Source organism: Novosphingobium sp. (assembly GCF_965229225.1).
Lineage (GTDB): Bacteria > Pseudomonadota > Alphaproteobacteria > Sphingomonadales > Sphingomonadaceae > Novosphingobium.
In genome coordinates, this window is the sequence record NZ_OZ245867.1 from 2,490,287 (window position 1) to 2,546,573 (window position 56,287).

At 65.9% G+C, this 56,287-nt stretch carries 53 protein-coding genes, 1 tRNA gene and 1 pseudogene (2 of these 55 cut by a window edge); 27 read left to right on the forward strand and 28 right to left on the reverse strand.

Annotated elements, in window-relative coordinates; genetic code table 11:
- A protein-coding gene (locus ACO06X_RS11380; protein WP_421836395.1) for a TonB-dependent receptor crosses the window boundary here: on the reverse strand, positions 1-1,626 show its 5' portion. It extends 717 nt beyond the left edge of the window; the window shows 1,626 of its 2,343 coding nt (coding positions 1-1,626); the start codon lies at positions 1,624-1,626; the stop codon falls past the left edge of the window.
- A gap of 85 nt (positions 1,627-1,711) precedes the next feature.
- On the opposite strand from ACO06X_RS11380, the gene ACO06X_RS11385 reads away from it, so the two are divergent.
- Positions 1,712-2,566, forward strand: a complete 855-nt coding sequence (locus ACO06X_RS11385; protein ID WP_421836396.1) for a helix-turn-helix domain-containing protein — start codon at positions 1,712-1,714, stop codon at positions 2,564-2,566.
- A gap of 80 nt (positions 2,567-2,646) precedes the next feature.
- Here ACO06X_RS11385 and ctrA read toward each other — a convergent pair whose 3' ends face one another.
- Both ctrA and ACO06X_RS11395 read right to left on the reverse strand, forming a co-directional pair.
- Positions 2,647-3,348, reverse strand: a complete 702-nt coding sequence (gene ctrA, locus ACO06X_RS11390) for a response regulator transcription factor CtrA (RefSeq protein ID WP_421836397.1) — start codon at positions 3,346-3,348, stop codon at positions 2,647-2,649.
- Between the two features lie 263 nt (positions 3,349-3,611).
- Positions 3,612-4,670, reverse strand: a complete 1,059-nt coding sequence (locus tag ACO06X_RS11395; RefSeq protein ID WP_421836398.1) for a tetratricopeptide repeat protein — start codon at positions 4,668-4,670, stop codon at positions 3,612-3,614.
- A gap of 115 nt (positions 4,671-4,785) precedes the next feature.
- On the opposite strand from ACO06X_RS11395, the pseudogene ACO06X_RS11400 reads away from it, so the two are divergent.
- Positions 4,786-5,253, forward strand: a pseudogene (locus ACO06X_RS11400) (oxidoreductase); the annotation flags it as partial.
- The gene (locus tag ACO06X_RS11405) at positions 5,252-5,695 is read left to right on the forward strand and encodes a hypothetical protein (RefSeq protein WP_421836399.1); all 444 of its coding nucleotides are present in this window, start codon (positions 5,252-5,254) and stop codon (positions 5,693-5,695) included. The pseudogene ACO06X_RS11400 and the gene ACO06X_RS11405, both read left to right, overlap by 2 nt.
- Here ACO06X_RS11405 and rpoN read toward each other — a convergent pair.
- Positions 5,692-7,251, reverse strand: a complete 1,560-nt coding sequence (gene rpoN, locus ACO06X_RS11410) for an RNA polymerase factor sigma-54 (RefSeq protein ID WP_421836400.1) — start codon at positions 7,249-7,251, stop codon at positions 5,692-5,694. The two genes, ACO06X_RS11405 and rpoN, sit on opposite strands and share 4 nt — an antisense overlap.
- Before the next feature lie 44 nt (positions 7,252-7,295).
- Positions 7,296-8,063, reverse strand: a complete 768-nt coding sequence (gene lptB, locus ACO06X_RS11415) for an LPS export ABC transporter ATP-binding protein (protein ID WP_421836401.1) — start codon at positions 8,061-8,063, stop codon at positions 7,296-7,298.
- A 230-nt stretch (positions 8,064-8,293) separates the two neighbouring features.
- Here lptB and ACO06X_RS11420 point away from each other — a divergent pair, with 230 nt between their 5' ends.
- Together ACO06X_RS11420 and ACO06X_RS11425 are read left to right on the forward strand one after the other, a co-directional pair.
- Positions 8,294-8,632, forward strand: coding sequence for a hypothetical protein (locus ACO06X_RS11420; protein ID WP_421836402.1), 339 nt, complete (start codon positions 8,294-8,296; stop codon positions 8,630-8,632).
- 105 nt (positions 8,633-8,737) lie between these two features.
- The gene (locus ACO06X_RS11425; protein ID WP_421836403.1) at positions 8,738-10,084 is read left to right on the forward strand and encodes a TldD/PmbA family protein; all 1,347 of its coding nucleotides are present in this window, start codon (positions 8,738-8,740) and stop codon (positions 10,082-10,084) included.
- Positions 10,085-10,197: 113 nt separating this feature from the next.
- Here ACO06X_RS11425 and ppa read toward each other — a convergent pair whose 3' ends face one another.
- From ppa to ACO06X_RS11440, 3 genes are all read right to left on the reverse strand, one after another.
- Entirely contained in the window at positions 10,198-10,731 is a 534-nt protein-coding gene (ppa, locus tag ACO06X_RS11430; protein ID WP_421836404.1) for an inorganic diphosphatase, read from the reverse strand.
- Between the two features lie 105 nt (positions 10,732-10,836).
- Entirely contained in the window at positions 10,837-11,523 is a 687-nt protein-coding gene (locus ACO06X_RS11435; protein WP_421836405.1) for a DUF1345 domain-containing protein, read from the reverse strand.
- 1 nt (position 11,524) lies between these two features.
- Complete coding sequence (locus ACO06X_RS11440) at positions 11,525-13,531, reverse strand: M61 family metallopeptidase (RefSeq protein WP_421836406.1); 2,007 nt, start codon at positions 13,529-13,531, stop codon at positions 11,525-11,527.
- Positions 13,532-13,637: 106 nt separating this feature from the next.
- Here ACO06X_RS11440 and hisS point away from each other — a divergent pair, with 106 nt between their 5' ends.
- The 8 genes from hisS (at position 13,638) to ACO06X_RS11480 (ending at position 22,299) form a co-directional block, all read left to right on the forward strand.
- Positions 13,638-14,921 carry a histidine--tRNA ligase gene (gene hisS / locus ACO06X_RS11445; protein ID WP_421836407.1) on the forward strand — a complete coding sequence of 428 codons (1,284 nt, stop codon included), beginning with the start codon at positions 13,638-13,640 and terminating at the stop codon, positions 14,919-14,921.
- Positions 14,918-15,988: a peptide chain release factor 1 gene (prfA, locus tag ACO06X_RS11450; RefSeq protein WP_421836408.1), complete on the forward strand. Its 1,071-nt coding sequence runs from the start codon at positions 14,918-14,920 to the stop codon at positions 15,986-15,988. Before hisS ends, prfA begins: the two co-directional genes overlap by 4 nt.
- Positions 15,989-15,993: 5 nt before the next feature.
- The gene (prmC, locus tag ACO06X_RS11455; protein ID WP_421836409.1) at positions 15,994-16,824 is read left to right on the forward strand and encodes a peptide chain release factor N(5)-glutamine methyltransferase; all 831 of its coding nucleotides are present in this window, start codon (positions 15,994-15,996) and stop codon (positions 16,822-16,824) included.
- A gap of 297 nt (positions 16,825-17,121) precedes the next feature.
- Positions 17,122-18,048, forward strand: coding sequence for a DUF4167 domain-containing protein (locus tag ACO06X_RS11460; RefSeq protein ID WP_421836410.1), 927 nt, complete (start codon positions 17,122-17,124; stop codon positions 18,046-18,048).
- A gap of 70 nt (positions 18,049-18,118) precedes the next feature.
- Positions 18,119-19,663 carry an apolipoprotein N-acyltransferase gene (lnt, locus tag ACO06X_RS11465; protein ID WP_421836411.1) on the forward strand — a complete coding sequence of 515 codons (1,545 nt, stop codon included), beginning with the start codon at positions 18,119-18,121 and terminating at the stop codon, positions 19,661-19,663.
- 44 nt (positions 19,664-19,707) lie between these two features.
- Positions 19,708-20,913 carry a methionine adenosyltransferase gene (gene metK / locus ACO06X_RS11470; protein WP_421836412.1) on the forward strand — a complete coding sequence of 402 codons (1,206 nt, stop codon included), beginning with the start codon at positions 19,708-19,710 and terminating at the stop codon, positions 20,911-20,913.
- Positions 20,914-21,097: 184 nt separating this feature from the next.
- Positions 21,098-21,751, forward strand: coding sequence for a hypothetical protein (locus ACO06X_RS11475; protein ID WP_421836413.1), 654 nt, complete (start codon positions 21,098-21,100; stop codon positions 21,749-21,751).
- The gene (locus ACO06X_RS11480) at positions 21,751-22,299 is read left to right on the forward strand and encodes a hypothetical protein (protein ID WP_421836414.1); all 549 of its coding nucleotides are present in this window, start codon (positions 21,751-21,753) and stop codon (positions 22,297-22,299) included. The genes ACO06X_RS11475 and ACO06X_RS11480 overlap by 1 nt, the downstream gene beginning before the upstream one ends.
- 51 nt (positions 22,300-22,350) lie before the next feature.
- Here the strand turns inward: ACO06X_RS11480 and ACO06X_RS11485 are convergent, their stop codons facing one another.
- Entirely contained in the window at positions 22,351-23,652 is a 1,302-nt protein-coding gene (locus ACO06X_RS11485; protein ID WP_421836415.1) for an acyl-CoA dehydrogenase family protein, read from the reverse strand.
- Positions 23,649-25,010 carry a phosphotransferase family protein gene (locus tag ACO06X_RS11490; protein WP_421836416.1) on the reverse strand — a complete coding sequence of 454 codons (1,362 nt, stop codon included), beginning with the start codon at positions 25,008-25,010 and terminating at the stop codon, positions 23,649-23,651. Before ACO06X_RS11490 ends, ACO06X_RS11485 begins: the two co-directional genes overlap by 4 nt.
- Positions 25,011-25,230: 220 nt before the next feature.
- Here ACO06X_RS11490 and ACO06X_RS11495 point away from each other — a divergent pair, with 220 nt between their 5' ends.
- Positions 25,231-26,208: a serine hydrolase gene (locus tag ACO06X_RS11495; protein ID WP_421836417.1), complete on the forward strand. Its 978-nt coding sequence runs from the start codon at positions 25,231-25,233 to the stop codon at positions 26,206-26,208.
- Between the two features lie 135 nt (positions 26,209-26,343).
- Here the strand turns inward: ACO06X_RS11495 and ACO06X_RS11500 are convergent, their stop codons facing one another.
- Positions 26,344-26,538: a hypothetical protein gene (locus ACO06X_RS11500; protein WP_298170226.1), complete on the reverse strand. Its 195-nt coding sequence runs from the start codon at positions 26,536-26,538 to the stop codon at positions 26,344-26,346.
- Positions 26,539-26,827: 289 nt separating this feature from the next.
- Between ACO06X_RS11500 and polA the strand changes: the two genes are divergently transcribed.
- Positions 26,828-29,668, forward strand: a complete 2,841-nt coding sequence (gene polA / locus ACO06X_RS11505; protein WP_421836418.1) for a DNA polymerase I — start codon at positions 26,828-26,830, stop codon at positions 29,666-29,668.
- Positions 29,669-29,943: 275 nt separating this feature from the next.
- Here the strand turns inward: polA and ACO06X_RS11510 are convergent, their stop codons facing one another.
- On the reverse strand, positions 29,944-30,648 hold the full coding sequence (locus tag ACO06X_RS11510; RefSeq protein ID WP_421836419.1) for a hypothetical protein: 705 nt from the start codon (positions 30,646-30,648) through the stop codon (positions 29,944-29,946).
- 156 nt (positions 30,649-30,804) lie between these two features.
- Between ACO06X_RS11510 and ACO06X_RS11515 the strand changes: the two genes are divergently transcribed.
- On the forward strand, positions 30,805-32,313 hold the full coding sequence (locus ACO06X_RS11515) for a YifB family Mg chelatase-like AAA ATPase (RefSeq protein WP_421836420.1): 1,509 nt from the start codon (positions 30,805-30,807) through the stop codon (positions 32,311-32,313).
- An 8-nt stretch (positions 32,314-32,321) separates the two neighbouring features.
- Here the strand turns inward: ACO06X_RS11515 and ACO06X_RS11520 are convergent, their stop codons facing one another.
- The 3 genes from ACO06X_RS11520 to ACO06X_RS11530 form a co-directional block, all read right to left on the reverse strand.
- Complete coding sequence (locus tag ACO06X_RS11520) at positions 32,322-33,050, reverse strand: LytR/AlgR family response regulator transcription factor (RefSeq protein ID WP_421836421.1); 729 nt, start codon at positions 33,048-33,050, stop codon at positions 32,322-32,324.
- 35 nt (positions 33,051-33,085) lie between these two features.
- Positions 33,086-35,068 carry a sensor histidine kinase gene (locus tag ACO06X_RS11525; protein ID WP_421836422.1) on the reverse strand — a complete coding sequence of 661 codons (1,983 nt, stop codon included), beginning with the start codon at positions 35,066-35,068 and terminating at the stop codon, positions 33,086-33,088.
- Positions 35,069-35,143: 75 nt separating this feature from the next.
- Complete coding sequence (locus tag ACO06X_RS11530; protein ID WP_421839892.1) at positions 35,144-36,658, reverse strand: fumarate hydratase; 1,515 nt, start codon at positions 36,656-36,658, stop codon at positions 35,144-35,146.
- 250 nt (positions 36,659-36,908) lie between these two features.
- Between ACO06X_RS11530 and ACO06X_RS11535 the strand changes: the two genes are divergently transcribed.
- The 5 genes from ACO06X_RS11535 (at position 36,909) to ACO06X_RS11555 (ending at position 40,457) form a co-directional block, all read left to right on the forward strand.
- On the forward strand, positions 36,909-37,514 hold the full coding sequence (locus tag ACO06X_RS11535; RefSeq protein WP_421836423.1) for a protein-L-isoaspartate O-methyltransferase family protein: 606 nt from the start codon (positions 36,909-36,911) through the stop codon (positions 37,512-37,514).
- A gap of 5 nt (positions 37,515-37,519) precedes the next feature.
- Complete coding sequence (locus ACO06X_RS11540; RefSeq protein WP_421836424.1) at positions 37,520-39,007, forward strand: TolC family outer membrane protein; 1,488 nt, start codon at positions 37,520-37,522, stop codon at positions 39,005-39,007.
- An 87-nt stretch (positions 39,008-39,094) separates the two neighbouring features.
- Positions 39,095-39,634, forward strand: coding sequence for a DUF2497 domain-containing protein (locus ACO06X_RS11545; RefSeq protein WP_421836425.1), 540 nt, complete (start codon positions 39,095-39,097; stop codon positions 39,632-39,634).
- 32 nt (positions 39,635-39,666) lie between these two features.
- Positions 39,667-40,095, forward strand: coding sequence for an acyl-CoA thioesterase (locus ACO06X_RS11550; protein ID WP_421836426.1), 429 nt, complete (start codon positions 39,667-39,669; stop codon positions 40,093-40,095).
- Positions 40,080-40,457: a (2Fe-2S) ferredoxin domain-containing protein gene (locus tag ACO06X_RS11555; protein WP_298174285.1), complete on the forward strand. Its 378-nt coding sequence runs from the start codon at positions 40,080-40,082 to the stop codon at positions 40,455-40,457. Before ACO06X_RS11550 ends, ACO06X_RS11555 begins: the two co-directional genes overlap by 16 nt.
- Before the next feature lie 3 nt (positions 40,458-40,460).
- On the opposite strand, the gene ACO06X_RS11560 is transcribed toward ACO06X_RS11555, so the two are convergent.
- A complete protein-coding gene (locus ACO06X_RS11560; RefSeq protein ID WP_298174287.1) occupies positions 40,461-40,772 on the reverse strand; it encodes a hypothetical protein in 312 nt (103 codons plus the stop codon).
- A 141-nt stretch (positions 40,773-40,913) separates the two neighbouring features.
- On the opposite strand from ACO06X_RS11560, the gene ACO06X_RS11565 reads away from it, so the two are divergent.
- Genes ACO06X_RS11565 through xth form a run of 3 tightly spaced genes read left to right on the forward strand, consistent with a single transcriptional unit; the run spans position 40,914 to position 42,520 of the window.
- Positions 40,914-41,345, forward strand: coding sequence for a CBS domain-containing protein (locus ACO06X_RS11565; RefSeq protein WP_298174289.1), 432 nt, complete (start codon positions 40,914-40,916; stop codon positions 41,343-41,345).
- Positions 41,346-41,381: 36 nt separating this feature from the next.
- On the forward strand, positions 41,382-41,738 hold the full coding sequence (erpA, locus tag ACO06X_RS11570; RefSeq protein WP_421836427.1) for an iron-sulfur cluster insertion protein ErpA: 357 nt from the start codon (positions 41,382-41,384) through the stop codon (positions 41,736-41,738).
- A 2-nt stretch (positions 41,739-41,740) separates the two neighbouring features.
- The gene (gene xth / locus ACO06X_RS11575; RefSeq protein WP_421839893.1) at positions 41,741-42,520 is read left to right on the forward strand and encodes an exodeoxyribonuclease III; all 780 of its coding nucleotides are present in this window, start codon (positions 41,741-41,743) and stop codon (positions 42,518-42,520) included.
- A gap of 262 nt (positions 42,521-42,782) precedes the next feature.
- Here the strand turns inward: xth and ACO06X_RS11580 are convergent, their stop codons facing one another.
- From ACO06X_RS11580 to ACO06X_RS11635, 12 genes are all read right to left on the reverse strand, one after another.
- Positions 42,783-44,627 (reverse strand): hypothetical protein, encoded by a 1,845-nt coding sequence (locus ACO06X_RS11580; RefSeq protein ID WP_421836428.1) that lies wholly within the window; start codon positions 44,625-44,627, stop codon positions 42,783-42,785.
- Positions 44,627-45,040 (reverse strand): GtrA family protein, encoded by a 414-nt coding sequence (locus ACO06X_RS11585; RefSeq protein WP_421836429.1) that lies wholly within the window; start codon positions 45,038-45,040, stop codon positions 44,627-44,629. The genes ACO06X_RS11580 and ACO06X_RS11585 overlap by 1 nt, the downstream gene beginning before the upstream one ends.
- Positions 45,041-45,090: 50 nt before the next feature.
- Complete coding sequence (locus ACO06X_RS11590; protein ID WP_421836430.1) at positions 45,091-46,704, reverse strand: NAD(P)/FAD-dependent oxidoreductase; 1,614 nt, start codon at positions 46,702-46,704, stop codon at positions 45,091-45,093.
- Between the two features lie 103 nt (positions 46,705-46,807).
- Complete coding sequence (locus ACO06X_RS11595) at positions 46,808-47,584, reverse strand: PilZ domain-containing protein (RefSeq protein ID WP_421836431.1); 777 nt, start codon at positions 47,582-47,584, stop codon at positions 46,808-46,810.
- Between the two features lie 27 nt (positions 47,585-47,611).
- Complete coding sequence (locus tag ACO06X_RS11600; RefSeq protein WP_421836432.1) at positions 47,612-48,478, reverse strand: FAD:protein FMN transferase; 867 nt, start codon at positions 48,476-48,478, stop codon at positions 47,612-47,614.
- Positions 48,479-48,508: 30 nt separating this feature from the next.
- Positions 48,509-49,855, reverse strand: a complete 1,347-nt coding sequence (locus ACO06X_RS11605; RefSeq protein ID WP_421836433.1) for a DUF3570 domain-containing protein — start codon at positions 49,853-49,855, stop codon at positions 48,509-48,511.
- Positions 49,846-50,064 (reverse strand): DUF4266 domain-containing protein, encoded by a 219-nt coding sequence (locus ACO06X_RS11610; RefSeq protein ID WP_298174305.1) that lies wholly within the window; start codon positions 50,062-50,064, stop codon positions 49,846-49,848. Before ACO06X_RS11610 ends, ACO06X_RS11605 begins: the two co-directional genes overlap by 10 nt.
- A 4-nt stretch (positions 50,065-50,068) precedes the next feature.
- Entirely contained in the window at positions 50,069-50,542 is a 474-nt protein-coding gene (locus ACO06X_RS11615; protein WP_421836434.1) for a TlpA disulfide reductase family protein, read from the reverse strand.
- Positions 50,543-50,571: 29 nt separating this feature from the next.
- Positions 50,572-51,360 (reverse strand): calcium-binding protein, encoded by a 789-nt coding sequence (locus ACO06X_RS11620; protein WP_421836435.1) that lies wholly within the window; start codon positions 51,358-51,360, stop codon positions 50,572-50,574.
- Between the two features lie 154 nt (positions 51,361-51,514).
- A tRNA-Leu gene (locus tag ACO06X_RS11625) sits at positions 51,515-51,599 on the reverse strand.
- Between the two features lie 128 nt (positions 51,600-51,727).
- Positions 51,728-52,009 (reverse strand): integration host factor subunit beta, encoded by a 282-nt coding sequence (locus ACO06X_RS11630; RefSeq protein ID WP_067909296.1) that lies wholly within the window; start codon positions 52,007-52,009, stop codon positions 51,728-51,730.
- Between the two features lie 179 nt (positions 52,010-52,188).
- Positions 52,189-52,551, reverse strand: a complete 363-nt coding sequence (locus ACO06X_RS11635; protein WP_421836436.1) for a GntR family transcriptional regulator — start codon at positions 52,549-52,551, stop codon at positions 52,189-52,191.
- Between the two features lie 231 nt (positions 52,552-52,782).
- Here ACO06X_RS11635 and ACO06X_RS11640 point away from each other — a divergent pair, with 231 nt between their 5' ends.
- The 3 genes in view from ACO06X_RS11640 to ACO06X_RS11650 are tightly spaced (at most 5 nt apart) and all read left to right on the forward strand, a layout consistent with a single transcriptional unit that may run on beyond the window.
- Positions 52,783-54,588, forward strand: a complete 1,806-nt coding sequence (locus tag ACO06X_RS11640; protein ID WP_421836437.1) for a peptide MFS transporter — start codon at positions 52,783-52,785, stop codon at positions 54,586-54,588.
- A 5-nt stretch (positions 54,589-54,593) separates the two neighbouring features.
- The gene (locus ACO06X_RS11645) at positions 54,594-55,997 is read left to right on the forward strand and encodes an amidohydrolase (protein WP_421836438.1); all 1,404 of its coding nucleotides are present in this window, start codon (positions 54,594-54,596) and stop codon (positions 55,995-55,997) included.
- Positions 55,994-56,287 carry the start of an amidohydrolase family protein gene (locus tag ACO06X_RS11650; RefSeq protein ID WP_421836439.1) on the forward strand. 1,041 nt of this gene lie beyond the right edge of the window, so 294 of the gene's 1,335 nt are visible here — the first part of the coding sequence; it begins with the start codon at positions 55,994-55,996; its stop codon lies beyond the right edge, outside the window. The genes ACO06X_RS11645 and ACO06X_RS11650 overlap by 4 nt, the downstream gene beginning before the upstream one ends.

Genomic DNA, 56,287 nt, shown 5'->3' on the forward strand with positions numbered 1-56,287 from the left:
CACGACCTGCCGCAGCGGCGGATCGGCGACGAAGAAGTTGGCGAGGCTGCATGGCGCTTCGGGATCGGCGCAGGAAAGCTCCGCCGGGGTGGGCGCGCGGTTCGTCTCGGCATAGCCTGCGCGCAGCGAGAGGCCGGGGGCAGCGTCCCAGTCGAGCTCGAACCCGGGGTTCAGCCGGGTGAAGAAGTGCCGCCCATCGAGCGCCGTTCCCAGCTGGTCGTCGAGCCGGATCGCCGCGTAATTGTAGCGAAGCCCCGCCTCGAGCCGCAGGCGCGGCCCCAGCGGCAGCGTCTCCGCCGCGAAAAAACCGGCGTAGAGGTTGCGGGTCACGACCGAGACCGGCGCAATCGCGTTGTCATCCTGCGCGATCACCGGGCCAGCCGCCTGCACGCCGCGCGTCGCATCGAGCGTGCCGAGCGCGGTCGTCGCGGCAAAGGCGCTGCGCCCGTAATCAAGGCTGGTGCCGAGCGTCAGCACATTGCTGCCCCCCAGCAGCGGCCGCCGGTCGGTGATCTGCGCCAGCATGCCAAAGGCGCGCGAATGCAGCTCGCCGCGATTGAGCACGGCATAAGTGGGATCGCCCGCCAGCGCACCGATCGGACGGCCAAGCCGATCGGTGAGGACTTCGGCCTCCTCCTCACCCTCGTCCTCGGTTTCGAGGCAGAGCAGACCCGGTTCATCCTCGCAGGGTTCGATATCGGCGGCATCGCCATTCAGCGCGCGGCTGGTCTGCCACTGCGCATAGACGGCCGCCTGCAGCCGCGTGGTGGGCGCGAGATCGGCCCAGGGGTGGAGGCTGACGCGGGTGAAGCGGTTCTCGGTGCGGTCGGGATGGGTGAACACCGCCGCGCGCCGCACGGCGAGCAGATCCTCGGGCGAGGCGCCATTGCCGCTGAGGCCGGTGCTTGCCACGATCAGCTTGGCGTGGAGCCCGGCAGCCACGCCATCATAGCCGAGATCGGCATAGCCGCTGGCCAGGCGCGAGCTGCTGAAATCGCGCCAACCCTTCTCGCCGCGCGATTGCACGGCGGCAAACACGCTCCACCGGCCCGCCGCGCCCCCTGCTGCGAGGCTTGCGTCATGCGCACCATAAGCGCCGAGCGAGGCGCTGCCAGTCACGCCGGGCGCACTGCGCCCGGTCGCGGTTTCGAGCACCAGCGCGCCGCCGAGCGCATTGAGGCCGTAGACCGGGCTCGAATCGACCAATTCGACGTCACGCAGCGCCGCATCGGGCAGGAGATCGAGCGACACGGTATCGCCGAACGGCAGGTTGAACCGGGCACCGTCGAGGTATGCCGCCAGACCCTGCGACTGGCCCTGCGCGCCCGACGCGGTCTGACCGCGATAGACCAGCACCGGCTGCCAGGGGTTGCCCTGCGCATCCTGCAGGGTGACACCGGGCAGCTGGCGCGTGAGCGCGCCGATGAGATCGGGGCGTCCGCTGCGGACCAGGTCTTCGCGCGAAAGGCCCAGCGCGTCGTCGCTGTCCACCCCGGCACCGGGCGCGGTAACGAGGATGGACTGCTCCGCTGCTTCCTGCGCGCGCGCTGCATCCGGCAGGCCCCAGACCAGCAGGCCAGCAACAGCAGAGCATCCGGCAAGATATGCGGTGAGGGACCCTCTCATCAAGAAGGCGTGGTATTCGCTCCCGGTGCGCCAGACAAGAAATTTGGGATGGACGCCCGGCGGGGCATGTGGTCACTCAAAAACCATGTCGGCCATGGAACCCCTGAGCGGTGCCCCCGCGTTTGGGCAAAGTTCGCTTGCGGACAAGCTGAGCGCGCGCGAGCTTGAAGTGCTGCGGCTGCTGGCCGAGGGGCACACGATCAAATCGATCGCCGTGAAGCTCGACCGGACCGAAGCCTCGATCAACGAACGGCTGCGCGATGCCCGCCGCAAAACCGGGGTGGGCAGCAGCCGCGAACTGGCGCGGCAGCTGGGGGCCCAGAAAATCTGGGACAGAAATCCTGATCTGGCAATGACATCCGCCGGGGCGGAGGGATCGGTCCAGCCCGCAAGCCGCGGGCTGTCAGGACCGAAAGGAAAGATTGCCATGCTCATCGCCATGCCACTCATCGCCGCAGGATCGCTGCTGATGGCAGCGGACGCGCCGTTCAACGCGGCCCGTCCGCAGGCTGCCCCGGCGGCCGCAGGCGCCGCGCACATCTCGCCGCTGATCGGCCGCTGGGCGCTCGATGTGGCCCGCGTGCCCGCCGAAGAACGTCCACGCAGCGTCACCATCAGCTTCAGCGTGGCACCAGATCAGCGCTGGACCACTGCGGTCGAGATCGTGAACCCCGATGGCGGCACGTTGCATGCCGAATCCACTGCCGCGCTCGATGCCGCGCCTGTGCCGGTGACCGGAAACATGGGCTTCATCGACAGCGGCTCACTGCGCCAGCCCGCGCCGGGAACACTGGTGATGACGCTGGGCAAGGACGGCGCACCGGTTTCGACGCGGGTCTATACCGTATCGCGTGATCGTCGCTCGATGACCGAGACGATCATCTGGGCCGGTACGGCCATGCCCAAGCTGGAAACCAACACTTTCCACCGGGTCGGCTGAGTCCTCAAACGCAAGCGGCCCGTCATTGCTGACGGGCCGCTGCGCACGGGAGGTCGATCTCCGGGGGGATTTTTGGCCGATCAGGCCGCTTCGACTTCCAGCTTTTCATCCGGATCGCGCAGCACATAGCCGCGGCCCCAGACGGTTTCGATGTAGTTTTCACCATCGCAGGCATGGGCGAGCTTCTTGCGCAGCTTGCAGATGAACACGTCGATGATCTTGAGTTCCGGCTCGTCCATCCCGCCATAGAGATGGTTGAGGAACATTTCCTTGGTCAGCGTGGTGCCCTTGCGCAGCGAAAGCAGCTCGAGCATCGCGTATTCCTTGCCCGTCAGGTGGACACGGGCGCTGTCGACCTCGACCGTCTTGGCATCGAGATTGACCGAAAGCTTGCCGGTGCGGATGACCGACTGCGAGTGGCCCTTCGAGCGGCGCACCACGGCGTGGATGCGGGCGATGAGTTCTTCGCGGTGGAACGGCTTGGTGACATAATCGTCGGCACCGAAGCCGAAGCTGCGGACCTTGGAGTCCATCTCGGCAATGCCGGAGAGGATCAGCACCGGCGTCTGCACCTTGGCGACGCGCAGCTTCTTGAGCACGTCGTACCCGTGCATGTCGGGCAAGTTGAGGTCGAGCAGGATGATGTCGTAATCATACAGCTTGCCGAGATCGAGGCCTTCTTCCCCGAGGTCGGTTGCATAGACATTGAAACCTTCGGTCGTGGGCATCAGCTCAATCGCCTTGGCCGTGGTCGGCTCGTCCTCGATCAGCAGCACGCGCATGGATCAGCCCCTTATTGCCATTCCCCGATGGCTCAGGCCCCTAACCGAGGGCCTTCACCGTCATTAACCATATGACCAATGAACATGAAAGGTTAATTTATCGTAAGCGCCATGGCCGGTACCGTTCGCGTTACGGAAATCTGAACATGCCCGGTAGCTTGGTAAAATCTCATTTTCTGTCAATAGTTAAGTGCCCTGATAAGGGTCTTTTCCCGTGTCGGTGCGCGTAGCGTCGGGCGAAACCTTTTTTAAGAAGTGACGCCTTATCGGGCAGGAGCCGCGCCCGGCACACCGATCGCGACCGCCGCCTCGCGCAGCTTGCGGGTGGCGCCCAGATCGTTGCGGAAGGCCGCAAGGCCCCCTTCAAACGCCTTTGCGGCCTTGCCCGGTTCGCCCAGTTGCATGCGGCTGCGCATCAGCATGATCCAGCCATCGGCATTGCCCGGGTTCTTCGCAAGCTTTGCCTCCAGCCCATCGACCATGCCGCGGATCATCGCTTCCTGCTGGCCCTTGGGCAGCGTGGAAGCTGCCTTTATCTCGGCCGACGACGGCCCCGGAATGGCGCCCGAAGCGACCGCCGCACCATTGGTAGCCATGCCGCCGGCGGGCGCGGCAAACTGGGCGGCAGCGAGGCGCTCCTCGTAGGGGATCTTGTAGCGGTCCCCCACGTTCTTGATCACCGCTCGGATATCTTCGGCATAGGGCGCGTCGGCAGGCGTATCCTTGAGCAGCGCGAACCAGGCGTCGATCGCCTTGCGGTGCTGCCCGCCCAGATCCATCGCCACGGCGCGGAAATAGCGCGCCCGCGCATCCTTGGGATCGAGCTTGAGCGCCTTTCTGAAGGCGGCCTGCGCATCAGCGGGGATCTTGCCCTCGGTCTTGCTGGCAAGGACCAGCGATTCGCCGAGGAACGAATAGGTCTCTGCGTGCGTGGAATCGAGCTTGGTTGCTTCCTTGAGCGCGGTCGCCGCTTCGGCATAGCGCTGCGTCTGGAAGTAGGACCAACCGAGCATGCGCCAGCCTTCGGCATCGTCGGGCTTGGCCTTGAGCCGCGCTTCCAGCCGGGTGATCACATCATCGACCGATGGGGCCTGGCTTTCGGTGGGGGCAGGCGGCAGGGCAATGATCTCGGCATCGCGCTGGCCGCGCCAGACGGCAACGCCGCCTGCCGTGAGCGCGACGACCGCCGCCAGCACGAGGACGACGCGGCCGCCGCGGCCCGATGAAGTGCTGGGAGGGGAAGCGGAAGCGGAAGCGGAAGCGGGGGAAGCCGGGGACGCGCGGGCGGGTTCTGGGGTCGGCGTAGGTTCGGCCTCGGTCATCACATGCTCCCTTGTGCGCCGAAGTCGACGCTGCCCCTCGTGCCGGGCATATCCTCTGCCACCCGCACCATGCAAGCGGTGCAGCGGCAGCGCGCCGCACGCGGGGGCGGAACGGATGGCAACGGCGAGCCGGGCGGCACAACTGGGCCTGCCGCACGTACTGCTCGAAAAGAGCGACCACCTTTCAGATACGATCTACAACTACCAGAAGGGCAAGCACCTGATGGCGACGCCGTCACAGCTCGTGCTGCGCTCCGATCAGGAATTCGATGCGGGCAAGCGCGAGGATATCCTTGGTCGCTGGAACCGGCGGACCGAGGAACTGGACGTCAACGTCAAGTACAACGCCGAGGTCAGATCGATCCGCGGCACCGGCTCCGCCATCAAGGGCTCGGTCCAGAAGATCGCGACCCGTGCGCGCGATTGTTCAACCACGATGACCGAACTGCAGCGCCACGCCCCGCCCTATGCGATCACGCTGGCGAGCGGTGAAGTGGTCATGGCCCAAGCGGTCGTGCTGGCCATCGGCACGCAGGGCAACCCGAACCTGATGCGCTGCCCGGGTGGCGGCCTATGCCACCTTGCCGCGCGCACTTTCGGCCAACCGCTATGACGCGCAAGGCGCGATTACCGAGAGGCAGATGGTGGAAGCGTTGCGCTCGCTAGACCGCCAGCTCCACGAAGCCGCGCAGCCGCTCGATCCCCGCCAAGCCCGCATCCGCGCGATCGATGGCGAGCGGCTGCTGATCGAATCGATCGGCGCGCAGCCGTTCACCGTGAACGGCCGCTCTGCCACTTCGAGCGAACTGGATGTGGCGACGGGCGCCGAACTCGGCTTTGGCGGCCACCGCATCACCCTCGCGCGTGAGGCGGAGAGCGGCCTGCCCCTCGACCGCGCCGCAAGTCGCGCTCGACCTCAGTCCGATCGACCCCGACCATCCCGACCATCGCCTGCTCATCGTGGCCGATCCGCCTGCCTTTGCGCTGCACTGGTGGAACGGGCCCGCGCAAGCCGAACAGACTAGCGCACGCCCGCCAGTGCCTTCTGCCGGCGGCGCTGCACCGAGCTCCCCAACCCGATCGCCTCGCGGTATTTGGCGACTGTCCGCCGGGCGAGATCGAAGCCGCGCGCCTTGAGGAGATCGACAAGGGTGTCGTCGGACAGGACCGCCTTGGGGTCTTCCGCATCGATCAACTGGCGGATCGCAGCTTTGACCGATTCTGCCGAGACCGTGCCATCGCCATCCGAGGACGCCACGCCCGAGGTGAAGAAGTATTTCAGCTCGAAAGTGCCGCGCGCGCAGTGGAGGTACTTGTTGGACGTCACGCGGCTCACGGTCGATTCGTGCATCGAGATCGCTTCGGCCACGGTGCGCAGGGTTAGCGGCTTGAGGTGCGCAACGCCCATGCGGAAGAAGCCTTCCTGCTGCTTCACGATTTCCGCGGCGACCTTGAGGATCGTCTTCTGCCGCTGATCGAGCGCCTTGAGCAACCAGTTGGCATCGGCCAGCCGCTCGCCCAGCCACGCCTTGGCATCCTTGCCCACGCAGGCATGCCGCATTTCCACATAATATCGCCGATTGACCACCAGGCGCGGCAGGGTCGCGGGATTGAGCGCGATGTCCCAGCCCTCGATGTGACTTTGGCCTGCACCGTCATCGCCGATCACCGCTTGCACGAGGATATCGGGCACGACCGCCTCGGCCGGGCGGCTGCCAAAGCGCAGGCCCGGCTTGGGATCATAGCTGCGCAGTTCGCGCAGCATGTCCGAAAAGTCCTCGTCATCGACCTGGCAGAGCCGCTTCAATCGCGCGATCTCGCCGCGTGCGAGCAGATCGAGATTGTCGATCAGCCGCGCCATGCAGGGATCGTAGCGATCCGCCTCGCGCGCTTGCAGCGCGATGCATTCGCCAAGATTGCGCGCGCCCACACCGGTGGGGTCGAGCGAATGGACCAGGGCCAGCGCCGCCTGCACCGCCGTCTGCGGCAGGCCAAGCGCCTCGCGCGCGTCTTCGAGGGTGGTGGTAAGGTATCCCGCCTCGTCGATCTGATCGATCAGCCAGCGCGCGGCAAACAGCAACGCCGGGTCCGACGTGACCGCGCCGATCTGCGCATGGAGATGCTCGGCCAGCGTTTCGCTTGTCCCGCCGCGCTCGTTGATGTCGGGTGCTTCGCCGCCCGCGCCGCTACTACCGAAATCGCCGAGGCTATCGGTGAAATCGCTCTTTGCGCCCCCACCCTGATCACCGTCACCGGTATCGCGGTCGCGGTCGAGTGCGGCGGTGTCGATATCGAGCGGCCGGTCATCCGCCGCGCGCCCTTCGCTGACCAGCTGATCCACTGGAGAGGATTCAAGTGTCGTGCGCCGCAGCGCGTCCGGCTCGCCCTCGAACCCGGGTTCGCTGCCGCCTTCAGGCCCGCTTTCGCCCAGTTCGAGCAGCGGGTTCGAATCCATCGCCTCCCCGATGAAGGTCTCGATCTCGAGGTTCGACAGCGCCAGCAGCTTGATCGCCTGCTGAAGCTGCGGGGTCATGACCAGTGACTGGCTCTGGCGGAGGTCGAGCCGCGGACCCAGCGCCATCGCCGCCTATCCTCCCGGTCTCGGCAGCATCACACCCCGAAATGTCATAGGGTGAAGCCTTCGCCCAGATAGAGCCGGCGCACGTTGGGATCGGCCACCAGCGCTTCGGGGCTGCCGGCGAACAGCACCTGCCCGCCATAGATGATGCAGGCGCGGTCCACGATATCGAGCGTCTCGCGCACGTTGTGATCGGTGATCAGCACGCCGATGCCGCGATTCTTGAGATCGATCACGAGGTGGCGAATGTCGCTGATCGAAAGCGGATCGATGCCCGCGAACGGTTCATCGAGCAGGATGATCGACGGATTCGCCGCCAGCGCGCGGGCAATTTCGCAGCGGCGCCGCTCACCGCCCGAGAGCGCCATGGCAGGCGAGGTGCGCAGGCGGGTGAGGCCGAACTCGTCGAGCAGCCGGTCGAGCTCTGCCGCACGGGTGGTCTTGTCGGGCTCGACCAGTTCGAGCACGGTCATGATGTTCTGCTCGACCGTCATGCCCCGGAAAATCGAGGTTTCCTGCGGCAGATAGCCCAGCCCGAGGATCGCGCGGCGATACATGGGAAGGCGGGTGATATCGACGCCATCAAGCAGGATACGCCCCGAATCCGGCCGCACCAGACCCATGATCGAATAGAAGCAGGTGGTCTTGCCCGCACCGTTCGGGCCAAGCAGCCCCAGCACTTCGCCCTTGCCCACCGATAGCGAGATATCGGTCAGCACCGCGCGCTTGTCATAGCTCTTGGCGATCGAGACAACTTCCAGCCCGCCCTGGGCGAGGGTTGCCTGGTTGGTCGCAGTGGCGGGCGTCTCATCCATACTCGAGTTGGTCCATAGCCCGGTCCGCGGCGCGGGCAAAGCCCGTCTGCGCGCCTTTGGCAGGATTTATGCATGTCTCGCCGCGAGATGCATCAGGATAGACCCCGGTAATATTGCAGTGCTTGAAACATCCCCGAAGTCGTGGTCTACTCCGTTTTGAGAGGCAGAAAACGGGGGCACAACCGATGCGCAAGGGAATTGCTGCGGATCTGGGACGCGAAGGCACAGCCATGCACGGCCACGCACTCGATTGGCGCAAACGGATGAGCGACACTGTCGCGTACAGCCTGCTCGTCTACACCAGCCTCCAGATCTTCGTGACCTTGCGCACGCTGGAAGGCGAAGGCGGATCGATGCTGCCGATGATGGCGCTGGTCGTGCTGGTCGCCGGGATCATCCCGATGTTCCGCCATTTCGAGCGCCGCTGGGAAAAGCTGAGCGACGCCGAAGCCGCCGATCCGGCGCTGCAGGCCAGCTTCCGCCGGGATCAGCTCGCCACCTGGGCCGTCGCGATCGGGCTGCCGTTTCTGCTGGCTGCGGTGTTCCGGGCGCTCGTCTCCATCTTCTGAAGATCCGGCATGATTGCCGGAAGCGCTGCAGCGGGCTAGATCGCCGCGCAATGGCTCCCCATATCGGAGCCTGCCGCACATCCGATTGAAAGGCCCGATCCCGCGATGCTGACCCCCCAAGAGGCGCAGGAGCGCTGCCACGCGCTGATCGAGCGTGCTCTGAAAGCCGGCGCTGAAGCCGGCGATGCCGTCTACAGCGCGGACTCCAACGAAGGTGTTTCAGTCCGGCTTGGCGCACTTGAGGATATCGAGCGATCCGAATCCGAACATATCGGCCTGCGTGTGTTCGTCGGTGGCGCTTCTGCATCGATCGGCTCGACCGACCTCGGTGACAGCGCGCTCGACGAACTGGCCAGCCGCGCCGTCGACATGGCCCGCGCCGCACCGGCGGACAAGTTCGCCGGCCTTGCACCCGAAGAGCTGCTGCTGCGCACCGGCGTGGCCGATCTCGATCTCGTCGATGCCGACGAACCCGATCCGCAAACGCTGCGGCGCTGGGCCGAAGAAGCCGAGGATGCCGCGCGTGCCGTCCCCGGCGTCACCAACAGCGAGGGCGGCACTGCCAGCGCAGGGCGCGGCGTCGTCGCGCTGGCCACCAGCCACGGCTTTGGCGGAGCCTATGCCGCGACCAGCCATGGACGCTCGGCCAGCGTGCTCGCCGGGACGGACAGCGGCATGCAGCGCGATTATTCGTGGCGCAGCGCGCGCCACGCCGCCGATCTGCCTTCGCCCGCCGAGATCGGGCGCGAGGCGGGAGAGCGCACCGTTGCGCGCGTCAATCCGGGCCGGGTCAAGAGCGGCTCTTATCCGATCGTGTTCGATCCGCGGGTCGGCAGTTCGCTGGTCGGCCATCTGCTTGGCGCAATGTCGGGCTCGGCCATCGCGCGCCGCGCCAGTTTCCTGCTCGACAAGGACGGCGCGCAGATCTTCGATTCCGCGATCACCATCAGCGAAAATCCGCATCGCCGGCGCGGGCCTCGTTCGCGCCCGTTCGATGGCGAAGGCCTGCCGACGGCTGCGCGCAACCTGGTCGAGAAGGGCCGCCTGACCGGCTGGCTGATGGATTCCGCCGCTGCACGCCAACTCGGCGCGGCGCCCACCGGCCACGCCTCGCGCGGGGGATCGGGTGCGCCGCATGTCACGGCGGGCAATCTCGTGCTGCAGCCGGGATCCGTGAACCGCGATGCACTGATGGCCGATATTGCCGACGGGATCTATGTGACCGAGCTGATCGGCCACGGCGTCAACGGCGTGACTGGCGACTACAGCCGCGGCGCTTCGGGCTATCGCATCGTGAACGGCGAAATTGCCGGGCCGGTTGCCGAGTTCACTGTGGCGGGCAACCTGATCGACATGTTCGCGCGGCTTGTTGCAGCGGACGATCTTGAAACCTGGCGCGGCATCGATGTGCCGACTCTGCGGATCGACGGGCTCAGCGTCGCGGGGGACTGACCCCGTACTGTTTCATAAAGCTCTGCTCATGCTGAGCTTGTCGAAGCATGCTGACGCAGCGTTTGCGGCAGCACCCTTCGACAGGCTCAGGGTGAGCGGGATTGGGAAGGAACTTACTTCGCGGCCTTGGCGCGCTCGATCGCCTCGATCGTGATGCGCTTGGCATCCTCGGCGCCGCCCCACTTGCCGACGCGGACCCACTTTTCCTTTTCGAGGTCCTTGTAGTGGGTAAAGAAGTGCTCGATCTGCTGGAGCACGATCTCGGGCAGGTCGCTCTGCTCGGCGACGTCGCGGTAGTAGGGGAAGGTCTTGTCGTCGGGCACGCAGATGAGCTTCTCGTCGCCGCCATGCTCGTCCTCGAGGTTGAGCACCGCGATCGGCCGTACGCGCACCACCGAGCCGGGCACGAAGGGAGAGCGCGCGATCACCAGCGCGTCAAGCGGATCGCCGTCGGGCGAAAGCGTGTGCGGCACGAAGCCATAGTTCGCCGGATAGCGCATCGGGGTGTGCAGGATGCGATCAACGAACAGCGCGCCCGAAGCCTTGTCGAACTCGTACTTCACCGGCTCGCCGCCGACCGGCACTTCGATGATCACGTTGAGCGTCTCGGGCGGATTTTCGCCGGTAGGGATCATGTCGATGCGCATGGGATGCCTTCGCTGGGCCGGAGTGGCGTTGAAAACGTAACGGGGCTCTAGCGCCGCGCGTTGTGCGCCGCAACATGAACGTGAGGGGGCGCGCGATATCGCGCTTCAGATTCCGCCGATCCCGTTGATCGTGAAAGCGATGACCCCGATGTTGAAGATGAAGGCGGCAAAGGCGTGCGCGGTGACGACGCGGCGAATCGAGCGCGACGAAATCTCGACGTCCGAGGTCTGGAAGGTCATGCCAAGCGTGAGCGAGAAGTAGGCGAAATCGAGGTAATCGGGTTGCCCATCGCCCGGAAACGTCAGCCCGCCCGCATCCTCGCCAGGCGCGGGACCAGTGCGGTAATATTCGTGCGCGTAATGCAGCGCGTAGACCACGTTGGCAAAGAGCCAGGTCAGCAGCAGCGTGATGATGAGGCGCAGCAGCGCACCCGGTTCGCCATGCTTGGCAGCGGGCAATTCACCAGCGATCGCGGCCATGACGACCAGCGTGATCAGCGTGCTGACGGCGAGCACGATCGTGCGGTTGGCATCGTTTTCTTCCGAATGCCGCCGCATTGTCGCCATGTCGCATTCGCGCAGCAGCGGGATCAACGAGAGAAGAAAGCCAACGACCGCCAGATCGAAGCCGACGACCAGCGCATCGGCCAGATCGGCGTAGCCCGTCATCCAGCCGCGAGCGGCGGCCCCTGCAACCAGCAGGACGAGAAACAGCACGAAACGCAGCGGGGCAAAGCGCTGGCCGAACCGCAGTCTGGCCCGGTCAGCGCTGGTGCCGCCACTGCTGTCCACGCTACTTCGCGGCCGGCTTCTTGGCTGCCGGCTTTGCGGCCGGCGCGCGCGGAGCCAGCAGCTTGTCGAGCCCGGTCGGCGCGGTGCCCGGTGCGGCGCGCTCAAGCCAGGGCCAGCGCAGCCCGTCGTGATACTGCACCTGGACCGTGCGCACGACATCGTCGCGCTTGACGATCAGTTCGATCGGAGCAGCCGTGCCCTTGGCAGCGGTGATCGCAGCCTTGATCGATTCCTGATCATAGGTCTTGCCGTTTACCGAGAGGATCTGCATCCCCGTGACGATCCCGGCGCGGAACGCCGGGCTATCCCAGCGGCTTCCAGTCACCTTGCCGTCGTTATCGATCGCAAGGCCGATGGAATGGTTGAGCGAGATGTACTTGGCCGCCGCCATCCGTGCCTTGTCGTAAGGATTGGGCTCGACCTTCCACGCCAGCTTGTAGCCGCCGCGCTCGATCCCGCCGAGCGGCGCAGGCTGGCCCGGCGTCTGGATGCGGGTCTTGAAGAAGCCCGCCCAATCGTAGGGATAGAGTCCGTTCAACGTCTTCACCACGTCGTCGAGTTCGTAGGTCAGCACGCCCCAGTCGCCGTTGTTGACGCCGAAGAAGGCCTTCGCGAAATCGTCGATACCTTTCTTGCCCGCAGTGCCCTCGCGCAGGATCGCCTCGGTCTCCAGCCAGACCAGAGCGCCTTCGGTGTAGTATTCCTCGTTCCGCGCGAGCGAGGAAAACGGCTTGGGCTTGCGGCTCGCCATGATCGGATCGTGCGTGGTGTCCTCGACCGATCGCCATTCGCGGCCCGGATACTGGGTGAATGACCCCGCATAGTTGGCGAGTTGGCCCAGCACCTGCTCCTTGCTCTGCACGCCCGAACGCGCGGCAAGCACGAGACCCCAGAACTGCGTCTGCCCTTCATAGACCCACAGCAGGTTGTCCTGCATCGGCGCGCGGTAGTCCGGCGTCCACAGCTTGGCCGGACGGCGATACTTGCCGTCCCACGAATGCGAAAACTCGTGCGGGATCACATTGCGGTCCCAGTCGCCCGCTGCCCAGTCGATCAGCGTGCGCGGCTCGTACTGGTTCTCGCTCGACCGGTGATGCTCGAGGCCGATCCCGCCCATGCGGTCGGTCATCGCCAGCAGGAAATCGTAGTGATCGAAGTGCTTGGCGCCAAACGCCAGCATCGCCTCGTCCACCATGTTGCGATAGACCTGCAGGTTCTCCGGCGCGATCTTGAGAAGCTCGGGCTTGTCGGCCACCAGATCGAACCAGACCCCCTGCCCAAGATCGTGGCGGGCGGCGTAGAGCCCGGCAAAGATCGGCGAATCGACCAGTGTTTCGTAGTCGGTCACGCCCCAGGTCACCACGTTGTTATTGGCGGCCTTGCCATCGAGCGCGGTGAAGACCTGCCAGCCCGCCGGGATCGTGACGGTCGGCTGCACCTTGATCTGCCGCACGTAGTACCCGGCAGGATAGAGGCTCATCTTCTCCCACTGCAGATTGAGCATCTCGCGCGTCATGGTGACGCGGCCTTCGCTTTCGCGCAGCGGCGAGGTGTGGATGAACTTCGCGGTCACTTCGCCCGCGCCGGCCGGCACATCGACATGGAAGGCGAAAACGTCGACCGGATCGCGGGTCCAGGTCAGCAACCGGCCACCAGCGTAGAAGCGCACGTCGACAAGCTCGGCGATCGTGCCCTTGGGCCCGTGGTTGCCGGGCAGCCACTTGGGATAGAGCAGCGTGAGCTTCGACTGGCCGGCAGGCACCGGAATCGTCTCGGTCACGCGGTAGGCGCCGGTCGTGGTGTCGCTGGCATCGATCGCCAGCTGGATCGTGCCGGGATAGGGCTTGTCCTCGGCATCCGGGATCGTTTCGACAATCGGCACCGCCATCGGACGGGTGTTCGTCGGCGGCTGAACCTGCGCCCAGACCGGGGCGGCGGTGGCGAGGAGAGCTGCGGCGAAAGTCAGCAGGGCGGCAGGGCGCAAAGCGCGCATCGAGGTCGTGATCATCGGCGCTTCATGGCGCGAAGCTTGCGCGACTGCAACCGGGCCCGACCAATGGGCAGCCTGCGCCCCTTTCCCCCTGACCACATTCCCGCTAATCGCGCGCACTGACATGAGCAGCAACAAGAACACATCCGCCCCGAAACCGGCAACCGCGACGCCGCAGGCGATCCGCGGCACGCAGGACATCTTCGGCCCCGACGCCGAGGCTTTCGCCTTCGTGGTCGAGACCTTCGAACGCGTGCGCCGGCTCTACCGCTTCCGCCGCGCCGAGATGCCGGTGTTCGAAAAGACCACCGTTTTTAGTCGCAGCCTGGGCGAGACGACCGATGTCGTCTCCAAGGAAATGTACAGCTTCGAGGACCGCGGCGGCGAATCGCTGACGCTGCGCCCCGAATTCACCGCCGGAATCGCGCGCGCCTACCTCACCAACGGCTGGCAGCAGCACGCGCCGCTCAAGCTGGCGACGCACGGGCCGCTGTTTCGCTACGAGCGCCCGCAGAAGGGCCGCTACCGCCAGTTCCACCAGATCGACGCCGAAATCATCGGTGCGGCGGAACCGCAGGCGGATGTCGAACTGCTGGTTATGGCGGATCAGATCCTGCGCGAACTGGGCATATCGGACGGCGTCACGCTCCAGCTCAACACGCTGGGCGATGCCCCGAGCCGCGAGGCATGGCGGGCGGCGCTGGTGGAGTACTTCCGCGCGCACAAGGCCGAGCTTTCGGAAGATTCGCAGGAGCGCCTCGAGAAGAACCCGCTGCGCATCCTCGACAGCAAGGACCCGCGCGACAAGGTGTTCACTGCCGATGCGCCGATGATCGACGCGTTCCTCTCGGCCGAAGCGCAGGAGTTCTTCGGCAAGGTGACAGCGGGGCTGGATGCAGCTGGCGTGGCGTGGACGCGCGCGCCAACGCTGGTGCGCGGCCTCGATTACTACCGCCACACCGCGTTCGAATTCGTCACCGACCGTCTCGGCGCGCAGGGCACCGTGCTCGGCGGCGGGCGTTATGACGGCCTGATCGAAGCGCTCGGCGGGCCGCATACGCCTGCGGTCGGCTGGGCAGCGGGGATCGAGCGGCTGGCGATGCTGGTGGGGGACAGGGCAGAGGCTGGGCCAGACGTGGCTGTCGTCGCTGAAAACGAAGCGCGCGAGATCGAGGCGCTGGCGCTCGTTGCCGCCCTGCGGCGCGCCGGTCTGGCGGCGGAGCTTATTGCCACCGGCAGCCCGCGCAAGCGGTTCGATCGCGCCAAGAAGCTGAACCCGGCTGCACTGGTGTCGCTCGACGTGCGCGATGGGACTCCCTCGAAGTCGTTCCGCGCTACGGAGGAGGGCTCGACCGTCGCTGCAAAGGCAGGCGAAGTCTACGACGCGTTCTTCGCGGAGCTGCGGTGAGCGTCTCCGACACCCGCCTTGCCCAGATCGCCGCCCGTTTCGCTGAGCTCGAAGCGCGGCTGGCTTCGGGCACATTGGAAGGCCCTGCCTTCGTCACGGCGAGCCGCGACTATGCCGAGCTTGAGCCCGTCGCCCGCGCCGCTGCGCATGTCAGCACGATGCGCGGCGAGTTGGCCGCGCTCAGCGCGAGCACCGATCCCGATCCCGAAATGCGCGCGCTGGCCGAAGAGGAAATCGCCCACCTCCGCACCGAGCTGCCCGAGGCCGAGCGCGCGCTCGCCATCGCGATGTTGCCGCGCGACAGTGCCGACAGCCGCCCCGCCATGCTCGAAATCCGCGCCGGCACCGGGGGCGACGAGGCCGCGCTGTTCGCCGCCGACCTCTACCGGATGTACGAGCGTTTCGCCGCCGAACAGGGCTGGCGGGTCGAGATGGTCTCCGCCAATGCCAACGAACTGGGCGGGTTCAAGGAAGTCGTCGCCAACGTCGCGGGCACCGGCGTGTTCGCCAAGCTCAAGTATGAAAGCGGCGTCCACCGCGTGCAGCGCGTGCCCGTGACGGAAAGCGGCGGGCGCATCCACACCAGCGCGGCGACGGTGGCCGTGCTGCCCGAGCCGGACGAAGTCGACGTGCAAATCGAGCCGGGTGACATCAAGATCGACATCTACCGCGCCAGCGGGGCGGGCGGCCAGCATGTCAACACCACCGATTCGGCGGTGCGGCTGACGCACTTGCCCACCGGCCTTGTCGTGATCCAGCAGGACCAGCGCAGCCAGCACAAGAACAAGGACAAGGCGATGCAGGTGCTGCGCACGCGCCTCTATGACCTGCGCCGCGCCGAGGCGCACGGGGCGGAAGCCGAAGCGCGCAAGGCGATGGTGGGTTCGGGCGACCGCTCCGAACGCATTCGCACCTACAATTTCCCGCAGGGCCGGGTGACCGATCACCGCATCAACCTGACCCTGCACCGCCTGCCCGAAATCCTCGAAGGCCCGGGCCTGGGCGAACTGATCGACGCGCTCGCCGCCGAGGATCAGGTCAAGCGCCTCGCGGCCCTCGATGCCTGAGGCGCATGCCTGACGTTCGCTCGGCGCTGCGCGATGCCGCCGCGCGGCTCGCCGCGACCAGCGATACCGCGCGGCTCGATGCCGAGCTCCTCATGGCCCATGCGCTCGGTGTAAGCCGCACCGAACTGCTGCTGCGGCACCTCCATTGCGGACCTCCAGCGAACTTCACGTCCATTCTGGACCGCCGTCTGCGCCACGAGCCGATTGCCTATATCCTTGGCACGCAACCGTTCCATGGCCTCGAACTTGAGGTCAGCCCCGCGGTGCTGATCCCGCGCGGCGACAGCGAGGCCGTGGTCGAAGTTGCCCGCCTCCTGCGCGAGGGACGCCCGCCGGCGCGCATTCTCGATCTGGGTACCGGTTCGGGTGCGCTGCTGCTTGCGGCCCTGTCGCTCTGGCCCGAGGCGCAGGGGATCGGGGTGGAACGCTCCGCCGCCGCGCGCGAAATCGCCGCCCGCAACGCCGCGCGCAACGACCTCGCCGGACGCGCGCAGATCGTTGCGGGCGACTGGACCCAGCCCGGTTGGACCGCAGGCCTCGACAGGTTCGACCTCGTCCTCGCCAATCCGCCTTATGTGGAAACAGACGCCGAGCTTGAACCTTCGGTGCGCGACCATGAACCGGCCGAGGCGCTGTTTGCAGGGCCGCTGGGCCTGGATGACTACCGCCTGCTGATCCCCGCCTTGCCAGGCATGCTGGCGCCCGGCGGCACCGCCTTGTTCGAGATCGGCGCGACGCAGGGCGAAGCCGTCGCGGCACTGGCGCACGACGCCGGGCTCACCGCCACAGTCCACCCGGACCTTGCTGGGCGGCCCCGCTGCGTCGAAATGACGTAAATTGGGCAAACATTTCGCTTGGCAAGGTGGCGGCGCGTCACTAATCAGAGCCGCAGGCAGGGCGACGGATGAAGGCTTCCCGTCCCGGCTTACTCCACCATTTGCATCGATGGCCGGCAAGGCAGGCCGGCAGCGCGCAAATGCTGGGAACCACGAACATACCATATCGTGGTTGAATATGCGCGGCGGCGGGGCTGGCCGGACCGGACCCACGAGTTGCGCCACGTCTGGCCCAGGTTGAACACAACGTTTAACTTGCCTGGGTCAAGGTTGCACCGAAACAGGAAAGTGCCTGACTTGAACAACAATCGTGGTAACAACCGCCGGCGCGGTCGCGGGAACAACAACCGCCCGCAGGGTGGCGGTCAGCAACTCAACCGGATCGATAGCCGCGCGCGGGGCAATGCCCCCCAGATGCTCGAAAAGTATCGCAAGCTGGCGCAGGACGCACATCTGAATGGCGACCGCGTTCAGGCTGAATACTACCTGCAGTTCGCGGATCACTATTTCCGCGTCATCGCCGACAGCCGCCCGCGCACCGACGATCAGCGCCAGCGCCCCAACGGTGAGCGCTGGAACGAAGGCGAAGGCGAAGACGACGGCACCGACTTCTCGATGGACAACGATTTCCCCGCGTTCGACCGCCCGCAAGTCCGGCGCGAGGAGAACCGGGAACCGCGCGAGCCTCGTGAGAATCGCGAGCCCCGCGAAAACCGCGAAAACCGCGAGCCGCGCGATAACCGGGAACCCCGCGAAAACCGCGAACCGCGCGAAAATCGCGAACCCCGCGATAACCGCGATAACCGCGAGCCACGTGAACCGCGCGAGAATCGGGACCAGCGTGAAAACCGTGAGCCGCGCGAGAACCAGCGCCCTCGTTTCGAGCCGGAGGCCGTGCCCGAAGCAATGGTCCGCGCCGATGAAGGCGAGCCGATCGGCGATGCCGCGGAAAATCCCTTCGTGCGCGAAAGCCGTTCGCAGCGCGGCCTGCGCCCCCGCACCGACCGCCGCCCCCGCCGCGAGGCCGAGGAAGCACCAGTCGCTGCGCTTGATCCGCTGAGCCTGCCGCCTGCCATCGGCGTTCGCGCTTCGGCTGAGCCGGTCGAGGAAGCACCTGCAACGGGATCGGTACCTGCAGCCGAAGCGCTTGCTGCCGAGGCTCCGGCGCCCAAGCGCCGTGGTCGCCCGCGCAAGAATCCGCTGCCGGAAGCCGCAGAAGGCTGATCGCGGCCAGTCGCAGCGCCTGAACGGGCCTGAGCGGGGTCGCCGCGTGGAAAGATCGGCAAGACGCTTGATGCCGCTCGCGCTGATCGGCGCAGGTGCCTTGGCCGCGACCGGTTTTCAGCCGCTCGCGCTGTGGCCCTTCACGCTGGCCGCGCTGGCGTTTCTGATCGTCCGGATCGAGCGCGCGCGCTCGGCCCGCCGCGCGGCGCTGGCAGGCTGGCTGTTCGGGCTCGGCTACTTCACGCTCGGCAACAACTGGATCGCAACCGCCTTCACCTATCAGGCGGCGATGCCCGCGTGGCTGGGATGGATCGCGGTCGTTCTGCTGGCAGTCTACCTCGCGATCTACCCCGCGCTCGCCGCCTTCCTGGCGGCCTGGCTTGCGCGGCGGTGGCAGGCTGCGTTGCTCCCAGCGTTTGCAGGGTTCTGGATCATCACCGAATATCTGCGCGCCACCCTGTTCACCGGGTTTGCGTGGAACCCGCTCGCCATGGCCGCGCTGGGCGGTTTCAGCCGACCCGGTCTTGCCGCCATCGCGCCGTGGACGGGGACATACGCCCTCTCCGGCCTGATCGTGCTGCTAGCCGGATTCTGGCTGCTGGCCTGGCGCACGGCAACCGCAGGGCGCCTCCATGCCGCAGCCATGATGGCCGCAGTTCCCGCCGCGCTGATGCTGCTGCCATTGCATGGCCATGGCGGCGAGGGCCACCTCGGCTACACCCTCGTCCAGCCAAACATCGGGCAGGACACGATCAACGATCCGCGCCTGTACGAAGGCCAGTTCCAGAGTATCGCGCGCCTTTCACTGCCGCGTACACCGGGCTCCACGCGGATCGTACTGTGGCCCGAAGGCGGCCTGCCCGATTATCTGCGGCCCGGCTATCCGCAGTTTTTCTATGATGCCACGACCTATGCGGCGGACCCGGCGATGGCCCGCGCCCGCATCGGCCGGGTGATCGGCCCGGGCAGCCTGCTGCTGACCGGCGCGACCGATCTCGTGGTGCAAGGGGGCGATGTGACCGCCGCGCGCAATGTCGTCACCGTGCTCGGGTCCGACGGCGCGATCCGGGGCAGCTATGCCAAGGCGCATCTCGTGCCCTATGGCGAATATCTGCCCATGCGCACGTGGCTTGCCCCGCTCGGCCTTTCGCGGCTGGTTTCGGGCAGCCTTGATTTCCTGCCCGGACCCGGCCCGCGCACGCTGGAAATGGGCGTGCATGGCAAGGCCGGCCTCCAGATCTGCTACGAGATCGTGTTCTCCGGCGAAGTGGCCGACCGCGCGCACCGGCCTGACTATATCTTCAACCCTTCGAACGACGGCTGGTTCGGCGCGTGGGGCCCACCGCAGCATCTGGCGCAGGCGCGGATGCGCGCGATCGAGGAAGGGCTGCCCGTACTGCGCGCCACGACGACCGGAATCAGCGCGGTGATCGATGCCGATGGCGTGGTCCGCCAATTCGTGCCCCGCCTTACCGCCGGGCGGCTCGACGGGCTGGTGCCGCCCGCTCACGCCCCCACGCTTTTTGCCCGGCTTGGCAACCGGCTCGCCCTCGCATGGGCGCTGGTATTGCTGGGCGCTGCGCTCGTGGTTGCAAGGCGGCGCAGAGGACGCTAGGGAAGCGACATAAAGGATTCTTTATATCACATAGGAACCCCCCAATGCGCACCGACTACCTGTTCACGTCCGAAAGCGTTTCCGAAGGCCACCCGGACAAGGTCGCCGACCAGATCAGCGACGGCATCGTGGACCTGTTCCTTTCGAAGGACCCCGAGGCGCGCATCGCCTGCGAGACGCTGACGACGACGCAGCTCGTGGTGCTGGCCGGTGAAATCCGCTGCAAGGGCGTCTACGAAGACGGCGCATGGGCGCCGGGCGCGCAGGAAGAGATCGAGGCGACCGTTCGCGAGACCGTGAAGCGGATCGGCTATGAGCAGGACGGCTTCCACTGGGAGAAGTTCGAGTTCATCAACCGGCTGCACGGCCAGTCGGCGCATATCGCGCAGGGCGTCGATGCGGCCGACAACAAGGACGAGGGCGCGGGCGACCAGGGCATCATGTTCGGCTATGCGACCGACGAGACGCCCGATCTCATGCCGGCGACGCTTTACTACAGCCACAAGATCCTCGAGCGCATGGCCGCCGACCGCCATTCGGGCGCCGCGCCGTTCCTCGAGCCTGATGCCAAGAGCCAGGTCACGCTGCGCTACGAAGGTTCGCTCCCCGTCGCCGCCACCGCCGTCGTCGTCTCCACCCAGCACGCGCCGGGCTATGACGAGGGCGACAAGGAAACCGAACTCCACGATTACGTGAAGCGCGTGATCGCCGAAGTGATCCCGCCGGTGCTGCTGCGCGAAACCAAGTACTACATCAACCCGACAGGCTCGTTCGAGATCGGCGGCCCAGATGGCGACGCGGGCCTCACCGGCCGCAAGATCATCGTCGATACCTACGGCGGTGCTTCCCCGCACGGCGGCGGCGCGTTCTCGGGCAAGGACCCGACCAAGGTTGACCGCTCGGCTGCCTATATCACGCGCTACCTCGCCAAGAACGTGGTCGCTGCGGGCCTTGCCACGCGCTGCACGATCCAGATCGCCTATGCCATCGGCGTTTCGGAGCCGCTCTCGCTCTATGTCGATACGCATGACACCGGTACGGTGGGCGACAACCTGATCGAACAGGCCATCCTCGGCAACGCCAAGCTCGGCGGCCTGACCCCGCGCGCGATTCGCACCCACCTCGGCCTCAACAAGCCGATCTACCAGCCGACCGCCGCCTATGGCCACTTCGGCCGCAAGGCGGATGGCGACTTCTTCCCCTGGGAGCGCCTCGATCTGGTGGATGATCTCAAGGCGGCGTTCGCCTGAACCGGTAGCCTGCCACTGGCACGCAGATCGGCCTGAATGAAAGCGCTCCGAAGTATTGCTTCGGAGCGCTTTTCTTTTGTGCTGCACAGGATTGACCCGGCTGGGCGCCGACTGCGGTCTTGTTGACGGATCGATGCGGTGCAGGCAGGTTCGTGGCCGCGTGTCTGATTAGGGAGGCGGCGCCATGACCGAACCGATGAAGGGGTCGATACCTGTAAGCGTCGGTCTCGCGTCCTACCTCAGGATTCCCATTCCCGGCACCAGCGGCCTTGCCATCGAGCTCGATGCGCGCGGGTTCAAGGGCAATTCGACCTGCAGCCTGTTCTTTCACGACAAGACGGGCAAGCGGACCCTGCGGCTTGACTATGGGTATAACAAGAACACGAAATCGGTGAATTACCACTGGAACCAGAAGGGTACGGCAGAAGCCCTGCCATTCCAGATCAAGAACCATGACCTAGCCGGCCGGAGCGGGGCCTTTCTCTACAAGGGCGCGAAGTATTTCAAATACCTCGGCCGCAGCCTGCTCGTCGTCGGCCTTGCCACTGATGGATACTCGATCGTGGTTGCCGACAAGCCTATGCGGCGATCTACCGCAGTTGTCAGCGCATGGGCGTCGGCCTGGGTGGGCTGCCGGGCGGTGGGCGCACTGGGGGCCGGCGCGGGTACGCTGGTCGGGCCGGAGGGCACTGCCATCGGCGGCGTCGGCGGCTGCATCGTTGGTGGGTACGCGGGGTACAAGGCGGGCGAGCAGGCAGGCGAGGTCGTCTTCGATTGGGCCGAGGACACCGTTTTCCGGCAGATCCCGACAAGTCCGACCCCGTTCGGCCATCATTGATGACCCTGCGGATCGAGCTCTCGACCGCTGAACCGGGCCCCTGTTCGCTCTGGCCGGGAGACCTCCCGGAAGATGGCCCTGCACGAACGCTGATGGTCACCTGGACCGTCGACCCGGAGCCCGCAGACGCGGGCGTTCCGGAGCCACTCCAGACGCTGCTGGCCACCTGGCTCGCCGGGCAGGGTCAGGTGGCCTTTCCCGTCCGTCTGGGCCTGCTGGGCCATGTCGAATGGACGGTGGCGACCACGCCCGGCGCAGCGGCTGCCCTGTTCGATATTGCCGATTTCCCTTGGTGGACCGGCACCCAGGCAGCGCTGATTGCAGGCGAGGCCCCGGACCCGGGCCTGCTGACGAGGGCCATGACGAAACGCCTGATGGGTGACGCCTGGGTTACTGCGACGGACATGGGCGGATGCCACGCCGTGGTGAGGGCCGGGATCGACGGCGATGCAGTATGCATGGCCTTCACTGATAGGGCGGCGCGGGCCACGGCAGCAGCAGAGCTCGCTGACCTTGCCGCGCGAGCCGGAATACCCTGCGCCGGGTAACGCCGGTCCGGCCGCGCCAGAAGCACCGCCGGACCAGCAGCAGGGATGCGCTTACCCGAACATGCCCTTCCTCGGCCCGAGGTAACCGAACAGGTACGCGCCGACCTTGCGCATCTGGATTTCCTCCGCGCCTTCGGTGATGCGGTAGCGGCGGTGGTGGCGATAGATGTGCTCGAACGGCTTGTGGCGCGAATAGCCGATGCCGCCATGGACCTGCATCGCGCGGTCCGCCGCTTCGCAGACCAGCCGGTTCGCCCAGTAATTGCACATCGAGACCTTGTCGGAGAGCTCGCGTTCGATGCGCTTGTGGCCGCCTTCTTCGGCTTCGAGCCGGTCCATCTCCCATGCGGTCTTGCGGATGAGGAGGCGCAGCATTTCACACTGGGTGGCAAGCTCCACCAACGGGAACTGAATTGCCTGATTGCGCGCCAGCTCCTCTCCGAAGGGCTTGCGCTCCCGCGCATAGCGCACCGATTCCTCGATGCAGAACGTGGCTGCGCCGAGCGAGGAGGCCGCCTGCCGGATGCGGTTCTGGTGGACAAAGCTCTGCGCGATGGCGAGGCCGCCGCCCTCCGGTCCGAGCATCGCGGATTCCGGCACCCAAACATTGGTGAGCGAGAGCCGCGGGTGGTCCGTCGGCATGTTGAAGGTCCACATGTACTCCTCGATCACCAGCCCCGGCGAGGGATTGGGCACGAGGAGGCAGGTGATCCCGCGCGCGTTCCCGGGCTCGCCTTCGGTCCGCGCAAAGACCGCGCAGTGGCTGGCGATGTGCATGCCGGTGATCCACATCTTCTCGCCATCGATCCGCCAGCCGGGGACTCCGTCGCGCGTCTCGCGCACGGCGCGGGTTTCCATGTGCGTCGCATCAGACCCATGGCGCGCTTCGGTGAGGCCGAAGGACACGCGGCGGGTGCGCGCAAAGCCGCCGAGGATGAATTCCTCCTGCTGTTCGGGCGTGCCGAAATGCTCGAACATGTTCACGAACGGGAAGTTCCCTACGATCGAATGCTCGTTCTGCAGATCGTTGTGGAGTCCGAGGCCCTTCTGCGTGAAGTGATCGCGGATCACCGCCATCCAGAGGTTCTTGCCATCCTTGCCGCCATACTTCTTGGGCGCGGAAAAACGCCAGTGCCCGGCGGCATCGGCGCGGCGGGTGGCCTCGATCAGCAAGGCTTCCCATTCGTGGCGCGGCAGGCCCTGATCCTCGAAATTGGTACGCGCCCATTCGCGGCGGTGGTCGAAGAAGCGGATGTTGTCGTCCGCCTGTTCGAGCGGCTTGATCTCGGCATCGATGAAGGCGTCGAGTTCGGCGAGGTAGTCGACGAGCTCCTGCGGCAGATCGAAGTTCATGTCGTGCTCTCCCAGATGCGGCGCGCTTCACTGAGCGCAGGGTATTTCGGCATATCGGCGGCCAGCGTATCGAGGGCGCGGCGGCGCAGGGTCGCGAGCAAGCCGGGCTCGGCCAGCGTGGTGCGCCCGGCGAGAATGGCTTCGCACAAGGCCCTGTCGTGCGGACTGGGCCGACCGGCGAGTTCGCGGCGGACAATGCCGAGCGCGTTCTGCGCAACGGCCAGTTCGAAGCGCTCGCGCCCGGCGGCCATATGCGGCTTGACCGTAGCGGCGAGCCATTCCGAGATGGCCGTGAGGATTTCGGCGGCGCTCGGCTCACCCTCGTTGGCGGGCGGCGAAGACGGCGCGGGCGGCAAGGGCCGTGCGCGTTCCGCCTCGGGCGCTTCGGCTTCCAGCAGGAGCAGAAGATCGAGGTCCTGTTCCGCCGCCCGCCGCGCCACGACGACGCGCTCGAGCGAGCGGTCTGCGCCGCTGCGCCAACCCTTGCCCATCGAAAGCGCTGAAAGCGCCCACCACACCGTGCGATAAACCAGCCAGAAGCGGAAACGGGCGGGGTCGAACCTGGTGCCACCAGCAGCTTCGTAGGCGCGGGCAAGGTCCTCGATCTGGCCGAGGCCGAAGCCGCGTTTGTCCAGACGGCCAAAGCGCCAGACGGTCATGCAGCCGAAAGCAAGATCCTCGTGGACATCGCCAAGGTGCGCGAGTTCCCAATCGAGCACGGCAGACAAACGCCCGCCTTCGACCATGATATTGCCAATGCGCAGATCGCCGTGGAGCACCGCGAGCGGTGCCGGCGGCGGCAGGTTGGCGCGCAGCCACGCAAGGCCCAGCGCGATGGGCGGACGGTCGCCGCCGGCATCTTCGAATTGCGCGGCGAGCGCTTCGACCCCGGCGGCGGGTTCGAGCACCGGGAGGAATGGCAGCGCGGCAGGATCGAGTGCATGGACCCCGGCCATCGCGGCCGCGATCTCGTCCAGCAGGGCAGGCGGCGAGGACAGCGCGTTTTCGGGATCGGGTGAGCCGGGCACGCAGCGCATGATGAAGCCGAGCCCAAGATCGTCTTCGGGGGCAAGTTCGGCGACCACTTCGGGAGCGGGCACGCCGCCCGCACGCGCGCAGCGGATCACGGCGGCTTCCTTGGCCATATCAAGCAGGCGATTGGCAACCCATTCAGCCGAGGGCGCGCGGCGCAGCACGAAGGCTTCACCGCCGATCTCGAAACGCCAGCTCTGCATGTTGGCACCGCCGGATAGCCGGAGCAGGCCGGTGACCATGCCGCGCCAGCCGGCGCGCGTCATCACCTGCTCAAGGCCTTCAGCCAGCCCATCGGCCAAGCCCTGCTGCGCGTCCGCCGCCATCCGCTCCTCTCGCCCCTCTTCATCGGGCTATTCGCTTTGCTGTTGTTCGCGCCACTATCATTAATCGCGCGATTAATGTCCAGTGTCCGGTTCGGCTCCAGCTGGCGATACGGCAGGCCGCGCGCCACGCGCGACCACCTGTCAACGCGGCACTTGCCACGGAATCACAATCAGTTAGGCTGCTAATGGATCATAAACGGGTTCTGGGCTAAGGGGGAACATGGCTTCCGGTGGCAAGACGATGAGCAAGTGGATCGCGGCTGCACTGTGGTGCGCGGCGCCGCTGCTGCTTGTCGCCGCCCCGGCACAGGCGCGTCCCGGCACCTCCCTGCAGAACGCGCGCGATGCCGCGATCGAGCAGCAGGTCTCTGCCATCGTGTCACAAGGACGCGGCCGCATCGGCGTCGCGGCGGTCGATCTCGATGGCGGCGGGCAGATCCTGATCAACGGCGACATGCCGTTTCCGATGGCCAGCACCGCCAAGATTGCTGTGGCTGCCACTTACCTTTCCGGTGTGGAGCAGGGCCGCCTCCGGCTCGACCAGCAGTTTCCGATGATGATGCCGGTGGCCGAATCGGTCGAATCGCGCGGGGCCGTCGCAGCGGTCCGGCCTGGCATGGTGATGTCCGCGCAGAGCCTGATGGAGCTTTCCATCACGCGCAGCGACAACCACGCAACCGATGGGCTGATCGCCGCAGTTGGCGGGATCGGCGCTGTGAATACCTGGCTCAGCCGTATCGGTGTGACAGGCCAGCATCTCGATCACACGATGGCGACGCTGGTGCGCGATGATGGCCGGGTCAATCCGGTGACGACGATCGACACGCGCACGAGCAGCACGCCGCGTGCGATGGTGCAGCTCCTCGCCGCGATCGATCGCGGCGGCGCGCTCAGCCCGGAAAGCCGCGCGGTGCTGCTCGATACGATGACCCGCACGAGCACAGGCCGCAACCGCATCCGCAGCGGCCTGCCGGAAGGCGTGGTCTTCGCCCACAAGACGGGTACGCTGTCGGGGGTTACCGACGATGTCGGCATCGTGCGCCTGCCCGATGGCCGGCACCTTGCCATCGCCATCTTCGTGACAGGGCCGGAAGGCCATACCGCACACGCCGGCATGATCGCGCAGATCGCCCGCGTGCTTTACGACGGCTACAGCCAGTCACCGCTGCCCGCCAGCTTCGAGACCGCGCGCCGCTGATCTTCCTGATTGTCTGACGGCGTGCCCCGCTGCGCGCGGGCCTTCGTCATGCGCGTCTGCCGCGCACAAAGAGAAGGGGCGCGACCGCCAAAGCGATCACGCCCCTCTATCTCTATCAAACCCTTGCGGGGTTGATTACATCTTCGCGGCTTCGCTCGAAGCGTCAGCAGCCGGAGCCGAAGCGTCTTCCGAAGCAGGAGCCGAAGCATCGGCAGCAGCGTCGGTCGATTCCATAGCGGCTTCGGTGGCGGGGGCTTCAGGAGCCTTTTCCGAGCAACCGGCGAGAGCAAAGGCAGTGCCGGCGACTGCGGCGAGGAGGAGCTTGCGCATGCGTTACAATCCCTGGATTGAAGTGGACCGCGCCGGGCCCGCAGCCCGCCGCAAAGCCTACTCTGGCGGTAGACTTCTCGCCCCAATTAATCGGCAATTCACCTGCTTGCAAGTCTTAGGAGCAGCAAAGCCGTCATAGACCGGTTATGTTTTTGATAAACAACTGTTTTTGCAAGGCATCGACGAGTCGAATTGGCAGATTTGAGCAGGATGAATCGCCCCATCATTGCTGCACTGCCGCAACATCGGGCGCTTTCGCTGGCGGGGTCGAGGCGCTACCACGGCAAGCATGGACACCTCAGCGCAGCCTGCAACGCCGCCTCAACGTCATCTCTATCTGATCGACGGTTCGGCCTATATCTTCCGCGCCTATCACCGCCTGCCGCCACTGACCAATCCGGTGGGCGTGCCGGTGGGCGCGGTCTATGGCTACACCACGATGCTGTGGAAGCTGGCGGAAGACCTGCACAAGGCGGATGGGCCGACCCATCTCGCGGTGATCCTCGACAAGGGTTCGATCACCTTCCGCAATGCGCTCTACGACCAGTACAAGGCGAACCGTCCGCCGCCGCCCGAGGACCTTGTCCCGCAGTTTCCGCTGATCCGCGATGCGACCCGCGCATTCAGCCTCGCCTGCATCGAGGAAGAGGGCCTGGAGGCGGACGACCTCATTGCATCCTATGCGCGCGCAGCGGCCCTGCAGGGCTGGAACGTGACGATCGTCTCGTCCGACAAGGACCTGATGCAGCTGGTCGGGCGCAAGACCGAGGCTGGCGGATACGTCGACATGCTCGATACGATGAAGAACCAGCGCATCGACATACCGGAAGTGATGGAGAAGTTCGGCGTCGAGCCCGAGCGCGTCGGTGATGTGCTGGCACTGATGGGCGATGCGGTGGACAATGTTCCGGGCATTCGCGGGATCGGACCCAAGACCGCGACCAAGCTGATTCAGGAGCACGGCACGCTGGAAGGTGCGCTGGCTGCAGCCCCAGCGATGAAGCCGGGCAAGCTGCGCGACAGCCTGATCGAGCAGGCCAACATGGCGCGCCTTTCGCGCGAGCTCGTCCAGCTCAAGGAGGATTGCGCACTGCCGCTGCCGCTCGAATCGTTCGAGCTGACGGCGATCCCGCCCGAACCGCTCGCGGCTTTCCTCTCCGAGCATGGCTTCACCAGCCTGTTGCGCAAGCTGGGCACCGCGCCTGCCGAGGCCCCCGCAGCGGGCGGTGCGACCACGGCACCGGGCGCGAGTGCGGAGACGCGCCAGAGCCTGCCGGAATGGCCGGCCATCGATACCGGCGGCTATCGCTGCCTCCAGACGCTGGACGAGATCGCGCAGTGGGTGAGGCGCGCCGAAGCCACGCGCGTATTGGCGGTCGATACCGAAACGAGCGCGCTGGATGCGATGCAGGCAGACCTTGTCGGCGTGAGCCTTGCGCTGGGGCCGGGCGATGCCTGCTACATCCCGCTAGGGCACCGGGGCAGCGACATGTTTGCCGAGGCGCCAGTCATGGCCCCGCGCGCGGAAGCGCTCGCGCTGCTGAAGCCGCTGCTGGAAAGCGATGCCGTCCTCAAGATCGGGCAGAACATCAAGTACGATATCAACGTGCTCGCCCGCTATGGCGTGATGGTCGGCCCCATCGACGATACCATGGTGATGAGTTTCTGCCTCGATGCCGGACGCAGCGAGGCCGGTGTCGGCGGCCACGGCATGGACGAACTGGCAGCCCGCCTGCTCGGCCACACCACGATTGCCTTCAAGGACCTGTGCGGCACCGGCAAGAAGGCGATTTCCTTCGCCGAAGTGCCGCTCGCCGATGCAACGCGCTATGCGGCAGAGGACGCCGAGGTTACGTGGCGGCTCCACCGTCTGCTCAGCCCCCGGCTGGCGGAGGAAGGCGGCACGCGCATTTACGAGCGCGTCGACCGGCCGCTGGTGCCGGTAGTTGCAAGCATGGAGCGCCACGGCATCCGCGTGGACCGCGAGCGGCTGGCGGGCCTTTCCGCGCAGTTTGCCGAGACCATCGCGGGCCTCGAAACCGTGATCCACGAGAAGGCCGGCCAGCCCTTCACCATCGGCAGCCCCAAGCAGCTTGGCGAAATCCTGTTCGACAAGCTGGGCTACAAAGGCGGCAAGAAGGGCAAGACCGGGCAGTATTCCACCGACCAGTCGGTCCTCGAAGGTCTTGCAGCGCAAGGGGCCGAAGTCGCGACGCTGGTGCTCGAATGGCGCCAGCTCTCGAAGCTCAAATCGACCTATACCGATGCGCTGCAAGCCGCGATCAATCCCGCAACGGGGCGCGTCCACACCAGTTACAGTCTGGTCGGCGCACAGACAGGGCGGCTTTCGTCCAACGATCCCAACCTGCAGAACATCCCGATCCGCACCGAGATCGGCCGCCAGATCCGCGAGGCTTTCGTGGCCGAACCAGGGAACGTGCTGCTGGCGGCGGACTATAGCCAGATCGAGCTGCGGCTGGCCGCGCACATGGCCGATGTGCCCGCGCTGAAGGAGGCCTTCGCCGCGGGCGAGGACATCCACTCACGCACCGCGCAGGAACTGTTCGGCACTGTGGACCGCGACACGCGCGGGCGCGCCAAGACGATCAACTTCGCGATCCTTTACGGCATCAGCCGCTGGGGCCTTGCCGGCCGACTCGGCGTGACCTCGGAGGAAGCGCAGGCGATGATCGACCGCTATTTCGAACGCTTCCCCGGCATCCAGCGCTATATCCACGAGACATTGGAGAGCGTGCGCACGCACGGCTATTCGGAGACGCTGTTCGGCCGCAAGACGTGGTTCCCGCGCATCAGTTCCAAGAACCAGGCCGAGAGGCAGGGCAGCGAACGCGCCGCGATCAACGCACCGATCCAGGGCACCAGCGCCGATATCATCAAGCGCGCGATGGCGCGGATGAACCCGGCGCTGCAAGCGGCGGGGCTTGGCCATGTGCGCATGCTGCTGCAGGTGCACGACGAACTGGTGTTCGAGCTGCCGGAGGGCGATGTCGCGGCGGCGAAAGCGGTGATCGAGGCGGTGATGGCGGGCGCGGCGGAACCGGCGGTGAAGCTGACCGTGCCGCTGGGTGTGGAGATCGGCACTGGCCCAAGCTGGGGCGCGGCCCACTGACCGCTGACCCTAGGGTCAGGACCTATAAACCGCGCCTTCGAGGCGCTGGCATGGCGAACATATCAGGCGGGTATTCGCGCAGGGAAGGCTGGTTGCCTTTCCAAGTGAATTCCTGTCTGAGATGGAAGCCATGCCAGCGTCCCGCAGGGATTTGACCAAAATGGCCCATTGCTTCGTCAGGAAGCCTTGAAATATCGACATATTCCTGCGCCTTCCTTCCTCGCACTGAGCCATTTTGCCTCAAACCTCGAAGGCGCGGTTTGTAGGTCCTGACCCTAGTTCACCTTGACGTAAGGGCTGATATCCTTGGTGCGCAGCCAGAGCATCTGGTCGTTCGGCACCGAATTGGTCAGCGCATAGAGCTGCTCGGCCTCATCGGCGCTGAGGCCCATTTCGCGGTAGTAATCGAGGTAGGCCTTGTTCGGGCCTTCACCGGGAGCGAAGTCGTCGGGCTGGTGGCCATCCTCGTCTTTCCACGCATGGACGCCAAACTCGGCATCGGGCGCGGCATGGCGGGTCGTGCCGGCCAGAAAGATCTCGAACCCGCCCGAACGGACCGAGCCGCCGGAGGGCACGTCGGTTGCGATGCCCTGGCGGCGGATTATCCTGCCAAGCGTGAGGTTTGCGCCGTCATCCGAAGTCCCCGGGCAATCGACGAGTTCCAGCACACGGATGCCCGGATTGGCTTGCAGCATTTCGCGGAACAGCGCGGGCGACTTGTCGTCGATTTCGCCCACCAGAGCGGCATGCGTTGCATCGACCACTGCGAAGGGGCCGAACCGCGCCAAACCTGCGATCGCTCTGGCGATCCGCTGGCTGCGCGGCTCTTCGACCACGGTCCGGGTGGTAGTCACTTCGGTCCAGGTGGTCCCGTGCGAATCGACCCAGGTCCGCGTCGCCGCCTGCTGCGCGGCGGCCGGCGCGGCAATCGTCGCCGTGCTGGCGATGCTGACGAGCAAGGCGCGGGCGAGTCGGTTCATGGTGCGGCCATACTTCACACATGCTTGCCAATTTTCCAGCAAAACGCGGTAAATCACGCTTAACGCCTTTTGGCTCCAAATTGGCGATACCGGCGACCTGCCCCTATCCCGCTACCCTGCCCGCCCCTAGGCTGCCGCACTGGATTGAGGGATGGTATGGTCGCGCTGGTATCCACGGTTGCCTATCTGGGGCTGGAAGCGCGCGCGGTTGAAGTGCAGTGCCAGATCGCGCCGGGCCTGCCTGCCTTCCGCGTCGTCGGCCTGCCCGACAAGGCGGTCGGCGAAAGCCGCGAGCGGGTGCATTCCGCGCTCGCCGCGCTGGGCCTCGCGCTGCCGCCCAAGCGCATCACGGTGAATCTCTCCCCGGCGGACCTGCCGAAGGAAGGCTCCCACTATGATCTTCCCATCGCCCTCGCGCTGCTGGCGGCGATGGGCGTGGTCGATCTGGAAGCGATCGCTGACTACGTGGCGGTGGGCGAACTCGCGCTCGATGGACGGGTGATCGCCAGCCCCGGCGTGCTGCTGGCAGCGCTCCATGCCAGCGGCATCGAAAAGGGCCTGATCTGCCCCGCCGCGCAAGGCGCGGAAGCGCGCTGGGCCAGCGGGGTGGAAATCGTCGCCGCGCCCGATCTGATCAGCCTGCTCAATCACCTCAAGGGCACGTTGCGGCTGCCGGTGCCCGAACCGGGCGAAGTGGACGCGCCGCCGCGACGCGCGGACCTCAAGCAGGTCAAAGGACAGGAGACCGCCAAGCGCGCGCTGGAGATTGCAGCGGCGGGCGGTCACAATCTGCTGATGATCGGGCCTCCCGGTGCGGGCAAGTCGCTGATGGCCTCCTGCCTGCCGGGCATCCTGCCGGAACTCACGCCGGCCGAAGCGCTGGAAGCCTCGCTGGTCGCCTCGGTCGCTGGGCTGTTGGAGGAAGGGCGAATCAGCCGCGCGCGGCCTTTCCGCAGCCCACACCATTCCGCCTCGATGGCCGCGCTGACGGGTGGCGGGCTGAAAGTGCGTCCCGGCGAAGTGAGCCTCGCGCACCTTGGCGTGCTGTTCCTCGATGAACTGCCCGAATTCCAGCGCGCGGTGCTCGATTCGCTGCGCCAGCCGCTGGAGACGGGCGAAGTCACCGTCGCGCGGGCCAATGCGCATGTGACGTTCCCGGCGCGCGTGCAACTGATCGCGGCGATGAACCCCTGCCGCTGCGGGCATCTGGGAGATCCCGCACTCGGATGCAGCCGCGCGCCGCGCTGTGCGGGGGATTACCAGTCCAAGGTCTCTGGCCCGCTGCTCGACCGCATTGATCTCCATGTCGAAGTCGATCCCGTCTCCGCCGCCGATCTGGCGCTGCCTCCACCCGCCGAGGGATCGGACGCGGTTGCAGCTCGCGTGGCGGCAGCGCGGCGCGTGCAGACGGCGCGGCTGGAAGGCAGCGGGCGACGCACCAATGCCGAGCTGGAAGGCGATCTCCTCGAACAGTACGCCACGCCTGACGAGCCGGGGCGCAAGCTCTTGGCCCAAGCGGCAGAAGCGATGCGGCTATCGGCGCGCGGCTACACCCGCATGCTGCGCGTGGCGCGCACGATTGCGGATCTGGCCGGGGCGGAGACGATTGGCCGCGTCCATGTGGCCGAAGCGCTGAGCTATCGGCGGATTGCGCCCAGAGCCTGACGACGCAGCTAACGTCCCGCCATCGCTTTGGCTTTCGCCAGATACGTTCGCCCGATGCGCAGCAGTTCGCCATCCACCAGCTGCGCGGACCACACGCCGAGCCCGTCGTGCTTCAGCCCCGCAATCCGGTCTCGGCGCACGATGGTCGAGCGGTGGAGGCGAATGAAGCGTTCGGGGTCGAGCCGGTCTTCCAGCCGCTGGATGGTGTGCAGCAGGAGATAGCTTCGGGTTCCCACATGCAGCCGCACATAGTCGCGCTCGGCGTCGATGCGGTCGATATCGCCTGCCGCAATGCGGATCAGCTCGCTGCGGTGGGGAACCCAGAATTCCTCGATCCACGGGCTTTCCGCAGCAGCCGCCTCGGTCGGTGCGGCGGTATCGCGGCGGGCGAGGGCGCGCTCGACCGCGCGTTCGAGGCGGTCCTGCGCGACGGGCTTGAGGACATAGTCCACCGCATCACAATCGAACGCCTCAACCGCGAAGTGATCGTGCGCGGTCACGAAGATCACCGCAGGGCGCGGCGACATCCGCACGAGCCCGCGCGCCACGCCGAGGCCATCGACTTCGGGCATCGTCATGTCGAGCAGCACGAGTTCGGGGCCAAGCGCTTCACACAGACGCAGCGCCGCCGCACCGTCGCTCGCGGTGCCGACCACGTGCAGCGCCGGGATGCGCGCGCAGAGGATCTGCATGCGCTCCACCGCGAGCGGCTCATCATCGACGATCAGGGTCTTCATTGGCGGCATAGGCATCTGTCCCCCGGTCTCCATCCTCAATCGCAGATCGACCGCACCAGCGGGATCGTCAGCACCGTGGCATAGCCGCCCGCAGGCAGCGCCCCGCTTTCCACCCGCGCCTCATCACCGAAGCGCGCCGCCAGCCGGTTGCGCACGTTCTCGAGCCCGATCCCGGTGCCACCGTTGAGCCCCGTCTTGCCGGGCCCATCATCCGCGACCGTGAGCACCAGCTTGCCGCCCGCTTCCTGCGCGGCGATGCGGATGGTGACCGGGCGGATGCTCGCTGAAACGCCGTACTTGATCGAATTCTCGACCAACGGCTGCAGGATCATGCCCGGTACGCACGCGTTCTCAAGCTCTTGCGGCACATCGAATTCACAAACCAGCCGCTCCGGAAAACGCACGGCCTCGATTTCCAGATAGTGGCGCTGCAGCGCAATCTCATCGGCGAGCGGCACATCCGCCGTGGGATCGCCGGCAAGGCTGTGGCGATAAAAGCTGGAGATCGTCTGGATCATCTTCTCCGCCTGTTCGCTGCGGCCAACCATGACCAGCGCGGACAGCGAATTGAGCGTGTTGAACAGGAAGTGCGGATTGACCTGATAGCGCAAGCTCCGCAGCTCTGCCGCCTTGGCCGCGCGCTTGTATTCGCCTTCGCGCCGCTCCGAAGCGCGCGCCATCTCGGCATTACCGAGTGCGATATAGAGCCCGGCCCAGGCAATCAGCAGGAAATAGCGGCCAAGCGCCACATCGGTGAGCTGCTTCCACAGGCCCTCGTCCTCGATCATCTTGCTGATGATCGCGCTGTGGATCTGGGTATCACCATCGGTGGCAGCAGGAGCGGGAGCCGGGGATGGCGATGCGCTCACCTTCGATGGAGGTGACGAGGCCGATGATGGGGCCGATGACGGGGCCGATGACGGCACGGCTGTGGGGGCGGCCTTTGCCGGGGGCCGGGTCGCCGCATGATGCACGGGAGGCCGGGGCTTGCTGGCGCGCGCCTTGTGTTCCTTTGCGCCGCGCGCGCGAACTTCCTTCACCGCTTCACCGACAGGACCAGCGGGGGCGGGCGGTACGTCCTTCTCCGCGATCAGACCCGCATCGGCGAGGCCGCGCAGCACGTTCCAGCGCACCGCGCTGATACCGGCAAGGCGCGCCTGCGCGACCGAGAACTCTGCCTCGCTCCGCGCACGCTCCATCTCGCGCTGCGCCTGGGCAACTTCGCGTTGGGCCTGCGCCAGTTCGTCGGCGAGTTCATCGGCATGATCGGCATCGGTGGCGATCCGCCGAGGCCCGATGCGCACTTCGGCGCTGCCATCGCTGCGCTTGATGATCGAAACGCCGCCGGGCGCGGTGATCACGGCTACTTCGTCGCCGTCGTCCCCGCTGCCCGGCTCTTCACTGGCATCCGGGGATGGCGCCGGCGGTGCCTTGGCCGAACGCGGAGGGGCAGGCGGTGCGGGAGGAGCTGGCGGTTCCGGGGGCGGCAAGGGTGCGGGAATGGCCTGCGGCGGATCGGCGACATCGATCAGGACGTTGCCCGAAACATCGTGCCGGACCCGCACGGTCGGCAACGGCACGTCCGATGGCGCATCGCCGGGCACAGCGCCCTGCCCGGCGCGGATCACCTTGGCCGCCGCCTCGGCTTGCGCCTGCGCCGCACGGGCCTCGCGCTCGATCAGCTTTTTCTCGACCGGCGCGAAGCATTGCTGGTTGATCGCCGCGAGGGCGAGGGCGGCGGGGAGCATGATGATCAGCGCCGCACCGATTCGCACCCCGTTGCTGCGCCCGTCGAACCGGCGCAGCACCGGCCATGCCATCACCGTGATCGCAATGCCCGCGAGCGTGACGACCGCGCGGCGCCAGAGCAGTTCGTTGAACTCACCGAGATCGACCACGATCCCGCGCAAGGTGATCAGCAGGAAATAGGTCAGCCACAGTGCCGCCGCAGACAGCAGCACGGCGCGCGCGGGCACGTGCGGTCTTTCGGCAGCAATTTCGGCGGGAACACTGGCCATTCGGTCACTCTTACGCCCAACTGCCCGGCCAGCGCCAGCCGGACAGTCGGGCGCAGTCAGCCGTTAGTCGATGGATCAGGCCGGCAACAACCCCTCATCGGCGATCTTCTTCTTCCACACGAGCGGGGCGAGTTGGTGCACATTCTGGCCGGTCGAATCGACCGCCACCGTCACCGGCATGTCCTCCACGGTGAATTCATAGATCGCTTCCATGCCGAGATCGGCAAAGCCGACCACCTTCGACTGCTTGATCGCGCGGCTGACGAGATAGGCCGCACCGCCGACCGCCATGAGATAGGCGGACTTGTGCTTCGCGATGGATTCGGTAGCCGCCACGCCGCGTTCCGCCTTGCCGACCGAGGCAAGCAGGCCGAGGTTCAGCATCGTGTCGGAGAACTTGTCCATGCGTGTCGCGGTGGTGGGGCCGGCGGGGCCGACCACTTCCTCGCGCACCGGATCGACCGGGCCGACGTAGTAGATCACGCGGCCCTTGAAATCGACCGGCAACTCCTCGCCTTTTGCCAGCATGTCGGCGATGCGCTTGTGCGCGGCATCGCGGCCGGTGAGCATCTTGCCATTGAGCAGCAGGCGGTCGCCCTGCTTCCAGCTCTGCACCTCTTCCGCCGTCAGGGTGTCGAGATTGACGCGCTTGGCCGCTGCATCGGGCGTCCAGTGCACGTCGGGCCATTCATCGAGTTTGGGCGCTTCGAGGAAAGCAGGGCCCGAACCATCGAGCGTAAAGTGGGCGTGGCGCGTGGCGGCGCAATTGGGGATCATGCCGACAGGCTTGCCCGCAGCGTGGCACGGCGCATCCATGATCTTGACGTCGAGGATCGTCGAAAGTCCGCCAAGGCCCTGCGCACCGATGCCCAGCGCGTTGACCTTGTCGAAGATCTCGATGCGCAGGGCCTCGATATCGTTCTGCGGCCCGCGCAGCTTCAGTTGCGCCATGTCGATCGGCTCCATCAGCGCCTGCTTGGCCAGCAGCATGCAATGCTCCGCCGTGCCGCCGATGCCGATGCCGAGCATGCCCGGCGGGCACCAGCCCGCGCCCATCTGCGGCAGCATCTCGACCACCCAGTCGACGATCGAATCGCTGGGGTTCATCATCTTGAACTTCGACTTGTTTTCGCTGCCGCCGCCCTTGGCCGCGACATCGACCGAGACCGTGTGGCCCTTCACCATCTCGACATGCAGCACACACGGGGTGTTGTCGCGCGTGTTGCGGCGCGTGAAGGCAGGATCGGCCAACACCGAGGCGCGCAGCTTGTTGTCGGGATCGAGATAGGCGCGGCGCACGCCTTCATCGACGACATCCTGCAGGCTCTTGTCGCTTTCCAGCCGGCAGTCCTGACCCCACTTGATGAAGACGTTGACGATGCCGGTATCCTGGCAAATCGGGCGGTGCCCTTCGGCACACATGCGGCTGTTCGTCAGGATCTGGGCGATCGCATCCTTGGCGGCAGGCCCTTGTTCAGCCTTGTAGGCTTCACCCAGCGCGCGAATGTAGTCCATCGGGTGGAAATAGCTGATGTATTGCAGCGCGTCGGCCACGCTCTCGATGAGGTCTTCCTCCCGGATCGTCGTCATCGTCGTTGTCATCCCTGGCATCGCCGGGTCCTTCCGCTGGTTTCGGCCCGCAGCGCGCGGGCGCAATCGATGAACCGCCGTTTAGCCATCGACCAGCGTCATGCAAAGCGCTTGGCGCGCCGTGGACGATATTCTAAGGGCCTGTAATCAAGAGTTCGATGGATTTGGCCGCAGTGCAAGGCGCGGCCCACGGTCAGGATTGCTCCGGCCCCAGCGGCCGCGCAGTCTGGCCCCGCAAGTGAGGGAATTCATGACGGTAGTGGAAGAGCGCGCGAACATTGCAGATGCCGGCGGTGAGACCGCACGCCGCGCGATGATCGATAGCCAGTTGCGCGTGAGCGGTATCAACGATCCGGCCATTCTCGCCGCGTTCCTGGCCGTGCCGCGTGAGGACTTCGTGCCCGAAGCACGCCGCGCGGTGGCCTATGCCGATCGCGCCGTGGCGCTGGGCGGCGGCGAAGTGCTGTCCCCAGCGCTGACTTACGGCCAGATGCTGACCGCTGCGGAGCCGGTGGCTGACGACAGCGTGCTCGTGATCGGCAACCCCGGCGGCTATCTCGCCGCGCTCGCCGGGAAGCTGGCTGGAAAGGTCACGCTCGTGGCTGCCAAGGGCGAATTCGCCAAGGCTGGCGAACATGCGCTGGTGCTGGTTGACGGCGCGATCGAGGAACTGCCTGCCGCGCTGGCCGATGTGGTTTCGGCGGACGGCCGCCTTGTCACCGGCGTGGTGGAGCGGGGCGTGACCCGTCTGGCGCTCGGCCGCAAGGTCGGCGGCGCTCTCGTACTGACCGTTCTGGCCGAGGCCGACTTTGCGCCGCTTGCCGCATTTGCGCCTCGCCCGAAGTGGAGCTTCTGAACCTCATGATTCGTTCCACGGCCAAATGGCCCCTGATACGTCGGCTGAAGGCCGGCCCTGCGCTGGCTGCGCTCGCCATCGCCGCCGCCGCGACGCCAGTTCACGCCGACGACCTGCAGGGCGCGCTGGCCGCGGCCTATGCCACCAACCCCGATCTTGCCGCCGCCCGCGCCAACCAGCGCGCGACCGACGAAGGCGTGCCGATCGCCCGCGCCCCCGGCCTGCCGAGCCTTACCGGTACGGCAACGTATACCGAGTTTCTCAAGGTCGGGCCCAACAGCTTCATCGCACCGAAGCGGTTGCTGACCGTCGATCCCTCGCTCAGCGTGCCGATCTATTCGGGCGGTTCGGTGCGCAATTCGCTCGCCGCCGCCAAAATCCGCGTCGAAGCCGGGCAGGCAAGCCTGCGCGGCACCGAGGCGGGCGTGTTCAGCCAGGTCGTTGCAGCCTACATGGACGTGATCCGCGATGCCGCAACCGTGGGGCTCAATCGCAACAATGTGCAGGTGCTCGAGGTCAACCTCAAGGCGACCAGCGACCGCTTCGAAATCGGCGATGTGACCCGCACCGACGTGGCGCAGTCCAATTCGCGCCTCGCCCTCGCGCGCGCCGATCTGCGCAGCGCAGAGGCCGCACTGGTGGCCAGCCGCGAACGCTATGTGCAGGTTGTCGGGCTGGTCCCGGCAGATCTCCAGCCGCCGCCGCCGCTCGCCGGACTGCCCGCGACGCCGGACGAAGCCGTGCAGACCGCGCTCGACAACAACCCCGATCTCGAAGCGGCGCGCCAGCGCACCAAGGCGGCGGGCTATGACGCCAAGGCCGCGGGCGCGGGCCGCCTGCCGACGATCTCGCTCTATACCTCGGGCGAATATTCGACCTACTTCAACTCGCTGGGCGGCGGCGCGGTCGGTGGCAATTTCGTCCAGAGCCAGACGACGGCGCAGGCCGGCGTGCGCGCCTCGATCCCGCTGTTTCAAGGCGGGCTGCCTGCTGCACAGCAGCGCCGGGCCCAGGCCACGGCGAGCGCGACCGAGGAGCAGGAAATCTCGACCGAGCGGCAGGTCATCGCCAATGTCCGCTCTGCCTATACGCAGTGGCGCGCAGCGAACGACGTCATCACGCTCAACCAGACCGCGGTCGATGCTGCGGCGTTGAGCCTTGAGGGCGTGCGCGCGGAAAACACCGTGGGCAACCGCACGATCCTCAACATCCTCGATGCCGAGCAGGAACTGCTGCGCGCACAAGTGGGTCTCGTGGCAGCACGCCGCAATGCCTATGTCGCAGCGTTCAATCTGCTCGCCGCGATGGGCAAGGCGCAGGCCACCGATCTCGGCTTCGATCCGGCCTCGCTCTACGATCCCGAGGCGAACTATCGCCGGGTGCGCGGGCGGGTGTTCGATTGGGCGCTCGATTCCCCGACTCTGCCCAAGGCCACTCGGACTGTTGACACTCCGGCCCAAACTGCAACAATTTCTCCGCAACCTGTTCCTTGATGGTACAGGGCCGCCCGGGGGCGCCTGATTCGTTCAGGCCGGGCCGGCCAGATTGATGACCAGCTGGTAGATTGTGTGGGGATAAGCATGCGTCAGGCTTCGGAACCTTCGGTCGAGGAAATTCTCGAATCGATCAAGAAGGTGATCGCGCGCGACAACCGCGCCGAAGCAGCGCGTGAGCGAAACCGCCGCGATGCAGCGCCGGAATCGGCCCCGGCTCTGGCCCCAGCTCCCGCGCAATCGACGCGCGTTTCCGCCCGTTCGGCTGTGCGCGGCGAAGGTCGCCCGGCGTCATTCCCAGCCGACGTGCTCGATCTCAGCGTCGTTGCGGCGCAGATCCTGAACGAGGATCGCGGCGCATCGGTCGAGGCGGAAGAGGATGAGGACGCACCGCTGATCGCGGAAGAGGCCACCGCTTCGATGCGCGATTCGCTCGCCGCACTGGCAATGCTCTCCGCGCCCGGGGCTTCGCCGCAGATCGTCCGTTCGGGCGAGACTTCGCTTGAAAGCCTGGTGCGCGAAATGCTGCGCCCGGCGCTGGCCGAATGGCTCGACAAGAACCTGCCGCCGATGGTCGAGAAGCTGGTCGCAGCGGAAATCGCGCGGATTGTGGGCAAGAAGGGCTGATCCTGCCCATCCGGCTATGCTAGGGCGCGGCCATGGCCAGACCTGATCCCGCGCTGCTCGATCCCGCGCGCTACCCTTTCGGCAATGCCGTCACCACACGGTTTGCCGATCTCGATCCCAACGGGCACATCAACAACGTGGCGATGGCCGCAGTGTTCGAGGATGCGCGGCTGCGCTTCATCACGGCAGTCGGCATGCCGAAGAACACCGATGGCGCGCGCTTCATGGTCGCCAACGTGACGATCGACTATCTGGCGCAGGCCTATTACCCGGCGGGCCTCGAATGCCGCGTGGGCGCGCTGCCCGGCGGACGCAGCAGCTGGAGCCTCCGGCAATTGCTGCTGCAGGATGGCCGTCCGGTGGCGACGGCGCATGTCACCATCGTTTTCACCGATGGCGAGCGGCCGCAGCCGATCGACCCCGCCCTTCGCGAAAGGCTCGATGCATGGTTGATCCGGTGAAGCCTGATGAAGTCACGCTGGCACGGCAAGCGGTCGCCGGACTCGGTGGTTTTGCCCCGCAGCGGCACATCCTGCTCTGCGCCGGTCCCGATAAGGACAAGTGCGCCCCGCGCGAGGCGGGCGATGCGGCGTGGAACTTCCTCAAGAAGCGGCTGGGCGAACTCAAGCTGGGCGGGCCGCAGGGCGTGCTGCGCAACAAGGTCGGCTGCCTGCGCGTCTGCGCGGCGGGGCCGGTCGCGCTCGTCTATCCGGACAATGTCTGGTACCATTCCTGCACGCCGGAAGTGCTGGAGCGGATCATTCAGGAGCACGTGATCGGCGGTGTGCCGGTCGAGGACTACCGCCTTACGCCGCCCGAGTGACCTTCATTTCCACCACTCGTCGACATGCTGCTCGAGGCCGTTGTCCACCGCCTCATCATGGCCGGTGCCGCTGGACAGGAACACGAGGCCCATCAGCGCGGCCATCAGCATCATCGTGAAACCGATGCCGAGCATGGCCGCGATATAGAGGTGGATCGAGACGAGCCCGACAGCCTCGTAGAGGTAGAAGGCAGCTGCCGCCATGACCGCCAGGGTCAGGAGCCCCATCCAGCGCATGACGCGGAAATAGCGGCCCCACGCGAACTGGGCGTAATCCGGATCGTCGAGCGGAGAAGGGCGAACGGGGTTGGCCATGGCCGGTTTCATGCGCCGCTTGCCCAGCCAAGGCAATCGCTTTCCCCGCCTGCCCTTTGGTGGCATGATCTGCGAATCGGCAAGCTTTGGAACGACTTGCCGGAGAAGTGGGATCTCCCGAAAGGGGAGAAGGAGGATGCCATGTCGATCGCGCTGCTGATCGCCGGCCGTTCGGGAGAGGTATGGCACTGCCATGCCGACGACCTCGTTGCCGACGCTGTCGAAACCCTCGCCTCGCGCCGCATCGGGGCCTTGCCGGTCACCGATGCCGGAAACGAGGTGGCCGGGATCTTTTCCGAACGCGACGTGCTCTATGCTCTCAAGCTTCACGGCGGCACCGCGCTGCAGATGCGGGTCCGCGATGTGATGACCGCGCCGGTCATCTCGGTCTCGCCCGATCACAGCGCGCTCGAAGCGCTGGCGCTGATGACCCGCCGCCGTGTTCGCCACCTGCCGGTGCTCGACAATGGCAAGATGGTCGGCTTCGTCTCGATCGGCGACCTCGTGAAGTTCCGCATCGACCGGATCGAGGCCGAGGCCGAGGCCCTGCGCGAGTATATCCAGACGGCATAGCTTGAGAGTGGGGCCGCCCTGCCCTATCTTGGTGTCATGACCACGCTTATCCAGGATTCCGCACTTTCGGGCAGCGTCACGCTCGCCCCCAGCGCAGCGGCGCGTATCGCCGCGATTGCCGCGAAGCAGAACCGCCCCGCCGTGCTGCGCCTCGCGGTGGAAGGCGGCGGCTGTTCGGGCTTTCAGTACAAGTTCGAGATGGGGGACGAGCCTGAGGCCGACGATCTCGTGAGTGAGACCGATGGCGTGCGGCTCCTCGTCGATCCGATGAGCCTTGAACTGATCGCGGGCGCAACGGTGGAATATGTCGAATCGCTCGGCGGCGCTGCCTTCCGCGTCACCAATCCGCAGGCGGCCTCGGGCTGCGGCTGCGGTTCGAGCTTTTCGGTGTGAGTATCAAAGTCGCTTCGTTCAACATAAACGGGATCAAGGCGCGGCTGCCGCGCCTGCTGGAATGGCTGGAGGAGACCCGGCCAGCTGTCGCCTGCCTGCAGGAGATCAAGACCCAGGACGCGGACTTCCCCGCCGCCGAGTTCGAGAAGATCGGCTATCACGCGATCTGGCACGGGCAAAAGGGCTTCAACGGCGTCGCCATTCTGGCCGATGGCACGAAGCCGGTCGAAGTGCAGCGCGGCCTGGCCGGAGAGCCTGAGGACGAGCATTCACGCTACCTGGAAGCCGATGTCTTCGGGCTTCGCGTGGTGTGCATCTACCTTCCCAACGGCAATCCGCAGCCCGGCCCCAAGTTCGACTACAAGCTGCGCTGGATGGAGCGCCTGCGTAAACGCATGGCCGAAATCGCGGCGGAGGAAGTCCCGGCGCTGGTGATCGGCGATTACAACGTGATCCCGGAAGACAAGGACGTGTGGGACGTCCGCGCGATGGCGAGCGATGCCCTGATGCAGCCCGAATCGCGCGATGCCTATCGCCGCCTGCTCAACGATGGCTGGACCGACGCGCTCGATCTCCACCATCCGCGCGGCGGCTTGTGGACTTTCTGGGACTATCAGGCCGGCGCGTGGCAGCGCGATCACGGCTTCCGCATCGATCACGCACTGCTCTCGCCCGAACTGGCCGACCGGCTGGTGGGGGCTGGCGTCGACAAGGCCTATCGCGGGCGCGAGAAGGCCAGCGACCATGCGCCGGTGTGGGTCACGCTGCGCGAGCCGGCCTAGGGTCCAAACTCAATCAGGGCGCATTCGAGGTTTGTGGCAAAACGGCTCAGTGCAAGGAGGAAAGGCGCAGGGATATGTCGATATCTCAAGCCTTTCCGACGCAGCAATGGGCCGTTTTGGTCAAACCCCTCCGGGGCGCCCAAATGGCTTCCATCTCGGTCAAACCGGCCCTTGCAAAGGCAACCAGCCTTCGCGGCGGGCCGCTTCGGCCGATATGTTCGCCATTTGGGCGCCTCGAACGCGCCCTGATTGAGTTTGGACCCTAGTTCAGCACTTTCCAGAACCGGATGTGCGATCCGGGCGCGATGTCTACCGGCTGGAGCCATGCGGGCGCCTTGCCATCGAGCAGTTGTGCCATCAGGCCGTTCGGGGCGCGGGTGGCATAGACGGCTGGCTCGTAGATATCCGGGCAGACCGCGATCAGCGTCGTATGGCGTTTGCGCACAATGGCATGGGCTTCCGCTTCGGGTGCGATGAAGGCGGCGATCACATCGTGCATGCCTGCCGCCCCGCGGTGATGGCCGGTTGCCACCACGCGGGCGTGCGAATTCACGATGAGGTCCGGCCCGATATCGAGCGGGGCGAAGATGTCGGTTGCAGGCATCTTGTTGAGCGCGGCGCCAGCGAGGTCATAGCGGCACTTCGACATCCCGATCGCGCCGACCTTGATCCCGGCGATCGACTGGACCGTGGTGCCGGATGCCGCATTGGCCGAAGCCGGGTTGACCGCCCCCATCGCCACAACCACGGGAAGCCCGGGCGCCAGAAGCGAGACTACCAGCGCATAGCCGCCAAGGCGCGGAAGGATCGCCACGCTGCGCAGGCGGTAGACCCAGCCGAGGATCAGCGCCGCTGAAGGCACAGCTGCAAAGACCAGCGCGGTTGCCGAAGCGCGCGCCACCGCAACGCCGATGAGCCAGGCGCCCGCGAGCAGCAGCATGTGATCGAGCCACAGCAGCCGCGTCGGCGCGTCCTTGGCTTCGCGCCAGAGACGGAACGTGCCGTAGACCCCGACCAGCGGCCCCATGAGGATCGCCGCCGCCATCGGGGCGCTGGTGTGCCAGAAGGGCATGCCTTCAGCGACCGAATCGTACCAGTAGCGCTTGACCAGCGGATCGAGCATCACGAAGGCGCCGCCACGGCATTCGGGCGCGACACCGAACATGATCACCGCAGCGCCTGCCCCCATTACGGCCAGGCCAGCGAGCTGCCCGAACAGCGTGCGCGGCGTGGCGAAGCGCAGCGCCGCAGCACCGGCCGCAACCCACGCGAACAGCGCGAGGTGAACCGGCGAAATGGCGTCGCAATGCGTGAGCAGATCATAAGTCCCGCGTGTGCCGAGGAAAATCGCCACGCTTGAAAGTGCAAGACTCATGCTGGCGGTGCAGAACCAGTCGAACCGGGCGGCGGGGGCACGCAGGCCGCGCAGCGCACAGATGCCGAGGAACAGCGCCGTCAGTGGCAGACCCTCGATCGAGATCGCCAGCAAGGCCGCGAGCGCGGCACCGATCACCGCACCGCCCTTCAGCGCGTCTTTCGCGTGGAGCCCGCTCAACGCAACGAGCGCGAGCACGATCTGCCAGCCATGGTGATCGATGCGCATCGGCGTGAACTGGCACAGCACCGTCGGCGAAAGGCCGATCATCAGGCACGCAAGCGCCACGACTTCATCGTTGAACCAGCGCGCGGCAAGGCGGCCCAGCAGCGCCATGGCGCAAAGCAGCGTGAGCAGCGGCACCGCGATCACCGTGGCGAATTCAGCGCCAGCGGTTCCCAGTAGCAGACGCAGCAGCAAGATCATGGCGGCGATCGGAATGTCGACCAGCCGGGACCAATGCATCGCGACGCCTTCCGGGGCGGCGATGCGGTACTGGTGCACATCGAACCACGATTGCCCCGCGAGGAGATCGCGCACCTGCAGCAGGCGCAGCGCGTCATCGGGATCGCCGAAACGCAGCATGGCGATGAGCCGGAAGTTGATGAGAATCATCGTCACCGCCAGCAGCGCCCAGGTGATCAGGACGCGCCGGTATGGTCCCTTGGCGGGATCGGTGACGGAAGCGGTCTGCAACGAGGTGGCCTCGCTCCCGGCATAGAGCGTTGCCATCAGCGGAACACCACGCGCTTGCGCAGGAGCCAGGTCACCGCAAAGCTGACGACGATGGCGCAAAGCTTGGCAGCACGGGGATCGAGACCTGCCGCGCTGGCCCCGCCGACGATAAGGGTGGTCACGCCAAGCCCGATCAGCGCCGAAACGACGAACATTGCCTTCTGCCTGGTGCGCGCGATCCCGCCCTCCGCCACCTGATCGGCAAAGACCTTCCGGCTCGACAGGATCCAGTGGACCATGATGCCGATGCCATAGCCCAGCGCCGAAGCAGCGACGGGCGGAACGCCGGCGGAAAGCAGCGCGAGGAACGTGCCCATATCCACCGCCAGCGCCCCCACGCTGGCGAGGATATAGCGCACCAGCACGATCTGGCGGATGCGATGGAGGGGAGCGATATCGAGCACAGTCACGACAAAATCCTGTTCAGCACGGCATCACGGGCGGGCCTGCAAGGTGGCGCTCAAGCCGCAGCGCGATCCTTCGCGGAAGCGGCTTCGGAGCCGGTGATCCGCGTCGGCACATCGCGCACCGAAGCGAGCGCGGCCGCCTGATCCTCGGTGACCGGACGAGCCGGGATCGCGGTCTGCGCACCCTCATCGCCAGCCTCGTGATACTCGGCGTCTTCGTTGACACACCAGATGTCGTAAACGCGGCTGCCTGCGATGATATTTTCGACCGTGAGCATCGCGGTCATCATCGCGTGGTCCTGGTTGTTGTAGCGGTGCATGCCGTTGCGGCCGACAAGGTGCAGCGTCGGGTGGCTGGCTTCCAGTTCGTGGCGCATCGCGGCGACATTGGCGGCATATTCGTCGTCATAGACCGGATAGGCCTTTTCCTGACGGACGACCGCGCCGCCGATCACCTTGGCCGGATCGACGAGGCCGAGGATGTCCATTTCCTTCGTCGCCAGCTTGATCAGGTCCTCATCGCTCGAGGCCCAGAGGTCATCGCCCTCGAAGCAGAAGTATTCGAGACCGACGCAGGCGACGCTTTCGTCGGGCACCATTTCGGGCGACCACGAGCGGAAGTTCTGCACGCGGCCAACGCGGACCTTGCTGTCGTGAATGTAGATCCAGTTGTCGGGGAACAGGTCCTCGCTCTGGATCTTGAGTGCCACGGTGAGGAAGTCGCGGTACCTGAGGCGGCTGGCCTCCAGTGTCGAGGCCGGCAGCGGATGGAGGCGCGCGGCGAGTTCACGCATTGGTGCGGAGCTGATGGCATGCCGGGCGCGGATGACCGTCTCGCCGCCATCTTCGGCGCGGGTGGCCGAAAGGCGCCAGCCGCCCTGGCCGTCGCTGGCCAGCTGCTTCATCGCATGGCCCATCAGGACGTGGCTGCCAGCGGCGACGATCTTGTCGCGCGCGGCTTCCCACATCATGCCCGGGCCCTGGCGCGGATAACGGAAGGTTTCGAGCAGGGTCTTGGTCTGCATGCCGTCGTTCGGGCGCTTGTTGAGCCCAAGGCTGCGCTTCACGCCATCGAACACCGCAGCGCCGAGCGAGAGGCCCTTGATGCGCTGCGCGGCCCAGTCGGCGCTCATCTCGTTGCAGGGCATACCCCAGACCTTCTCGGTGTAGGTCTTGAAGAAGATCGAATAGAGCTTCTTGCCGAACTGGTTGCTGGTCCAGTCCTCAAAGCTCTTCACCTCCCGAATCGGGAACAGCTTCGTCCAGGCATAGCTCGCCATGCAGGTGGTCGAACGCCAGATGCCGAGGTTGCGCAGCGCCTCGAACGCGCGCAGCGGGTAGGAGTAGAACTTGCCCTCGTAGTAGATGCGGCTCATGCGCGGGCGCTGGATGAAGTCGTCGGGCAGGATCTCGTTCCACAGATCGACGACCTGCTGCGACTTCGAGAAGAAGCGGTGGCCGCCGATATCGAAGCGATAGCCCTCGTGCTCCACCGTGCGGCTGATGCCGCCGACATAGCGCGTGTCCTTCTCGATAATCGCGACCTTGAGGCCCCTCTTGGAAAGCAGGTAGCCGGCGGTCAGCCCAGCAGGTCCTGCGCCGATGATCGCCACATCGACCTGGACCTCGCTGCTATCCCCCTGCAGACCCGTGAAACCGTTACCCATCGCTAGCTCCCGCTCAAGCGTTCATGCCTTGGCAACGGAAGTGAACGAAAATGGCTAAGAGACGGTTAACGTTGCGGGCGGGATCAGCGAAACCCCAGCAGGGTCAGGCTTCACCGGAGGAAGGCTGATTCGCATGCGGCTTGGCGTGGTCTTCCAGAGCCTGTGCGAATTGCAGCGGTGCTGAAATGCGGGCCAGCTCTTCGAGCCGGAACGTGTGTTCGAAGATCAGGCCATAGCGCGGATGGCTGCGCCAGCGGACCTTGGCATAGAGCGGCTGCGTGACACCGGTTTCGAGGCGGATCAGCTCGTTCATCAGCAGCCACTTTTCCGATTCCACGCAGGCACCCTGCTGAGACAGGTTTCGGAACAGCACGGGCACAGCCTCGCCCCCCGAATGCAGCACGCCGCCGAGCGCGATCTGCACGCGGATCTGGCGTTTGGGGAACGCGCCGCGCGATTCGTCGAGCAGCCGTTCGACATCGATTTCCTGCGGGAAGCGAAGCCCGGCATAGTCGTCTGCATGCCAGACCAGTTCGACCGGGTAACGATCTCCGGTCATCAGTTCCACGGCGAGGTCCCGTGCGTGCGGCAAAGGCGAGAAGAGGCGGATCTTGAGGCCAGTGGCCGAGGCGTCGCGGATGATGCAGAGAAATTCGCGTCCGTCGGCGATGATCTTGGCAGTGCGAATCAGCAGGGCATAGCGCGGTGCGGAGCGAAGCTCCGAACCGGGGGGCGCACCCATCTGATTCTGTCGGGAGTTCCCCGGCAGTTGCTGATCCTGTGCCAAGCCTAGTTTCCCCTCGCACATCCCCCCGGACCCTTCCGGCCAGATGTGCGCTCCGCTGTGCGGACAGCCTTCTAACGCACTGATCATTGACATGTTGTTACCCGAGGTAAGTCGCCCAGGTTACCAGAGCACCCAGGCTTCGGCCTTTTCCGACTTGAGAAACGTCTCCGCCTCTCGGCCCAGCAACATGGCGAGAGTGGATAGTGTGCCGGCTTGCACACAAGTCCGTGCCGCCACGGTGACCGAGCGCGGCGGGCTTTCCACCGGCCACCCGGTGCGTGGATCAAGGATGTGGCTGTAGCGCCTGCCCTGCTTCAGCAGGAAGCGCCTGGCATCCCCGCTCGTCGCGATGGCGCCTTCGCCGATCTGGAGGAGCCCGCTGGAGGCCTTGGCCGGATCGAGCGATTCGATGGCCACGGCCCAGCGCCCGCCCGCCTTGGCCCGCGTGGTCCGCAGATCGCCGCCGAAATTGATCAGGGCCGGGCAATCGGCGGCCGCCATGATCGCCATCGCCGCGCGATCGACCGCGTATTCCTTGCAGATCCCGCCGAGATCGATTTCCATGCCCGGCGGCAGGATAAGGCGGGGGCGCTCCCACTGCACCTTGCCCCAGCCGACCAGCGGCATGAGCGCGGCGACCTGCTCCGGCGCCGGCACGCGGTCCGATCCGTCAAACGTCCACGCACGGCGCAGCACGCCCGAGGTCACATCGAAGCGCCCTTCGCTCAGCGCATGAACCTGCGCGGCATAATCGATAAGGCCGGCGGTCTCCTCGTCGACCTCGACCGGCTTGCCGCCAGCGTTGTTGATCGCCCAAACCACGCCGGTCGGCTTGTAGCGGGTGTACTTTTCCTCGATCCGCCGGGCTTCGGATTCCCCGATTCGCGCCAGTTCCGCTGCGAGCAGACTGTCGCGGCTTTCCACCTGCACTTCGCAAGGCGTACCCATCGCAGTGAAGCGATGCTTGTGGACTCCCGCCGATTTCATCGCCTTGGCCATCGCCAGTCCACCGATCTTCTAATGCCAGGTATAGCGCACTCCGGTGATCAGACTGGTCGATCGGGTGCCGGCAAACAGGTCAGTCCGCGCCAGCACGCCGGGGGCCGACCGATCGAACCGCAACCCTTGCTGCACATATCGCTCTGCCACGCCATAGATTTCCAGCCGCGAGGTCAACTGCGCCCCGGCCTTGAGCGAGAAGGTCCAGGCTCGAAACCGCGAGAGACGGCTGTCCGCACTGACATAGCGCGGGGCGGGTACGTCGACGCCGAGATACGGCGCGAAGAAGCGTGCGGCGGTCTGGCGATAGAACCGCAGCCCTGGCTCGAGATAGGCCGCTTTCCCGAGCGGTACGTGCTGGGAAAGCGCATAGGTCATCGCCGTGATGCCCCAGCTATCATGATACCAGCGCACCGAAGCGTCCGTGACCGCAGAACCGAGCGCAAACTTGGTCGCCGCGTAAATGCTGCTGCGTCGGCGCACGCCGGGCCGTTCCTCGTAGATGGTGTAGAACGGATCACCGGTGGCGCTGTCGACCAGCGTGAAGACCTTGTAGGGATCGGTGTGATAGCCGCGACTGACGCCGTAGCTGTAGTTCAGCTGCACCAGCCAGGTCGGGCTGAGAATCTGCGTGACCCCGGCGACGAGGCTGGCGACGCGCTTGACCCGGGATCGCGCCACGATCTGATCACCCATGAACGACTGGGCGCGCGGAATGCCGGTGAAGGGCCGCACCGTGTCGTGCTCGAAATTGAAGCCCATCGAGAGCGTGGTGTTCTTGCCCCACAGATCCTTGGCGACCGAGGCGCGTGCCGACCAGGATGTATAATCGGTTTCGAACGAAGCAGCCCCGCCCAGGCTGAGCTTGAAGCCATCCTCAAGCGGGAGCGTCACCCCCAGGTCATAGGCCTCGCGGTGATCCTTGAACCCCTTGTCCACCGGCAGCTGGCCCGGTGCGACGGTGTAGCGGCCGGACGCGCCGGTCTGGGTATCGGGGGTGGTCCCCAGCCCGCTGCCGATGCTCGTCTTGCTCGGCGGGTAGAAATTCTGCGGATAGCGCGATCGGACACCGCCATTGGGCGTGGCGCCGGTCAGCGCATCATAGGTCAACCGGCCCGAGACGACGGCGCCGCTGGCCGCGTTCCAGGTGATGGTGGAGGAGGCTTCGACGGCGCGGACACGGTCGTCGTCCTCCTGGTAGATGAGGAGCGCGGAATCGGCGACCATGGTGCCTGGTTCGCTGGCCGTCTGGTCATAGGCATTGGCGGCGGCCCCTTCGGATTGTGCTGCAACCGGCTGGGCGCCCAGCAGCGCCCCGGCGAGCATGCCGAGCGTTGCGGACAGCCCGCCGCCATTCAATTGCACCCGCAGCCTCCGCCATCGAAGCTGCGTCCGCCGGACGCGGCCTCCTTGCTGAAATAGGTGTGCTCGTCGAAGGCAATGATCGACGGATCACGCCCGAGCTGCATCGATTTCCTCGCCAGCACGTCGCGCTGCCAGGGCTGGGCACCGACATGCGCGCAGGCACCCAGCAGCGGCAACACGGCGATGATCAGGAGACGGGCGCAGCGCATGGCCTCAAGCCTCCTGCACGAGCTGGGCAACATGGCTCTCGTATTCGCGCAGCTTGCCGGGAAAGAACCCCTGCTGGCGGAAGCGCATCGCGCCCTTGCGGTCGAACACCAGCGAGGTCGGCATGTCGGCCACCTTCCATGTCTGCGCCAGATCGCCGGCCGCGTCATAGATGACCGGCAGACTGGAGCGGACCTGCCGCAGGAAGGCATCCGCCGCCCCGCGCTGGCGGTCCACGTTGACGGTCACCACGGCAAGGTCGCCTGCCGGATAGCGCCCGGCGAGCTCCTGCATGAAGGGGAAGGACAGCTTGCAGGGCCCGCACCATGAGGCCCAGAAATCCAAGTAGACGACCTTGCCGCGATACCTCGCAAGTTCGAGCGAGGCAGCCGCTTGGGCAGGCGTGCAGAGCCCTGCCAGCGCCGTGCCGGCCAGCCCGCCCAGCACCGTGCGGCGCGATATCGGAACTTGTGCATCCATCAACCCGAAGCGCCCCCCCGCGCAGAAACTCACAAAACGAAATCAGTCGATGTCAGCGTGTGGATTCCAAGGATCTTGATGCAGAAGTCAGCCGTCGTATCGCCATTCGTGTTGCCGTAGACGTAGGTGTTGCCACCGATCACATCGTAGCGGAGCTCGCGCCCGGTGTTGATGTGGAAGCGGTTATGCCCGATGAACACGAAGGCCTGATCGCCCGGCTGGTTATATGGCGTAGCCGAGCTCACCGCATCGACGAGGCTGAGGTCGATCTTGTCGCCCGCCGTGAAATCCACGATCACGTCGGCCCCGGTCGAGGTCTTGCTCGCAAAATCGCCATTGGCAAAGACGAACCTGTCGTTGCCCGCACCGCCGGTCATCGTATCCATGCCGGTGCCGCCGATCAGCTGATCCGACCCGGCGCCCCCGTCGAGAATATCGTTGCCGGCAAGTCCCTTGAGGATGTTGTTCCCGCTGTTGCCGGTCAGCGTGTTGGCCAGCGCGTTGCCGGTTCCGTTGATGGCAGCCGTGCCCGTCAGCAGAAGATTTTCGACAAAGGCGCCCAGTGTGAAGCTGACGCTGGCCTTGACCAGATCGATCCCTTCGCCGGTCAGCTCGATCACCCTGTCGTTCACGGAATCGACGATGTAGATATCATCGCCCGCGCCGCCGTACATGGTGTCATCACCGGTGCCACCGTCGAGCAGGTCGTTGCCGCCCAGTCCCTTGAGAATATCCGAACCGGCAAGCCCTGTAATCTGATCGGACCCGGTCGTCCCGTTCAGCGTATCGGCGTTGATCGTACCCTTGATGACTGCCATGACCAGCCCCCCACCTGCAGCGTTCTGCTGGTGTGTGGGCGGCGCATGTTAACCCGCAGGCAATAAGTATTCTTACTTGGTCCTAACCAAACCACTCTGCGGCAGAGGGACCGATGGCCACGGCGAGGCGAACCCGCGTCGGGGCTGCACCACCTGGTACGGACGGCGGGACTCGAACCCGCACGAGCTGAGCTCAAGGGATTTTAAGTCCCCTGCGTCTACCATTCCGCCACGTCCGCACATGATGGGCAGGCTCTGCGCGATGGCACAGAGCAGCGGGCACGGCAACGCCCGACGCGGTCCTCGCGCCGGTGGTTGCCGTCTGGACGCCGGGTAGCCGCGAGATAGACCCCGCAGACAGCCCGCCTTACTCGGCGTTGAGCCGCAGCCGCATGTCCTTGCCGGGCTTGAAATAGGGCACACGCTTGCCCGGAACCTCGACGGAATCGCCGGTCCGCGGATTGCGTCCCTTGCGTGCATCGCGCTCACGCGTCGAAAACGCGCCGAAGCCGCGCAGTTCCACGCGGCCACCTTCGGCAAGGCGCTTTGCTATCTCGTCGAAGAACACGTCGACCACGCGTTCGATCTCTTCGCCGCGCATGCCTGGGCTCTGTTTGGCAAGCGCCTGCAACAATTCGGATCGGATCATCCGCATCCCCCCTACTTGCATGCCGGAAACAGCGGGTGCCCTTTAGGCTTGATCCGCGCCGCCGACATGACTCCTTCCGGGCGAGTCCCGGTCCGCTGGAGCCATGCGAGTGTGCCAGACCACAGGCGGTGCAGCAACTTATCAATCGTTATACGGCAAGGGATTAGCACCAAGAGTGCTCAGGTTGGTTCCGGCTCGCCCAGCAGCGCCGCCGGATCGAGATGCAGCCGCCGCATGCGCGCCCTGATTTCGGGCCATTCGTGGTGCAGGAACGCCTCCCGCTCGCGCGTCCGCAGCGCTTCTGCCGCGCCCGGCGCGACGAACATGCCCACCCCGCGCTGGACCTGCACGAGCCCTTCGGTCTGAAATTGCTGGTACGCCTTGGCCACTGTGAGCGGATTGGCAGCCTCCGCCGCCGCGTAGGCGCGCACCGACGGCAGCATGGCGCCTTCCGCAAACGTGCCATCCAGAATCGCGGCCGCGATCTGATCGCGCAGCTTCAGGTAGACTGGCCGCCCTGCGGAGGAACTCGAAGATGTCATAGGTGATGCGGTGCCATAATACAGCGAGACGCGCAACAGAGCGCAACAAAGTTACACATTGCGGCGGTTCTGCGCCCTGTCCGATCCCGAAAGGCACCCATCTCGCACGAAACCACCTTGCCTCCTGATTCTGCTAGGAAAACTGTGACAAGAACCTTCCCAAGACGCGGTTAGGCGCTAATCATGCTCGCAAATTCCGCACAGGATGCGCGAGGGGAGCCTTTTCACGCCATGACAGAACCGCTTGGAGCCGCTGTAGACGCCGCGCCGACCCGAGCCACGCGCGATGCCAGCTGGTTTGGCCACCCGGCACAGCTGGCCCGGCTGTTCACGACCGAGGCGATGGAGCGGTTCGGCTACTACGGCATGCGCGCGCTGCTCACGCTGTATCTTGCGCAGCATTTCCTGTTCAGCGACACGACGACGACGGGCCTCTACGGGGGGTTCACCGCGCTGGTATACCTGACCCCGCTGATTGGCGGCATGATGGCGGACCGGTTCCTCGGCTCCAAGCGCTCGGTCAAGTTCGGCGCCATTCTCATGAGCCTTGGCTACGCCGTGCTCTGCTTCTCGAGCACCGGCGGCGCGGCCAAGCCCTATGCCACGATCGAGGGCACACGGTATGAAGTGACCGTCGAAGGCATCGGCGAAGCCCGGCGCCAGTATATCACTGACCACGGCGCTGCGCTGCGGATCAAGGGCAACGAGGACAAGACTGTCTCGCTGCTGCGCGAGGACGGCGGCGAAGCGCGCCGCATTCGGGCAGGCGGGTTCGAAGCGGGCGGGGAACGCAATCCGCTCTATACCTTCCTCCTCATCACCGGCCTCGCTTTCGTCACCGTGGGCAATGGCTTCTTCAAACCCAACATCTCCACCATCGTCGGCGAGCTCTATGAACAGGGCGACCGGCGGCGCGATGCGGGCTTCACCATCTTCTACATGGGCATCAACCTTGGCTCGCTGTTCTCGCAGATCCTTTGCCCGCTGCTCGCAGTCGGCATGGGTTCGTGGGGCGGTCTGGGCTGGTGGGCGGGCTTTGCGCTGGCGGCGGCGGGCATGGCGGTCTCGTGGCTGCTGTTCCAGTTCGATGGCGGCAAGCTCGATGGCTTTGGCGAGCGGCCAGCGGGCGCGAACCCTTCGCGCGATATCCTCGTCTACATCGGGGCGATCCTGGCAGTCCCGCTCGCCTACCTGCTGTTCGCGAACCTCATGGCCTATGTGAAACCGCCCGAGGGCAGCGGGCTTATCGGCTATATCGCCAGCCTGCCGATCATGGGCAAGATCATGTTCGGCACCTTCATCATCGCCATCCCCGGCATCCTGCTGTGGTCATGGCAGAACGGCGACAAGCGCGAATTCGAGATGATGGTTGCGGCGATCGTGCTCATCACCTTCAACACCGTGTTCTGGACCCTGTTCGAGCAGGCCGGTTCCTCGCTCACGCTGTTTGCCGATCGCAATACGGACATGAGCGTGTTCGGCCTGTTCTCGATCACGGCGGGGCAGACGCAGTTCTTCAACGCCCTGTTCATCGTGGTGCTGGCGCCGCTGTTCTCGATCCTGTGGGGCGCACTGGCGAAGCGGGGGATGGAACCGGGCATCCCGGTCAAGTTCGGCCTCGCACTCGTCGGTGTCGGCGCGGGCTTCCTGTTCCTGGTCTGGGGCGCGCAGTTTGCCGGGCCCGATTTCAAGGTCGCGCTGTGGTGGCTCGCCGGGCTCTACCTGATCCACTCGATGGCCGAGCTGTGCATTTCCCCGGTCGGCCTCTCGATGGTGACCAAGCTTTCGATCGCCCGGATCGTCGGCCTGATGATGGGGACATGGTTCCTCTCGATCGCGGTGGCGCAGTATGTCGCTGGTGTTGTTGCACAATTCGCCAGTGTGGAGACGGTTGGCGGCGAAGTCACCAACCTCAAAGTGAGCCTTGAGACCTATGTCGGCGTGTTCCAGACCATCGGCGAAGTCTCGGCGGTGATCGGCCTGGTCCTGCTGGTGCTTTCGGTGCCGCTGAAGCGGCTGATGCATGGGGTGAAGTGACAGGCATGCACGGGATACAAGCGATGGGCCGCGTGGCCACGCATATGCTGGCGGGGCTCGCCCTGCTCGCATCGCCCATGGCGGGCATGGCCGAGACGAAGCCAGCCCCGGCCACCGGGCCAGCCTGGCAGGAAAACCCCTACCCCTCGACGTACAAGGCTTATCCGGGCGAACCCACCGCGATCGTTGGCGCCACGATTTTCGATGGCACCGGCGGCGAGATCGCGAACGGCACCGTGCTGCTGCAGGGCGGCAAAGTAGTGGCCGTTGGCGACGCGCGGCTCGCCGTGCCCGATGGCTATCGCCGGATCGATGGCACGGGCAAGTACGTCACCCCCGGGGTGATCGACATTCACAGCCACCTCGGTGTCTACGCCAGCCCGCAAGTCGCCGCGCATTCCGATGGCAATGAGGCGACCGCGCCGACCACGCCGCAAGTCTGGGCGGAACACAGCGTGTGGCCGCAGGACCCCGGCTTCAGCCGCGCGCTCACCAACGGCGGTGTGACGACGATGCAGATCCTGCCCGGCTCGGCCAATCTCATCGGCGGGCGCTCGGTCGTGCTCAAGAACGTTTATGCCCGCACCGTGCAGGCGATGAAGTTCCCCGGCGCGCCCTATGGCATGAAGATGGCCTGCGGCGAGAACCCCAAGCGCGTCTACGGCGGAAAGGGCCAGATGCCCTCCACACGCATGGGCAACATGGCGGTGGACCGCCAGACGTGGATCAAGGCGGCCGAATACCGCAAGAAGCGCGCCGAGGGCAAGCTGACCGACCGCGACCTGGCCATGGACACGATGGCCGATGTGCTCGACGGCAAGATCCTCGTCCAGAACCACTGCTACCGCGCCGACGAGATGGCGCAGGTGATCGATATGGCCAAGGAGTTCGGCTACAAGGTCACCGCCTTCCACCACGCCGTGGAGGCCTACAAGATCGCCGACCTGCTCAAGGATAACGGCATCTGCGCCGCGATCTGGGCGGATTGGTGGGGCTTCAAGATGGAAGCCTTCGACGCCATTCCCGAGAACGCCGCGCTGCTGGCCGATGCGGGAGCCTGCGTGATCATTCATTCGGATGACGCCAACGGCATCCAGCGGCTCAACCAGGAAGCCGCCAAGGCCCGCGCCGCCGGCAAACGGATGGGCATCACCATTCCCGATGGTGAGGTGATCCGCTGGATCACGCTGAACCCCGCCAAGGCGCTCGGCATCGACAAGCAGACCGGCAGCCTTGCGCAAGGCAAGATGGGCGATGTCGTGCTGTGGAACGGCAATCCGCTCTCGGTCTATTCCCGCCCCGAAAAAGTGTGGATCGACGGCGCCCTGCTGTTCGATCTCGGCGATCCGAAGCGGCGGCCGGTCAGTGATTTCGAACTGGGCCTGCCGGGTGAGGGAGACGTGAAATGAAGCGGACCGCCCTTCTCACCGCCGCGCTGCTGCTCGCCGGCACCGCGCTTCCGGCCCGCGCAGCCGATGCGCCCGCCGCTCTGCCATCCGGTGATTTCGCCGTCACCAACGCCGTGATCGCCATCGGTGACGGCAGCGCACCGATCCCGGGAGGGACCGTGGTGGTGCGCGGCGGCAAGATCGTGGCCGCCGGCAAGGCCATTGCGGTCCCCGACGGCATCCCGGTTATCGATGGCACCGGCAAATGGGTCACGCCCGGCCTCGTCACCGCGATGACCGATCTTGGCCTC

Coding starts and splice junctions, on each gene's coding strand:
- ACO06X_RS11395 (WP_421836398.1), bottom strand. CDS start 4,670: ATGACCGAGGCCGAACCTACGCCGACCCCAGAACCCGCCCGCGCGTCC.
- ACO06X_RS11540 (WP_421836424.1), top strand. CDS start 37,520: ATGATTCGTTCCACGGCCAAATGGCCCCTGATACGTCGGCTGAAGGCC.
- polA (WP_421836418.1), top strand. CDS start 26,828: ATGGACACCTCAGCGCAGCCTGCAACGCCGCCTCAACGTCATCTCTAT.
- ACO06X_RS11425 (WP_421836403.1), top strand. CDS start 8,738: ATGCTGACCCCCCAAGAGGCGCAGGAGCGCTGCCACGCGCTGATCGAG.
- ACO06X_RS11525 (WP_421836422.1), bottom strand. CDS start 35,068: ATGGCCAGTGTTCCCGCCGAAATTGCTGCCGAAAGACCGCACGTGCCC.
- ACO06X_RS11480 (WP_421836414.1), top strand. CDS start 21,751: ATGACCCTGCGGATCGAGCTCTCGACCGCTGAACCGGGCCCCTGTTCG.
- erpA (WP_421836427.1), top strand. CDS start 41,382: ATGACCACGCTTATCCAGGATTCCGCACTTTCGGGCAGCGTCACGCTC.
- ctrA (WP_421836397.1), bottom strand. CDS start 3,348: ATGCGCGTGCTGCTGATCGAGGACGAGCCGACCACGGCCAAGGCGATT.
- ACO06X_RS11565 (WP_298174289.1), top strand. CDS start 40,914: ATGTCGATCGCGCTGCTGATCGCCGGCCGTTCGGGAGAGGTATGGCAC.
- ACO06X_RS11610 (WP_298174305.1), bottom strand. CDS start 50,064: ATGCGCTGCGCCCGTCTCCTGATCATCGCCGTGTTGCCGCTGCTGGGT.
- ACO06X_RS11645 (WP_421836438.1), top strand. CDS start 54,594: ATGCACGGGATACAAGCGATGGGCCGCGTGGCCACGCATATGCTGGCG.
- ACO06X_RS11510 (WP_421836419.1), bottom strand. CDS start 30,648: ATGAACCGACTCGCCCGCGCCTTGCTCGTCAGCATCGCCAGCACGGCG.
- ACO06X_RS11595 (WP_421836431.1), bottom strand. CDS start 47,584: ATGTCAATGATCAGTGCGTTAGAAGGCTGTCCGCACAGCGGAGCGCAC.
- ACO06X_RS11385 (WP_421836396.1), top strand. CDS start 1,712: ATGTCGGCCATGGAACCCCTGAGCGGTGCCCCCGCGTTTGGGCAAAGT.
- ACO06X_RS11635 (WP_421836436.1), bottom strand. CDS start 52,551: ATGACATCTTCGAGTTCCTCCGCAGGGCGGCCAGTCTACCTGAAGCTG.
- ACO06X_RS11550 (WP_421836426.1), top strand. CDS start 39,667: ATGGCCAGACCTGATCCCGCGCTGCTCGATCCCGCGCGCTACCCTTTC.
- ACO06X_RS11535 (WP_421836423.1), top strand. CDS start 36,909: ATGACGGTAGTGGAAGAGCGCGCGAACATTGCAGATGCCGGCGGTGAG.
- ACO06X_RS11615 (WP_421836434.1), bottom strand. CDS start 50,542: ATGGATGCACAAGTTCCGATATCGCGCCGCACGGTGCTGGGCGGGCTG.
- ACO06X_RS11640 (WP_421836437.1), top strand. CDS start 52,783: ATGACAGAACCGCTTGGAGCCGCTGTAGACGCCGCGCCGACCCGAGCC.
- ACO06X_RS11420 (WP_421836402.1), top strand. CDS start 8,294: ATGCACGGCCACGCACTCGATTGGCGCAAACGGATGAGCGACACTGTC.
- ACO06X_RS11515 (WP_421836420.1), top strand. CDS start 30,805: ATGGTCGCGCTGGTATCCACGGTTGCCTATCTGGGGCTGGAAGCGCGC.
- ACO06X_RS11495 (WP_421836417.1), top strand. CDS start 25,231: ATGGCTTCCGGTGGCAAGACGATGAGCAAGTGGATCGCGGCTGCACTG.
- ACO06X_RS11630 (WP_067909296.1), bottom strand. CDS start 52,009: ATGATCCGATCCGAATTGTTGCAGGCGCTTGCCAAACAGAGCCCAGGC.
- ACO06X_RS11620 (WP_421836435.1), bottom strand. CDS start 51,360: ATGGCAGTCATCAAGGGTACGATCAACGCCGATACGCTGAACGGGACG.
- ACO06X_RS11560 (WP_298174287.1), bottom strand. CDS start 40,772: ATGGCCAACCCCGTTCGCCCTTCTCCGCTCGACGATCCGGATTACGCC.
- ACO06X_RS11485 (WP_421836415.1), bottom strand. CDS start 23,652: ATGAACTTCGATCTGCCGCAGGAGCTCGTCGACTACCTCGCCGAACTC.
- ACO06X_RS11600 (WP_421836432.1), bottom strand. CDS start 48,478: ATGAAATCGGCGGGAGTCCACAAGCATCGCTTCACTGCGATGGGTACG.
- ACO06X_RS11500 (WP_298170226.1), bottom strand. CDS start 26,538: ATGCGCAAGCTCCTCCTCGCCGCAGTCGCCGGCACTGCCTTTGCTCTC.
- ACO06X_RS11520 (WP_421836421.1), bottom strand. CDS start 33,050: ATGAAGACCCTGATCGTCGATGATGAGCCGCTCGCGGTGGAGCGCATG.
- lnt (WP_421836411.1), top strand. CDS start 18,119: ATGCCGCTCGCGCTGATCGGCGCAGGTGCCTTGGCCGCGACCGGTTTT.
- ppa (WP_421836404.1), bottom strand. CDS start 10,731: ATGCGCATCGACATGATCCCTACCGGCGAAAATCCGCCCGAGACGCTC.
- metK (WP_421836412.1), top strand. CDS start 19,708: ATGCGCACCGACTACCTGTTCACGTCCGAAAGCGTTTCCGAAGGCCAC.
- lptB (WP_421836401.1), bottom strand. CDS start 8,063: ATGGATGAGACGCCCGCCACTGCGACCAACCAGGCAACCCTCGCCCAG.
- ACO06X_RS11530 (WP_421839892.1), bottom strand. CDS start 36,658: ATGACGACGATCCGGGAGGAAGACCTCATCGAGAGCGTGGCCGACGCG.
- ACO06X_RS11475 (WP_421836413.1), top strand. CDS start 21,098: ATGACCGAACCGATGAAGGGGTCGATACCTGTAAGCGTCGGTCTCGCG.
- prmC (WP_421836409.1), top strand. CDS start 15,994: ATGCCTGACGTTCGCTCGGCGCTGCGCGATGCCGCCGCGCGGCTCGCC.
- rpoN (WP_421836400.1), bottom strand. CDS start 7,251: ATGGCGCTGGGTCCGCGGCTCGACCTCCGCCAGAGCCAGTCACTGGTC.
- ACO06X_RS11440 (WP_421836406.1), bottom strand. CDS start 13,531: ATGATCACGACCTCGATGCGCGCTTTGCGCCCTGCCGCCCTGCTGACT.
- ACO06X_RS11555 (WP_298174285.1), top strand. CDS start 40,080: ATGGTTGATCCGGTGAAGCCTGATGAAGTCACGCTGGCACGGCAAGCG.
- ACO06X_RS11580 (WP_421836428.1), bottom strand. CDS start 44,627: ATGGCAACGCTCTATGCCGGGAGCGAGGCCACCTCGTTGCAGACCGCT.
- ACO06X_RS11490 (WP_421836416.1), bottom strand. CDS start 25,010: ATGGCGGCGGACGCGCAGCAGGGCTTGGCCGATGGGCTGGCTGAAGGC.
- ACO06X_RS11590 (WP_421836430.1), bottom strand. CDS start 46,704: ATGGGTAACGGTTTCACGGGTCTGCAGGGGGATAGCAGCGAGGTCCAG.
- hisS (WP_421836407.1), top strand. CDS start 13,638: ATGAGCAGCAACAAGAACACATCCGCCCCGAAACCGGCAACCGCGACG.
- ACO06X_RS11545 (WP_421836425.1), top strand. CDS start 39,095: ATGCGTCAGGCTTCGGAACCTTCGGTCGAGGAAATTCTCGAATCGATC.